This is a genomic window from Asanoa siamensis (genome assembly GCF_016862555.1).
Taxonomy (GTDB): domain Bacteria; phylum Actinomycetota; class Actinomycetes; order Mycobacteriales; family Micromonosporaceae; genus Asanoa; species Asanoa siamensis.
In genome coordinates, this window is the sequence record NZ_BONE01000034.1 from 1 (window position 1) to 55398 (window position 55398).

Below are 55398 nucleotides of genomic sequence, written 5' to 3' on the forward strand. Positions count from 1 at the left end.
GGTTGCCGCAGTGGTGCGGTACAACGGGGGCGGGCAGGCCGGCCACAGTGTCGTCCTGCCTGACGGGCGGCGTCATGTCTTCGCCCAGTTCGGCGCCGGCACGTTGCGTGGCGTGCACACACACCTGTCCCGGTTCATGGTGGTCGACCCGCTCGCGCTGGTCGTCGAGGCCGACCACCTGGCCGACATCGGTGTGCCGGACGCGTTCGACCGTCTGACGGTCGAGGGGGACGCGTTGCTCGCCACGCCTTATCACCGGGCCGCCAACCGCGCCCGGGAGATTGCCCGTGGGGCCCACCGGCATGGGTCCTGCGGCAAGGGGGTGGGCGAGGCTATGGGGTACGCCCTCGCCCACCCCGCCGACGCGCCCCGGGTGGCCGATGCTCAGGCACCCGGGGTGCTCGGCGCGAAGCTGACGGTGCTGCGTGATCGGCTGGTCGACGAGCTGGGTCCGCTCGACGTGCCACCGATCGACGCGACGGTGCGCGCCTTCGGCGCGTTCGCCGCGCGGGTGCCGATCGTCAGCCGGGCGTTCCTCGGCAACCTGCTGGCCATCGGTCCAGTGGTCTTCGAGGGAGCGCAGGGGGTGCTGCTCGACGAGTGGCACGGGTTCCACCCCTACACCACCTGGAGCACGACGACGTTCGACAACGCGGAGACGTTGCTTTCTGATGGGGGTCAGGCAGGCAACGCGACCCGGCTCGGCGTGCTCCGGGTGGTGACCACGCGGCACGGCCCGGGTCCGTTGGTGACGGAGGACCCGGGCCTGCCGTTGACGGACCCGAACAACCCGACCAACCGGTGGCAGGGCCGGTTCCGGTTCGGACACTTCGACGCGGTCGCCCACCGGTACGCGGTGGAGGTGTGCGGCGGGGTCGACGGGATCGCGCTGACCCACCTCGACGTGGCGTCGCCGGCGCTGAAGTTCTGCTCCGCGTACGACTGGACGGACCGGCTGGTCCCCGGCCCGGCCGGTGACCTGGATCGGCAGGAGGCGTTGAGCCGCCGGCTGATGCGCACGCGGCCGCGCTACACCGCCGCGCCGGTCGACTGGCCGGGCGCGGTGTCCGAGGCGCTGGACACGCCGGTGGTGGTGACCTCGCACGGCCCGACGGCCGACGGGAAGCAGGTGCTCAGGCCGAACTGGGCTGCCAGAGCTCACCCTGCAGGAGCTGGCGCGCGCCGAGCCAGCTGAAGTTCATCAGTCGCGCGGCCGAGTGGTCGGGGTCGGCCTCCGGGTGGTCGGCCAGCCAGTCGGCGATCGACTCGGCCGCGCCGACCAGGGCGTACGCGCTGGCGGTCAGGTCCTGTTCGTGCGCGCTCGTCCGGGCCGCCTGGACCGCCCGGCCGAGCATGCCGGCGACCACCGCGACGATGCGGGTGCGCAGCGCGGCCAGGTCGTCGGCGAACGGCTGGCGGCTCTTGGCCTGGCGGTAGAGCACCGCCCAACCGTCGCGGTGCGCGCCCACGAAGGCGAAGAAGCCGCGCAGCCCGCGCCAGAGCTGCTCGTCGGCCGGGAGGTCGTCGCCGACCACGGAGACGATGGACTCCAGCAGGCGCGTGCCCTCGCGGTTGACACAGGCGCGGAACAGGTCGTCCTTGCTGCCGAGGTACGCGTACACCATGGGTTTGGAGATGCCGGCCTCGTCGGCGATCTCGTCCATGCTGGCCTCGTGGAAGCCGCGCCGGGAGAACACCCGGACGGCCGCGTCGAGCATCTGCTGCTCACGGACCGCACGGGGCAGGCGTTTGAACGTCGGCCGGCTCGCCACGCTTGCGAGCATATCTACTCCTGCGTAAGGTTACTGCTCGGTAGGTTATTTTCATTGTGAAGGGTAGCGTCGCGATGTCTGACTTCGATCCGGCCCAGTTCGTCTCGGTCGGTCCCAAGGAGTTCGCACAGCTGGTCAAGTCCACGCCCGACGCCAAGATCGCCGAGATCATGGAGAGCGACGCCCGGGGCAAGGTGCTCGACCAGGTCTTCGAGCGGATGCCGGCCCTGTTCCGCGCCGACCGCGCCGGCTCGACCAACGCGGTGATCCACTGGACCATCACCGGTCGCCCGGACGGTGGCAGCGACACCTACGAGGTCGTCATCGAAGACGGCGCCTGCACCGTCAACAACACCGCCGAGCGCGACCCGCGGCTGTCGCTGAGCATGGGCCCGGTCGACTTCCTGAAGATCGTCTCCGGCAGCGGCAACCCCGTGATGATGTTCATGACCGGCAAGCTGAAGGCCAAGGGCGACCTGGGCCTGGCCGCCAACATCGCCAACCTGTTCGACATCCCCAAGGCCTGACCTCTGATGGCCGAGTTCTCGCTCGACCTCAGTGAGGAACAGCGCGACCTGCGCGACTGGGTGCACGGCTTCGCGGCCGACGTCGTGCGCCCGGCCGCGGCCGAGTGGGACGCCCGCGAGGAGGCGCCCTGGCCGGTGATCCAGGAGGCGGCCAAGGTCGGGCTCTACGACTTCGAGTTCCTGGCCAACGCCTGGGCCGATCCGACCGGGCTGTCGCTGCCGCTGGCCAGCGAGGAGCTGTTCTGGGGCGACGCCGGCATCGGGCTGGCCATCATGGGCACGTCACTCGCCGTCGCCGCCATCTACGGATCGGGTACGCCCGACCAACTGGTCGAATGGGTGCCTCAGTGCTTCGGCTCCGTCGACGAGCCGGCGGTCGCCGCGTTCTGCTCGACCGAGCCCGAGGCCGGCTCCGACGTCGGCGCGATGCGCACCCGGGCCGTCTACGACGCCGCGACCGACGAGTGGGTCCTCTCCGGGCAGAAGGCCTACGCCACCAACGGCGGCATCGCCGGCGTGCACGTGGTGACGGCCAGCGTCGACCCGGCGTTGGGCGCGCGCGGGCAGGCCGCTTTCGTGGTGCCGCCCGGCACGAAGGGCCTGGCGGCGTCGCGCAAGCTGAAGAAGCTCGGGTTGCGGGCCTCGCACACCGCCGACGTCTTCCTCGACGACGTGCGGGTGCCGGGTGCGTGCCTGCTGGGCGGCCGGGACGCGCTGGAGCAGCGACTCGACCGGGCGCGGTCCGGGCAGCGCTCGCAGTCGTCGTCGGCGATGCGCACGTTCGAGATCACCCGGCCGACCGTGGGCGCGCAGGCGCTCGGGGTGGCCCGGGCGGCGCATGAATACGCCCTCGACTACGCCAAGGAGCGCGTGCAGTTCGGTCGGCCGATCATCGAGAACCAGGCGGTGGCCTTCGCGCTGGCCGACATGCGCACCGACATCGACGCCGCCCGGCTGCTCGTCTGGCGGGCAGCCTGGATGGGCCGCAACAACCGGCCGTTCGCGGCGGGCGAGGGCTCGATGTCGAAGCTGCGCGCCGGCGAGGTGGCGGTCTCCGTGACCGGAAAGGCCCTGCAGATCCTGGGCGGCGCCGGCTTCGTGCGCGACCACCCGGTCGAGCGCTGGTACCGCGACGCCAAGATCTACACCATCTTCGAGGGCACCTCGGAGATCCAGCGGCTGGTGGTCTCCCGGGCGATCTCGGGGCACCAGATCCGGTGACGCCGGCGGCGCACGCCGTGGTGACCCTCGCCCGGCGGGGGCTGCTCACCCCGGCTGCGCCGCACCGCGTGCCGGCCCAGATCGGCGCGTTGCGCCGCTGGGGGTACGGGCTCGGTGGGTCACTGCTGTCGGCGGCCGCACGCTCGCCGTCGCGGGTGGCCCTGGCCGACCCGGCAGGCACCCTGACTTATGCAGAGGTGCGGGACCAGGCGCTCCGCCTGGCGCGCTCGCTTCGCCAGACGACGGACCTGCCGGCCGTCCAGGCTGCGGCCGACGGCCAGGCGGGCGGCGCGGCGGTCGGTGGCGGGGCGGGGATCGGGCCTGGTGATCGGGTCGGGGTGCTCTGCCGGAACCACCGTGGGTTCGTGTTGTCGGCGGTTGCGCTGTCTCTGCTCGGGGCCGACGTCGTGCTGATCAACACCGCCTTTTCCGCCGCGCAGATCGCCGCTGTCGTCCGGGACCACGGGTTGCGGTTGGTGGTGCACGACCCCGAGTTCTCCGTGTCGGGCACGGCCACCCTCTCGTCGGCCGGCTTCGAAGCGCTCCCGGATCCCGGCGGCCCGTTGACACCACCGCGCCGACCCGGGCCCACGGTCGTGCTGACCTCCGGCACGACCGGCACGCCGAAGGGCGCGCGGCGGCCCAATCCGGCCGGGCTCGGGCCGTTGGTGTCCATCCTCGACCGCATCCCCGTGCAGGCCGGCGACCGGCTGATGATCGCGGCACCGCTGTTCCACACCTGGGGCTACGCCGCCCTGCAACTCGCGTTCGGCCTGCGGGCCTCCGTCGTGCTGACACCGCGCTTCGCGCCGGAGTCCCTTGTGGACACGGTGCGGACCCACCGGTGCACGGGCGTGTTCGCCGTGCCCGTGATGCTCTCCCGGCTCCTGGACGCCGGCGCCGTCCTGCCTGGCGTGCGGGTCGTCGCGGTCAGCGGTTCCGCTCTCCCCGGCGACCTCGCCACCCGTTTCATGGACACCCACGGCGACGTGCTCTACAACCTCTACGGCTCGACCGAGGTGTCCTGGGCCTCCGTGGCGACGCCGGCGGAACTGCGCCGCTCACCCGCGACCGCGGGTCGCCCACCGCGCGGCACCCGGGTCATGATCCTGGGCGCCGACGGCTCGCCCGTCCCGCCCGGCACCGTCGGGCGCATCTTCGTGGGCAACGACATGCTCTTCGAGGGGTACGCCGGCGACCTCGGCGGCGTCGAGTCCCGCGACGGCCTGCTGGCCACGGGTGATCTCGGCGTGCTGGACGCGTCCGGCCTGCTGACCGTGTCGGGCCGGGCCGACGACATGGTCGTCTCGGGCGGCGAGAACGTGTTCCCCTCCGCGGTGGAAGACCTCCTCGCGACACTCCCGGGCGTACGCGAGGTCGCGGTCGTCGGCGTCCCGGACCCGACCTTCGGCCAGCGGCTGGCGGCGCACGTGGTCTGCCACGCGGGAGCGTCGGTGTCGGCCGACGACGTGCGCGAACACGTGCGGCGACACGGTGCGGCCTTCGCGGTGCCGCGCGACGTGCGCTTCCTGGCCGCCCTGCCGCGGACGGCGACCGGCAAGGTCATCAAGCGCGCGCTCTGACCCTCGTACTCCCAAATGTTCGTTTGACAGTGTGCGTCGATGTGTCGCATACTCCCAAACATGTCTTTGGAGGAGGACCAGACCGTCAAGCTGCGGGCGTTGGCGCACCCGCTCCGGCTGCGGATCCTCTCGCTGCTGACCGGCGCCGCGATGACCGCCGCCGAGGTGGCGCGGGAGCTGGACCTCACGCACGCCAACGCCAGCTACCACCTGCGGCACCTGCTCGCCGCTGGGCAGATCGAGGCGGCCGGCGAGGAGAAGATCCGTGGCGGGGTGGCGAAGCGCTACCGGCACAACGCCGAGGCCGATTGCGCCCGGCCGAGAGTGCCGATTCCCGAGGGCACGGCGCCGACACCTCACCACATGCTGATGTACGAAGCCCTGGCGACCGAGTTGCGGCGGCGGTCGCGGGCGATGAAGCGGGCCCCCGACAACCACTTCACCGACGCCGAGCTCTGGGTGGATCCCGCCGTCTGGGCCGAGGTGGAGCGGCGGGTCGACGAGGCGAGCCGGATCCTCCACCGGGCCGCGGAGGCACCGCGTACCCCCGGGACGATCCGGGTCAACGCCTCGATAGCGCTGTTCAGGATGGAGACCGACGCGAAATGAGCACCGTCACCCCTGCTCCGCCGACCACACCGGAGGAACCCCGCCCGGGCCTGCTGGCACCGCTGCGGTACCGGCCGTTCCGGTACCTCATCGCGGGCCGCACCACCACCATGCTCGGCAACGCGGTGGCACCGATCGCGCTGTCGTTCGCGGTGCTCGACCTCACCGGCTCGGCCCGCGACGTCGGCTTGGTCGTCGGCGCCCGATCGCTGGCAAACGTCGTCTTCATCCTGTTCGGCGGCGTGATCGCCGACCGGCTGCCGCGTCACCTGGTGATGGTCGGCGCGTCCACACTGGCCGGCCTGACCCAGGCGGCGGTTGCGGTCACCGTGCTCACCGGCACCGCGACCATCCCGTCGCTGCTCGCGCTCTCGGCGGTCAACGGCGTCGCGGCCGCGTTCGCGTTCCCGGCGATTTCGGCGATCCTGCCGCAGACCGTGCCGTCAGCCGTGCTCCAGCAGGCGAACGCCATCAACCGGATCGGCTGGAACTCCGCGATGATCGCCGGCGCGTCCCTCGGCGGCCTGCTCGTGGCAACGGCCGGGCCGGGCTGGGGCCTCGCGGTCGACGCCAGCACCTTCCTGCTCGCCGGACTGTTCTTCGCGATGGTCCGGCTGCCGAAGACCGACAAGCCGGCGGTGGTCGAACGCACCGGCATCTTCACCGAGATGCGGCTCGGCTGGTCGGCCTTCGCGAGCCGTACCTGGCTGTGGGCGGTGGTCGCCGGCTTCTGCGTGATCAATGCGGTGCTGGCGGGTTCGGTCAACGTGCTGGGCCCGGTGGTTGCCGACGCGACGTTTGGCCGCGCCGCCTGGGGCCTGATACTGGCGGTGGAGACCGCCGGCATGATCGTCGGCGCCCTGGTCGCGATGCGGGTCCGGGTGGGCCGGCTGCTCTTCTACGGCGTGCTGTGGTGCATCGGGGACGCGGTGCTGGTGCTGGCCCTCGGCGTGACGTCCGTGGTGCCGGTCCTGCTGCTGGCCGGTTTCGCGGTCGGGTTCGCGCTCGAGCAGTTCGCGGTCGCCTGGGACACCACCATGCAGGAGCACGTGCCCAGCGACCTGCTGGCCCGGGTCTACTCGTACGACATGCTCGGCTCGATCCTCGCGGTGCCGATCGGCCAGGTCGCCGCGGGGCCCCTCGCGGAGCACTTCGGGGTGCGCCCGACCCTGGTCGGCGCGGCCGCGCTGATGGCCCTGGCCACCGTGGCGATGCTGCTCAGCCGCGACGTCCGTCACCTACGCCACGCGATCTGAGCCCGGCGGTCGGTGCCAGAATGGCCGGGTGACACAGGTACCCAACGTTCTCGCCGCCCGTTACGCCTCTCCCGAGCTGGTCGCGCTCTGGTCGCCGACCGAGAAGGTGAAGCTGGAGCGACGGCTGTGGATCGCGGTGCTGGAGGCACAGCGCGACCTCGGCATCGACGTGCCCGACGGGGTCGTCGAGGCCTACCGGGCCGTGCTCGACGACGTCGACCTCGGGTCCATCGCCGAGCGGGAGCGGGTCACCCGGCACGATGTCAAGGCCCGGATCGAGGAGTTCGCGGCGCTGGCCGGCCACGAGCAGATCCACAAAGGGATGACCTCCCGCGATCTCACCGAGAACGTGGAGCAGCTGCAGATCCGCTCGTCGCTGGAGCTGGTCCGCGACCGGGTCGTCGCCGCGTTGGGCCGGCTGGCCCGGCTGGCGGTCGAGCACGAGGCGCTGGTGATGGCCGGCCGCTCGCACAACGTGGCGGCGCAGGCGACGACGCTCGGCAAGCGGTTCGCCTCGGCCGGCGAGGAGCTGCTGATCGCGTACCAGCGGCTCGACGACCTGATCGCCCGCTATCCGCTGCGGGGCATCAAGGGCCCGGTCGGCACCGCCGCCGACCAGCTCGACCTCTTCGACGGCGACGCGGCCAAGGTCGCCGAGCTGGAGCGGCGGGTCGCCGCGCACCTCGGCTTCTCGTCGGTGCTCAGCAGCGTCGGCCAGGTCTACCCGCGCTCGCTCGACCTCGACGTCGTCACCGCGCTGGCCCAGGTGGTCGCCGCGCCGAGCAGCCTGGCCACGACGATCCGGCTGATGGTCGGCCAGGAGCTGGTCACCGAGGGCTTCCGGCCGGGCCAGGTCGGCTCCAGCGCGATGCCGCACAAGATGAACACCCGATCGAGCGAGCGGGTCAACGGGCTCGCGGTGGTGGTCCGCGGCTACGTCTCGATGATCGGCGAGCTGGCGGGCGACCAGTGGAACGAGGGCGACGTGTCCGACTCGGTGGTGCGCCGGGTCGCACTGCCCGACGCGTTCTTCGCCACCGACGGCCTGTTCCAGACGTTCCTCACGGTGCTCGACGAGTTCGGCGTCTATCCGGCGGTGGTGGCCCGCGAGCTCGACCGCTACCTGCCGTTCCTGGCCACGACCAAGATCCTGGTCGCCGCGGTACGGCGAGGCGTCGGTCGCGAGACGGCGCACGAGGTGATCAAGGAGAACGCGGTGGCCGTGGCGCTGTCCATGCGCGAGAAGGGCAGCACCGAGAACGACCTGTTCGACCGGCTCGCCGCCGACGGCCGGCTGGGCCTGACCCGCGGCGAGATCGACGCGCTGGTCGCCGACCGGGCGGCCTTCGTCGGCGCGGCCGGTGCCCAGGTGGCCGCGGTCGCTTCGAAGATCGACGAGGTCGTCCGGCGACACCCGGCGGCCGCCGGCTATTCACCGCGACCCATCCTCTAGACCCTCGACGGCGTGGCGCCCCGGGGGTTGGGCGCCACGCCGTCTTTGTGGGAGAGCGTTGTCTGTCAGACGCCGGCGGTGGAGGTGATCCACGCCCGGTTGTAGGCGACGCTGCCGTAGTTCTGGATGTTGACGCCGTCGGCGGTGGACGCGACGCCGACCTGCGCGCCGTTGTAGAACTGCGGGCCACCGGAGTCGCCGCGCCACGCGTTGCCGTTGACCCGGGTGCTGCGGATCGCCCGGCCGCCGTACGCGTCGGTGACGTTCGTGCTGGTCACCCGCACGGACGCGGTCTTGAGCACGGTCGACGCGGAGCAGCCGCTGTAGCAGGTCATGCCCCAGCCGTAGATCGTGTTGGTGGAGTTGACCGGCGGGTACGCGCTGGAGAGCGTCACGTAGCTCGTGCTCACCGCGCTGCTCAGCCGCATCAGGGCGAGGTCGTACCGGCTGTAGCTGGCGCTCACCGTGCGGGTGACGCCGCCGGAGCCCCGGTTGACGCTGCCGACGCGCACCGACATCGAGCCGCTCACGCAGTGCCGGGCGGTGAGCACCCAGGTCGGCGCGATGATCGTGCCCGAGCAGGTGAACGAGCCGTTGCTGAACACCGCGGCCGCCCACGGCGCGGACGCGACCGTGCTGCCACCGATGATCTGGTCCGGGCCGGAGGGCGCGACGGGTGCGGCGCCGGCGGCGCTGGGGGCGAGGAAGACTCCGGTCAGACCGATGGCGAGCGCGGCCAGGGTGAGGCGTGTGCGCATCTGGGCTCCTATCCGAGGGGGGTGGATCGGACTGCCCGAGACCCTATTGTGATATCGACGTATTCGCAATCATCGAATTCAGGTCATACGACCGCGGTGATGCCGGGGCGCTCGTCCCGTTCGCCGCGAATGCGCCCGCCTGTCGCGGTCGGCGACACTGCCCGCGCCGCCAGTGGCGGAAATCCCATCGCGATCTTCACTGGCTCGCGGAAGAGAGTGAAGTTGTCCTTGATCCGATATGTGGCGGCCGGTAGCTACTCCCACGCTCGCCGTGCGCGTGACGGCGCCGGCGGTGCGTGCGTAATCCCTGTCCACGACGGCTGTCCAAGGCCTGGGCGGGTGCCGGTCAGCGTCTATCTACCGGGTACTCTTGGCGCGCTTACCGCGTACGAAAGTCAGGAGTGCCAAGTGGCTCGCGTCGTCGTCGACGTCATGCTCAAGCCGGAGATCCTCGATCCTCAGGGCCAAGCGGTCGCGAACGCGCTGCCGCGGCTCGGCATCAGCGATGTCTCCTCCGTGCGCATCGGGCGGCGCATCGAGATCGAGTTCACCGGCGCCGCCGACCCCGAGCGGGTCCGCGAGATCGCCGACAAGCTGCTCGCCAACCCGGTCATCGAGGACTTCGTCATCCAGGAGGTCGACGAGCCGGCGGCCGTTCCCGCGGGTGACCCGTCATGACTGCCCGCGTCGGGGTCGTGACGTTCCCGGGCTCGCTCGACGACGGTGACGCCGCGCGTGCCGTCCGGGTCGCGGGTGGTGAGGCGGTGCGCCTGTGGCACGGCGACGCCGACCTGCACGGGGTCGACGCCGTGGTGCTGCCCGGCGGCTTCTCCTACGGCGACTACCTGCGCACCGGCGCCATCGCCCGGTTCGCGCCCGTGATGGAGTCGATCATCGACGGTGCCCGCGGCGGGCTCCCGGTGCTCGGCATCTGCAACGGCTTCCAGATCCTCTGCGAGGCACACCTGTTGCCGGGTGCGCTCACCCGCAACAGCCACCTCCACTTCCGCAACCGTGACCAGTGGCTGCGGGTCCACGCCGCGAGCACGGCCTGGACCAACTCGTTCGAGGCCGACCAGGAGATCCTGGTTCCGCTCAAGAGCGGCGAGGGGCGCTACGTGGCCGACGCGGCGACGCTCGACGAGCTCGCCGCCACCGGCCGGATCGTGGCGACCTACCTGCGCGGCAACCCCAACGGCTCCGAGCGGGACATCGCCGGCGTCACCAACGAGGCCGGCAACGTCGTCGGGCTCATGCCCCACCCCGAGCACGCGATCGAGGCACTGACCGGTCCGTCGCTCGACGGGCTGGGCTTCTTCACCTCGATTCTCAAGCACCTGGCGGGGGCCCCGGCATGACGACCGCACCTGACACGACCTCGAGTGAGGCGGACGAAGTGAGCGGGGCGGCCCGGCCGCCCGCCCAGGTTTCTCCGTACGACAGCCTGGACGGTCCTGACACCGTCGAGCGGGCCAACGGCACTCCCGGTGAGCTGCAGCCGTTCGCCGAGCTGGGACTCCGCGACGACGAGTACGAGCGGATCCGCGGCATCCTCGACCGCCGGCCGACCCAGTCCGAGCTGGCGATGTACTCGATCATGTGGAGCGAGCACTGCTCGTACAAGTCGAGCAAGGTGCACCTGCGCCAGTTCGGCGAGAAGCAGCCGCCCAGCGACCGCATGCTCGCCGGCATCGGCGAGAACGCCGGCGTCATCAAGATCACGGATGAGCTGGCGGTGACCTTCAAGGTCGAGTCGCACAACCACCCGAGCTTCGTCGAGCCCTACCAGGGCGCCGCGACCGGCGTCGGTGGCATCGTCCGCGACATCCTCGCGATGGGTGCCCGACCGGTCGCCGTGATGGACCCGCTGCGGTTCGGCGCGGCCGACCACGAGGACACCGCCCGCGTGCTGCCCGGCGTGGTCGCCGGCATCGGCGGCTACGGCAACTGCCTCGGCCTGCCGAACATCGGCGGCGAGGTCGTCTTCGACCCGACATATCAGGGCAACCCGCTGGTCAACGCGCTCTGCCTCGGCGTGCTGCCGGTCGACCGGCTGCAGAAGAAGGACGCGGCCGGCCCCGGCAACATCGTGGTGCTGATGGGCGCCAAGACGGGCCGCGACGGCATCGGCGGCGTGTCCGTGCTGGCCAGCGCGACCTTCGACGACGGCAGCCAGGCGCGCCGCCCGTCGGTGCAGGTCGGCGACCCGTTCACCGAGAAGCTGCTGATCGAGGCCTGCCTCGAGCTCTACGACGCCAACCTGGTCGTCGGCATCCAGGACCTCGGCGGTGCCGGCCTGACCTGCGCGCTGACCGAGACGTCGGCTTCCGCCGGCACCGGCATGCGGGTCTGGCTCGAGCGGGTGCCGCTGCGCGAGCCGTCGATGGAGCCGCACGAGATCCTGGCCAGCGAGTCGCAGGAGCGGATGCTCCTGATCGTCAAGCCCGAGCAGCTCGACGAGGTGCTCGGCGTGGCCGAGAAGTGGGGCGTGCTGGCCACCGCGATCGGCGAGGTCACCCCGTCCGAGGTCAGCGGCCTGCCCGGCCGGCTCCGGATCACCTGGCGGGACAACCTGGTCGTCGACGTGCCGCCGGCCTCGCTGGTCGACGACGGCCCGGTCTACGCCCGGCCGATGCGGGAGCCCGCCGACCTCATCCTGCTGCAGGCCGACCGGGCCGAGACGCTGCCCCGGCCGGCGACGCCGGAGGACCTCAAGGCCACCCTGCTGCGCATGATCGGCTCGCCGAACCTCTGCGACAAGTCGTGGGTGACCGAGCAATATGACCGGTACGTGCTCGGCAACACCGTGCTGGCCCAGCCCGAGGACGCGGGCGTGATCCGCGTCGACGAGGCGAGCGGGCTCGGCGTGGCGATGTCGGTCGACGGCAACGGCCGGTTCGCCCGGCTCGACCCCTACAACGGTGCCAAGCTGGCGCTCGCCGAGAGCTACCGCAACGTGGCCGTCACCGGTGCCAAGCCGGTCGCGGTGACCAACTGCCTCAACTTCGGCTCGCCCGAGGACCCGGCGGTCATGTGGCAGTTCGCCGAGGCGGTCCGCGGCCTGGCCGACGGCTGCCAGGAGCTGGGCATCCCGGTGACGGGCGGCAACGTCAGCTTCTACAACCAGACCGGTGCCGCCGCGATCCACCCGACGCCGGTCGTCGGCGTGCTCGGCGTGATCGACGACGTGGCCGAGCGGGTGCCGATCGGCTTCACCCAGCCGGCGACCGGCGACGGCGACCTGATCTTCCTGCTCGGCGAGACGGCCAACGAGCTGTCCGGCTCCGAGTGGGCCTGGGTCACCCACCAGCACCTCGGTGGCGTTCCGCCGAAGGTCGACCTGGAGCGGGAGCGGGCGCTGGCGAACGTGCTCGCCGAGGCATCCCGGGTCGGCCACCTGAGCGCGGCGCACGACGTCTCGGACGGCGGCCTGGCCCAGGCGCTGGTGGAGGCGAGCCTGCGCAACGGCGTCGGCGCCCGGATCGCGCTGCCGGAGGAGTTCTCGGCGGGCTCGATGCCGTTCGTCTACCTGTTCAGCGAGTCCGCCGGCCGGGCGGTGGTGTCCGTGCCGCGCGGTCACGAGAAGGCCTTCACGGGTCTCTGCGTCGAGCAGGGCGTCCCGTGGACCCCGATCGGCGTGACCGACGGCGAGAACGCGGCACTCGACATCCGCGGCCAGTTCTCGGTGCCGCTCGACGAGCTGCGCGAGGTGCACACGGCCACGATGCCGAAGCTGTTCGGCGCGGCGCTGCCGGTCGAGGACTGACCGAACTCAGAAAAGGGGGCCGCGGGCAGCGGCCCCTTTTTCGTGCCCGGACAACGAAGAAGGGGGCCGCTTTCGCGGCCCCCTTCGTCATGTCGCTGTGCGGTCAGTCGTCCAGCCAACCTAGCTCGCGGCGGTCGCCGCCGCGGCCGCCGTGGCGGGCGCGGCCGCCCTGCTGGTCGTCCTGGTAGTCGCCGCGGTCGTCGTAGCCGCCGTTCTGGCCGCCGTAGTTGCCGCCGCCGCGCTGCTCGGGCACGTAACCCGGGCCGCCCTCGTAGCCGCCGCGACCGTAGTCGGCGCCGCCGCCCGGACCGGCCGGATAGCCGCGGGTCTCGTCGTAGCCACCGCCCTGGCCGCCGCCGTAACCGGCACCGCCCTGGTCGTAGCCACCGCCACCCTGGTCGTAGCCGCCCCGCTGGCCGCCGCCGTAGCCGTTGCCGCCGCCCTGGTCGTAGCCGTTGGGCTCGGCAGCGTAGCCACCGCGGTCGTCGCCGTAGCCGTTGCCGCCTCCGTAGCCCTGACCGCCGGCCGGGAAGCCGTTGTCACGGGCCGGGAAACCGTTGTCACGGGCCGGGAAGCCGTTGTCGCGGGCACCGCCGTAGCCGCCCCCACCGGAGGCCGGCTCGTAGCGGCCCGTGGGCTCGTCGAAGCGCTGGTCGCCGCCGTAGCCGCCGGCCTGCGGGTAACCCCCGCCCGGGGCGGCACCGTAGCCGCCGCCCGAGGACGGCGCGCCGCCGTAGCCCCCGCCGCCCGAGCCGGGCGCGTCGGGGTAGCCGTTGCCGGCGCCGTAGCCGCCGCCCGAGCCCGGCGCGTTGCCGAACTGGGTCGGTGCGCCGTCGTACATCTGCGTCGACTGGTCGTAGCCGCCGACCTGCGTGGGCGGGCCGTAGCCGCCGTTGCCGGCGCCACCCCAACCGGGCTGCGGCATCGGTGCGCCGTAGGGGTCGGGGAACTCGTCGACCGGCGGGCGGCTGTGCAGCATCGTCGGCGCGTCGGCCATGGCACCGCCCATCGGCGGGCCGGCGATCCGGGTCGCGTCGTCGGCGCCACCGCGGTAACCGCCGGCCGCGCCACCCGCCGGGACAGCCGGGCGTACGCCGGTGTTGGCGCTCTCGCCGTCGGGGTCGTCGTTCTCCTTGCGGCGGAGCATGACCCAGACGATGCCGCCGACGCCGAACGCGACGAGCAGGCCGCCGCCGAGCACGACGAGCCAGTTGCCGAAGCCGCCGCCCTCATCGGTGTTGCCGGCCGGCGCGGCCGCGATCCCGGACTCGGTGGCCTCGGTGTCGGTCGGCTCCTCGTCGAGCGGCGCGTCCTCGGTCGGCACGGTGCTCGGGGTCGCGGTGGGCGCGGTGGCGACCTGGAGAGTGATCAGCACCCCGGACACGTTCTGCCCGGCGTTCGCGGTGATGGTCTTGAGGTTCCGCTGCTCGCCCTGCTGCGCGCCGATGGTGATCCGGCCCGGCGCGATCGGGTCCTGCGCGCTGCCTTCGAACCGGAACGTGCCGTTCGCGCTGGCGAACGTCTCGTGAAGCTTGCTCGCACCGTCACGCAACGCGACGTAGGCGCCGTTGACCGCCTTGCCGTCGGACTGGTTGGTGACCTTGCCGGTAACCGTCTTGACCGTCTGCACCGCCGGCGGCTGCTGCTGGCGACCGCGGACCGTGACGTTGTCGGTGGCCTGCCGGCTCTCGTTGTTGATCGTGGCGACGGCGACGACCTGGCCTGACCGGCTCTGACCCTCAGCGACGTCACGCGCCGTCACGCGTGCCGTGAAGGTGACGTCGTCGTTGTTGATCTGCTGGGGCGGCGGTTCACAGCCCTGCGAACACTCCAGCTCGCCGAAGGTCGTGGACACGCGTACTGTGACCTGCCCCGGTAGCTGGTTGTTGTTCTCGACCGTGACGGTTACGGTCGCGCTCTCTCCGGGTGCCAAGGTGTCGGGAGACACCGAGACGGACACGTCTGGAGCTTCTGCATGCGCGGGGTTGGGAAAAAAGGTGACCAGCGCGCCAGCTATCAGCGCCACGACCACACCGGCCCGCACACGCAAGGCTCGTCGGTGTGTTGTCACGTCCACCGCCTTCCGGTCTCACCCCCGAACGAGTACACCGTCGGTCACTATGCCTTGCCCGACGGGGTCAGCGCGACCCAGGGGCCGAAGGAACTGGAACGCGAGAAGGTCGTATCGTCCCGTCATGTCCCCTGCGCACAATAAGTCACCCGCGGTCGCCGCCGCCCTTGCCGCCCTCGACGCTGGGGGCAGCCCGGATAACGTGACTCTGCGTGATGCTGTGCGTGCGCTGCTGACCGACCTAGCCAGGCGGGCGCCCGGCCGCTCGGTCGAGGTGCGCGTCCCACCATACGGTGCGGTGCAATGCGTTCCCGGACCACGACATACCCGAGGAACCCCTTCCAATGTGGTCGAAATGGACGGGGTGACCTGGATCAAGGTCGCCACGGGCCGGCTCCGGTGGGCGGAAGCGGTCGCCGCCGGAAAGATCAAGGCCAGCGGCGGTCGCGCCGATCTTTCCCCATATCTCCCCGACAGCCCGGATTAGGCGGTCGCCTGAACGGGTCGTTCGACGGTCCGCACGCCCAAGGTGGCTGGCTGTGACCGGCGCGAACTCGCGTACACTGGCCCGAGCAAGACGTGCCAAGGAAGTTCAGCAGCAGCGAGGAGCGGCAGGTGCCCCGAGGCGACGGCCGGTTGAGCCAGGACCTCGACCCTCAACGGCCCGGCCCGCAAGATGCTTGCGGTGTCTTCGGCGTCTGGGGGCCGGGTGAAGAGGTCGCGAAGCTGACCTACTTCGGGCTCTACGCCCTGCAGCACCGTGGCCAGGAGGCGGCGGGCATCGCGGTCAGCGACGGCTCCGGCGTGGTGGTCTACAAGGATCTCGGCCTGGTGGCCCAGGTCTTCGACGAGCCCACCCTCGCCAGCCTGCGCGGCCACCTCGCCATCGGTCACACGCGTTACTCCACCACCGGCGGCTCCACCTGGGAAAACGCGCAGCCCACCATCCGCGCGACCTCCGCCGGCACGACCATCGCCCTGGCGCACAACGGCAACCTGGTCAACACCGCCGAGCTCGCCCGCGAGGTCGCGGAGCGGAAGCTGTCGACCGACCCGGCGACGACCTCCGACACGGCGCTGGTCACCGCGCTGCTCGCCGGCCGGCCCGACCTGTCCGTCGAGGCCGCCGCGCTCGAGCTGCTGCCCACGCTCAAGGGCGCCTTCAGCTTCGTCTTCATGGACGAGAACACCCTCTACGCCGCCCGCGACCACTACGGCGTCCGCCCGCTGGTGCTCGGCCGGCTGGAGCGCGGCTGGGTCGTCGCCAGCGAGACCGCGGCCCTCGACATCGTCGGCGCGAGCTTCGTCCGCGAGGTCGAGCCCGGCGAGCTGCTCGCCATCGACGAGGAGGGGCTGCGCTCCTCGCGGTTCGCGGCGCCCGAGCCCAAGGGCTGCCTGTTCGAATACGTCTACATCGCGCGCCCCGACACCACGATCGCCGGGCGCAACGTGCACGCGGCCCGGGTGCAGATCGGTCGCCAGCTCGCCAAGGAGCACCCGGTCGAGGCCGACATGGTGATCCCGGTGCCCGAGTCCGGCACGCCGGCCGCGATCGGCTACGCCGCCGAGTCGGGCATCACCTACGGCGCCGGCCTGGTGAAGAACGCGTACGTCGGGCGCACCTTCATCCAGCCGTCGCAGACCCTGCGTCAGCTCGGCATCCGGCTCAAGCTCAACCCGCTGCGGGAGAACGTCCGCGGCAAGCGGATCGTGGTGGTCGACGACTCGATCGTGCGGGGCAACACGCAGCGGGCCATCGTCCGGATGCTCCGCGAAGCCGGCGCGCTCGAGGTGCACGTCCGCATCTCCTCGCCGCCGGTCAACTGGCCGTGCTTCTACGGCATCGACTTCGCGACCCGCGCGGAGCTGCTGGCCAACGGCCTCGACAACGACGGCATCCGGCGCTCGATCGGTGCCGACACGCTGGGATACGTATCACTGGGCGGTCTGGTGGCCGCGACCGAGCAGCCGAAGACGCGCTTGTGCTGCGCGTGCTTCGACGGGGAATACCCGATCCCGCTGCCGGCCGGCAACCAGATCGGCAAGCACGTGCTCGAAGGCGTCGCCCGGCGGGTCGACGCCGATGCCGAGCAGCGCGGCGAAGGCGGGGCCGACCGATCGGCGGCGAGCGACCCGGTGGTCGCCCAACGGCTGGCGGCCAGCTCCAACGGCGGCAGCACGCACCGTTCCTAAGGCCGGTGTCTCCGAGCGGAGACACCGCGCGTCAGGCGTTCTAAGGGAGAAATCGTGACGCACGTTACTGAGCGGGGCGGCGGCCCGGCCAACACCTCGGGCTCCGACGGTATGCAGCCGTGGACGGCCGGCGCGGGCCGGTCCAGTCGCAAGCGCACAGTGACGTACGCCGACGCCGGCGTCTCGATCCACGCCGGCGAGCAGGCGGTCGAGCTGCTCAAGAGCAAGGTGGCGCGGGCGCAGCGCCCCGAGGTCCTCGGTGACCTCGGTGGCTTCGCCGGCCTGTTCCGGCTCGACACCAAGCGCTACAAAAACCCGATCCTGGCCTCGTCGACCGATGGCGTCGGCACCAAGCTGGTGATCGCGCAGCAGCTCGACATCCACGACACGGTCGGCATCGACCTGGTCGCCATGGTCGTCGACGACCTGGTCGCCTGCGGCGCCGAGCCGCTGTTCCTGCTCGACTACATCGCCTGCGGCGAGGTCGTCCCCGACAAGGTCGCCGAGATCGGCGCCGGCATCTCCGACGGCTGCCGCTACGCCGGCTGCGCCCTGCTGGGCGGCGAGACTGCGGAGCACCCGGGCGTCCTGCGCCCCGACGAATACGATCTCTCCGCGACCGGTGTCGGCGTGGTGGAGGAGAGCGAGATCCTCGGCCGCGAGCGGGTCGAGGTCGGCGACGTCGTCATCGCGATGCGCTCGTCGGGCCTGCACTCCAACGGCTACTCGCTGGTGCGCCACGTGCTGCTCGGCGCCGGCCGGATGCGGCTCGACACCGTGGTCGACGACTTCGGCAAGCAGCGCACCCTCGGCGAGGAGCTGCTCACGCCGACCAAGATCTACGCGCGCGACTGCCTCAAGCTGATCGCCGAGGCCGAGGTGCGGGCGCTCGCCCACGTCACCGGCGGCGGCATCCCCGGCAACCTGGTGCGGGTGCTCCCCGAGCACGTCGACGCGGTGGTCAACCGGTCCACCTGGAAGCCGCAGCCCATCTTCGACCTGGTGCAGTCCAAGGGCCGGATCGAAGACCCCGAGATGGAGTCGACGTTCAACATGGGCGTCGGCATGTTCGCCATCGTCTCGCCGGAGGACGCCGACCGGGCGCTCGCCTTCCTCGCCGGGCGCGGCATCGACGCCTGGCAGGCCGGCGAGATCATCGAGGGCACGGGGACCGTTCAGATGATCGGCCAGCACACCCGCGGCTGAGGTCTCAACCGACGCGGGTGATCCTTCGCCTACCTGATTGGGTCTTACCCGATTGGCCAGCGCCGCCTAACCTAAAGTCCTGCCTCGACACCTCGACGGGGAGAGGAGGGCGGGTGGTTGTCCGGCGGGCCCAGTTCAGCGGAATGCGCGGCATCGCACCCGTGCCTTCCTACGTGGTCATGCAGCCGACGACGCTGTGCAACCTCGACTGCGCCTACTGCTACCTGCCGTTCCGATCCGCCGACCGGAAGATGCCGGTCGAGGTAGCGGCCGCGGTGGCGGGCCCCGTCAACCGCTGGGCCCGTGACGGCCGGTTCTCGGTGGTCTGGCACGGCGGTGAGCCCCTGGTCGCCGGTCGCGACCACTTCGCCGCGCTGCTCGCACCGTTCGACGACGCCGTCGAGCACCATGTGCAGACCAACGCGACGCTGATCGACGACGCCTGGTGCGAGTTCTTCGCGACCCACGAGATCCGGGTCAGCGTCAGCGTCGACGGGCCGCGGGAGCGCAACGGCGACCGGGTGACCCGGGGCGGCCGGCCCGCGTACGACCGGATCGTGCGCGGCATCGAGACGCTGCGCGCCCACGGCATCGGCTTCTCGGCCCTCTGCGTGGTCTCCGACCCGCGGCCGGGCCGGGCGACCGAGCTCTACGACTACTTCCTCGACCTCGGGTGCGACGTGCTCGGCGTCAACATCGAGGAGACCGAGGGCACCAACACCCGGGGCAACGCCCACCCGGCCGGGCAGGTCGTCGACTTCTGGGCCGAGCTCGTCGCGGCCTGGCGTCGCGACCCGCGGATCCACGTCCGCGAGATCGAGTGGTCACTGCGTTATTCCGAGGCGGTGCTGGCCGGCACGGCCGACAGCGTGCTGCCCCGGCAGCTCGACCCGATCCCCACCGTGGCCTACGACGGCTCGGTGGTGCTGCTCTCGCCCGAGTTGGCCGGGTTCCAGGACCCGCAGTACGGCGATTTCAGCAGCGGCAACGTCCTCGTCACACCCCTTACCGAGATCATCGCCGACGCGCACCGGCGCACGCCCTGGGTCGCCGAGTTCCTCGACGGCGTGGAGGCGTGCCGGGTGAGCTGTCCTTACTTCGGCTTCTGCGGCGGTGCGCACGCGGCTAACCGCTACTTCGAGCACGGCCGGTTCGACACGACCGAGACCGACCACTGCCGCAACAGCAAGATCCGCCTACTGGAAGGGGTGTTGCAGCATGCCCGAGACCACCAGCCTTCGGCCGTCTGACCAGGTCGACGGCGAAGAGACCGCCGACATCGACGAGGCCGACCTGGCGGACCGGGTCGTCGGTGCCCGGGCAGGGCTGACCGCGTTGCTGTCCGAGGCGGAACAGGCACGCCGACTACGCGCCGAGGCGGCCGATCAGGCCGGCGGTGCGGTGTGCGCCTGGAACCACTTCGAGAACATCCCGACGTTCTACAACTGGAACAACCGCCCCCGCTGACGCATCACGTGCGGGCCGGCCCGCTGACCCCTCGGACACGGGCGAGCACGCGGGTTGTGACCGCGTGCTCGTTGGTGCCTTGGGGGTCAGCGGGAACGAGACGACCAGTTGTTGGAAGCGTCGTCTTCTGCGTTGTCGTCCTCGTCTTCGTCATCGACATAGCTGTTGCTGTAGTCGTTGTCGAAGTCGTGGTCCGACTTGCCGGTGGTCCCGAGTTCTCGCTGCAAAGCGGCGAGGTCGGTGTTCGGGGAGTGATACTTCAACTCCCGGGCCACCTTTGTCTGCTTGGCCTTAGCACGGCCGCGCCCCATGGCTCGACCCCCTCGCACAGAATTCGGGGCAGCACGAAGGCGGGCCCCGATGACGTCAGGCATCTCTCGTGGCTCTTACGGTACATGGGGATGGCCAGGTTCGACACCTCGGGTTGCCCGGTGCCGTCGGCGCGTCGATCACGTTTCTGATCAGGCCGATGATCACCGGCCGGGTCACGTGCCGCGACCCGGCCGGTAAGGGGCACTTGTCGGCTCAGCGGAGGTGGATCGTCCGGAGCCGGCCGATGTCGGCCATCCGTCGCTCTGCCAGGCGATCCGCGGCGACCGCCGGCGGCACACCCTCGGCGTCGGCGAGCTGGAGGATCTCGCGCGTGGTGTCGAAGATCCGGGTGGCCCGCAGCTTCGCCCGCTCGAAGTTGAAGCCCTCGATCTCGTCTGCGACCTGGATCACACCACCCGCGTTGACCACGTAGTCGGGGGCGTAGAGGACGCCGCGGTCGGCGAGCAGCTTCTCGATGCCGGCGTGGGCGAGCTGGTTGTTGGCGGCACCGGCGACGACCTTGGCGCGCAGCACGGGGACGGTGTCGTCGTCCAGGGCACCGCCGAGCGCGCAGGGGGCGTACACGTCGATGTCGGAGGCGACCATCGCGGCCGCGCCGTTGACGACGTCCACCTGGGGGTAGGTGGCCCGGACCCACTCGATCGCCCGCTGGTCGACGTCGGTCGCCACCACCGCGGCGCCGTCCTCGATCAGGTGGGCGGTGAGGTGCTTACCGACCTTGCCGAGCCCGGCCACGCCGACCCGGCGCCCGGCCAGCGTCGGGCTGCCCCAGACGTGCTCGGCGGCGGCCCGCATGCCCTGGAACACACCCCAGGCGGTGAGCACCGACGAGTCGCCGGCGCCACCGTGCTCGACGCTGCGGCCGGTCACGAAGCTGGTCTCGCGGGCCACCACGTCCATGTCGGCCACGTAGGTGCCGACGTCACACGCGGTGTAGTAACGACCGCCCAGCGACTGGACGAACCGCCCGTACGCCCGCAGGAGGCTTTCGCTCTTGTCCTTGTCGGGGTCACCCCAGATGACCGCCTTGCCGCCGCCCAGGTCGAGACCCGCCAGGGCGTTCTTGTACGCCATGCCGCGGGAGAGTTCCAGCACGTCGTGGAGGGCGTCGGCCTCGCTGGCGTAGGGGTAGAAGCGGGTGCCGCCGAGCGCGGGGCCCAGTGCGGTCGAGTAGATGCCGATGATCGCTTTGAGGCCGCTCTGCTTGTCCTGGCAGAAGACGACCTGTTCGTGGCCGGTGGAGTCGGGGTCTTCCGTGCTGGCGAATACGCCCATCACTGCTCCTGTCGTCGCACGCGTCCTCGTGGGCCGCGCGCCCTGCGGTCGGCTCCGGCGGGGTGGTGCCGGATCTCTGCGCAAAACGATATTCCCGTTGGCAACTCTGTGCCGACGCGCGTGGTGACAACCCGCTGGCCGTCGTTACGACCGGCGGCCGATTCGTGGGAGGATCGCGCCGTGCCGTCGCTGTTCGCTTCCTACCTGCGGGTCTACGAGCCGTTGACCGCATTCGATCGCGAACGTCAGGTTTTCTGGCGCCGCTACGTGCGGGAGGGCCGGGCCGTGGCGCCCGCCGAGGGCCCGGTGCGCCAGCGGACGGCGGTGATCGAAGGGCTCGGTGCCGGCTGGACCCGGCTGCCCGACCTGCCCGAAGAGGCCTACGTGCTGGAGGCCGACGACACGCTGCTCGTCTGCCCGTGGAACCTGCGGCTGCGGGTGGCCGAGGCTGCGCTCAGCGCCCGCGACGGCGTGCCCTCGGTGATCGCCGACGCGTTCGTCCCGCCGGTGCTCGCCGGCCAGGCCCGCGCGGTCGTCGACGACTGGCGCAGCGGCGCCCGGGTGCTGGAGCACGGGGTGCCGCGGGTGCACGAGCAGATCGCGACGTGGGGCGTCCCGCTGCGCTGGTTCGTCTTCATCGACCTCGGCGAGCGTGACCTCGTGCTGCGGCCGGAGCGCCGGTCGCTGCGCTACCGCACCGAGATCTCCAAGGCCCGCCGGCGGGCGTCCCGCGCCCTGTCGGTGCTGCGGAAGACCGTCGGGGACGCGCCGATCACCGAGGCCGTCGAGGAGGGGGCCCGGTGGCTCGAGGAGTTCCACCCGCGGTCGGTGGTCGAACTCGACTACGGCGGGCTTGTTGATCTTCTCTCGGACACCACTCTGGAGGAGGACGACTCCCCAGGTCTGGTCGCTGCCGGGTTGGCCGCTTTGTCCCGCGGTGATGCTGATGGGGCCACAGAGGTCTATGAGAACTTGGTCACTCGTTGGCGCGCGATTCAGCTCCTCGAACGGTGTAATTAGGGGTCAAATCGGTGCCGATGAATGAGGCAGTCTCGTGTTTTCCTGAACACGAACGGTGACTAAGAGTCCAAATAAGGCGGTTTCTGGCATATAAAATCGCCATAAATCGGTCATTGCTCATCCGTCCATCCAGGGACGTTCGGCCGTTCGGCCCATGTCGGACATCGGGGACTAGCCGGACCATGAGAGACGCGTCGGCCGGCGGGACCCCGGCCGATGTCTATAGGTACCTGTGGAGGAGTGACCGATGGCATCGCGTACGCACGAACCCGAGCCGCTACTCACGCCGGCAGAGGTCGCGTCGATGTTCCGTGTCGACCCGAAGACGGTGACCCGGTGGGCGAAGGCCGGCAAGCTCAGCGCGATTCGAACGCTGGGCGGCCACCGCCGCTACCGTGAATCCGAGGTTCGCGCCCTGCTGCAGGGGCAGATTCCCCAGCAGCGCCAGGGCGACTGACCAGACCCCCGGTCGAACGATCGTCGGACAGGGGCGGGAGCCACACGTCATCCGTGTGGGTCCCGCCCCTGATGCGTATCCGGGCCGTGCCAGGTCGTCGGACCAGGCCTAAGGTCGGCTGGTGCAACAGGAACCCCTCGTCGGCGACGCGTTCGGTGAAATGATCCGCGACGCCCTTGCCGTCTCCACCGGTGTCGGCCCCCGGCCGCTCGCCGGTGGGCGGCTGCCCCGGCCCGTCATCGAGATCATCGAGCGCGAGGACGGGCTGATCAACGGTGCGCCCGCCGCGCCCTACCTCGACCCGCCGTCGGCCTGGCCGGATCATGACCATCGGGCGCTTTCCCGGGTACGCGGCCGCGTGCTGGACATCGGCGTCGGCGCTGGCCGGATCGCCCTGGAACTGCAGCGGCGCGGCGTGGCCGTCACCGGGCTCGACGTCTCGGCGGGGGCGATCGAGGTGTGCCGCCGGCGCGGCGTACACGATCTGGTCCTGGCGACCGTCGACGAGCACGCCGCGGCCGCCGGGCCCACCTATGACACGTTCCTGCTGCTCGGCAACAACCTCGGGCTGATCGGCGGCGCCGACCGGGCCCTGGGCTTCCTGGCCGCCCTCGCCGCGCTGGCCCGGCCGGGTGCCCAGCTGATCGCCCACGGCACCGACCCTTACAACACCACCGACCCGGTGCACGTGGCCTATCACCGGCTCAACCGGTCGCGGGGCCGGCTCGGCGGGCAGCTCCGGCTGCGCGTCCGCTACCGGGAGCTGGCCACGGAGTGGTTCGACTACCTGGTCTGCTCGGTCGACGAGCTGCGCGAACTGGTCGCCGGCACACCGTGGCGGATCGCGGACATCGACAACGCGGACGCCCCTTACTACCTGGCGACGCTGGAGCTGGCCGCCACCGGGTAAAGGCGAACAAACCTCGGAAATACGACTTGTCGGTCAGTAGCCTGCCTCTATGAGGGTGGCACGCGGCACGCTGCTGCGGAACCTCGCCGGCAGCATCGGGGTGTTGTGCACCGTGGCCGGGCTGGCGTTCGGGCTGCCCGCCCTCGACAATGCCCTGCCCGCGCAGCGGCCGGCCGGCGACGGGCCCTACCAGGTCGGTGGCCGGGTCGTCGTCACACCGCCACCGGGGGCGCGGCTCGACGTGACGCTCACCCGGCCCGGCGACACCCGGGGGACGGTGGTGTTCGTCGCGCCGGGGGCGGTCCGCTACGTGATCGTGGTGACGCCGTTCAAGGGCTCCCTCGCCGCGGCGGCGGAGCGGCTGAAGAGCAAGATCAAACGCGGGCACGAGATCACGGGCACCGAGCGACCCGTGCGTACGGCCGGCGGTCTCGAAGGTCTCGAGGGCAGTTACGCCGCGCCGGGGCGGGCCGGCCGCTACCTGGTCTTCCGCGCCGGCGACGTGGCGATCGAGGTGACGGTCGCCGGCAGCGCGCCGGCCCTGCGTGCCGCCCTCGCGGCGATCGAGGCGAGCACCCGGACGCTGGCCTATCGCGGCGGCACGGCGTGACGCCGGTCCACCCCACCCCCGAGTGGGCGCGCCCGGGCAAGTCCCTGCTGCTGCCCGCGTTCTGGGTGGTGCTGATGCTGATCGCCGGCGGCGCGGTCCGGCTGGGCCTGTTCGTCCGGGAGTCGCTGGCCGCGTACCCGACCGCGACCCTGCTCGCCCTCGTCCTGTTCGCTCTCTACGCCGTGCCGTTCTGCGTCTTCGTCGCCGCCCTCGACTATCTGGAGCGGGAACCACCGCTGTTGCTCGCCACCGCGTTCGCCTGGGGTGGCCTGGTCGCGACGTCGATCTCCATCCGCGGCAACGCGGCCGTGCACAACCTGGTCGCCAAACTCGCGTCGCCGGGCCTGGCCGCGGAGTGGGGTTCGGCGCTCGCCGGCCCGACGGTCGAGGAGATCGCGAAGACGCTGGGCATCATCGCGATCGTGCTGGTGGCGCGGGCGCAGGTCAACAGCGTTCTGGACGGGGTCGTGTACGGGTCGCTGGTCGGCCTGGGCTTCCAGGTCGTCGAGGACGTGGTCTACGCGGTGAACGCGGTCGCGGTGGCGGGCGGCGGCGACCAGGTGGCGCCGGTGGTGGCCACGTTCCTGCTGCGCGGGTTCCTGGCCGGGTTGTGGAGCCACACGCTGTTCGGCGCGCTGGCGGGGGCGGGGATCGGCTACCTGGCCGTGCGTACCGACCGGCCGTTGTTCGTCCGGCTCTTCGTCGCCGTGCTCTCCGTCCTCGGCGCGATGGCGATCCACTTCCTGTGGAACTCGCCGCTGCTGAGCCTGGGCGGCGGGGCCGGCATCTTCGGCGACCTGTTCGTCAAGGGGATCCCGCCGCTGCTGATGATCCTGCTGTTGGTGCGGGGGGTACGACATCGCGAGGCGGACTACTACGTCGGTCAGCTGGCGGCGTTGGGCGACCGGCGGATCGCGACCGAGGACGAGCTCCGGGTGCTCGGCCATGGTCATCTGCGGGCGGGGGCGCGGCGGTATGCCCACGGGCGGGCCGGTGTGAAGGGGCGCCGCGCGGTTCGCCGGCTGCAGCGGGCGCAGGCCCGGTTGGCGGTCGAGCTGAGCCGCGCCCACGGGGTGGGCCTGCCCGGCTTGCGGGTGTCAGGTGCGGCCGAGCCGGGCACGGCGCCCTTGGATCCGGCGTTGCCGCCGGCGGTGGATCCGTTCGATCCGCCTGAGACGGGGCTGATCGACCCGACCACCGCGGCGGTGGCGGATTCCTTAGCCGCACCCGGCGCCACGGAGCCGGTCGACGCGGTCGGTTTGGCGCAGGCGGGCACGGTCGAGCCGGGCGGCGCGGCGCAGGCCGGTGTGGTGGTCGGGGTGGCCCGGATCCCGGATCGCCTGTCGTGCGCGCCCGTCCTGGGTGGCCCGACCGCGGTCCGCTGGCGTGATCGCGTCCTCGTGGAACGGGGGAGGATGCTGGCCCTGGGTCACCCGGAGGCCACGGCCCCGCTGACCCGGAACGGCAGCGTCCGCCGGGTCGTCGGGGGCATCGCCGTGTTCCTGGTTGCGATGATCACGGTCGGCCTGGCCCTGATCGCCCTCGGGGCCTCTTAGCCGCCGGCCCTCGTCAGCGCTCTCAACCCGCCGACGGCGCGATCGCGTGCTCGACCACGTTGCCGGCCGGTTCGAAGCCCAACCGTTCGTACACGCTGATCGCCTGATGGGCCGCCTGCAGGATGGCTGTCTCGTAACCCTCGGTCGCAGCCAGACCGAGACCGAACGAGAGCAGGGCCGTCGCCCAACCCCGGCGCCGCTCCACCGCGAGCGTGGCGACGTTGTAGAAACCGGCGACCCCCGCCCCGTAACAGACCTCGGCGGCCGCCACCGGGCGGCCGGACGCGTACCCGATCAGATAACGCGCCGGGCTCCCAGGCGCCAGCGACCAGCGCGCCGTCCCGGCGAAGAAATCCAACACCGTCGGCGACGGCGGAGACCAGTTCGCCGCGACCACCGCCGCCCAGTCGGCCAGCTCGGACGGCGTCGAGACCACCCGGACCGGGCGGTCCACCGGGCGCCGGCCCGTGCGGCAGCGCATCGCCAGCTCGCGTTCGCCCACCGGCAGGCCCGCCTCGAGCAACCGGTCCGACAGGTCGAACGGCGCCGAGTCCGGGCCGACCCACCAGGTGAACGGCCGGCCCGTCGCGCGGACCGCGGCCAGCGTCGACGCGATCCGCTCCGACGCGGAAGCGGCCGGGAAGCGGGCCGCGGCCACGATGTTGAACGTGTCGTCGGCCAGGCCGCTGTCGCAGACGAGCACGTCCGCGGCGGGCAGCACCGTCATCCCGGGCGCGCGGCGGTGCAGGTGCGCGGCGTGAAACGCCAGGTTGTCGTCGATCATCGGAGGGCGTCGCGCGTGCGGGCCGCGACGGGGGCGCCGCCGCCCAGGTCGGCCGCGGTGCCCGCCGCGTAGCCCGAGGCGCCGCCGTCGCCGCTCAGCCGGCGCGGGCGGGCCAGGCGCGCGGCCGGATAGGCCTCGTCGCGCCGGCGTTCGACGGTGCCGGACCGGTCCGCCAGCACCAGGGCCATCGACGGTACGCCCGACGAGGCCACCGACTCGGTCTCCCGGAGCCGCTTCGAGATCGCGGCCGCGAAACCGGTCAACCACGAGCGGCGGAACGCGGCCGGGTGCTGGCCCCAGGGCACCGGCGTCGCCGCCAGGCCGTGGGCCGCCTGCACCAGCAGCGACGTGTAGAGCAACTCCGCCCGGGCCACGTCGCTCGAGAAGCCGAACAGGTGCACCGCGATCGAGCCCGGCCGCGAGAGCCGGACCGTGCGGCAGCGCAGCGGGATGGCGACGCCGACCAGCAGGCCCGCCTTGTCCGCGGCGTACGGCGCGGGCACGTCGATCAGCCGGTCGATCACCGGGTCCCGCGCCGGGTCGCGGGCGGCCAGCAGCGCCTGGTCGACGCCGTACTTCGCGATCAGCTCAGCGGCCTTCGCGGTCAGTGCTTCCGCCTCGGCCGGCGTACACGCCGGGTCCTCGGCCTTCGCCAGCAGCTTGCGGACCTTCTCGAGCACGACCGCCTACTGTGCGCGGCGGCGGAGCGTGGCGACGGCCGAGCCGGCCAGGGTCAGCAGGCACTCCGGTAGCTGGCCGTCCTCCAGCGCCGCGCCGAACAGGGCCTCGCCCGTCGGCGCGTCGCTGTTGGCGTAGGCGCTCACGAAGCGGGCCACCCAGCGCGTGTCGTAGCCGGCCTCGTCGATGTCGGGAAAGTCGAGCGTCCACCGCCCGGCGGGCGCGCCCTCGCCGACCATCGTCGCCGCGAGGCACCAGGCGACGTCGTAGGCGCCGACCACGCCGGAGCGGTCGACGACCGCGTCGAACGCGTTGGCGACCGCGTCGCTGTCGCCGTCGAGGGCGAGCCGCAGCACCTGCGCGGCATCGTCGACCGCATTCGGGGGAACCTCGACCACGGGCGAACTCTACGACCCGGCGTCAAACCGGACCACCGGAACGAGCTATGCCGCGCGCAACATACACGTGAGCCTGGCGGTGCAGACCCGGTCGCCGTCGTCGTCGGTGATGACGATCTCGTAGGTGGCCACGCCGCGACCGGCGTGGGCGGGCGTCGCGACGCCGGTGACCGTGCCCGTGCGTACCGCCTTGTGGTGGGTGGCGCTGATGTCCACGCCCAGCGCGATCCCGCGGCCGATCCTGTGCCCGTGCGCAGCGGCGGCGAACGAGCCCAAGGTCTCCGCGAGTACGCACGACGCGCCACCGTGGAGCAGCCCGTACGGCTGGGTGTTGCCGTCGACCGGCATGGTGCCGACCACGCGTTCCGTGGTCAGCTCAAGGATCTTGATGCCCATCCGCTCGGCGAGCGCACCAGGGCTGTGTTCGGAAAGTGATGTTGACACGCGCTCACGTTACCCGTCGGTAGACCGGGTTTCGATGGACGCTATCGCACATATCGACGGACACACGCTAGTGTGCCCTGGACTTCAGGGGAGGAAGGACGGACACCCCCATGCTCGTCTCCCGCGGAGCGCGACACGTGGCCATCGCCATGTCCGCCGCGCTTGTGCTGACCATCGCCGCGTGTGGCGAGGATGCCCCGCCGCCGCAGACCGCCGACAGCGCCGCCACCCCGGCCCGGCTGTACGGCACCGACGGCAACATGATCAACTCGTTCGCCGACGAGTTCAAGGACCAGGCCGGCATGCTGGTCGGGATGAAGGGGACCACCCCGCTCACCCCGCTGTCCGAGGACTTCAAGGCCCGACTCAAGGCACTGCGCCCCAACCTGACCGACAACACGTACGCCGGTGAGACCTACGACGCGGTCGTGATCAGCGCGCTGGCGGCCGAGCAGGCCGGCTCGACCGACCCGGGCGCGATCGCCAACCAGATCAACTCGGTCACCACCGGCGGCACCGAGTGCGAGACGGTCCAGGCCTGCCTCGCGTTGGCCCGCGCGGGCACCGACCTCAACTACCGCGGGGTCTCGCTGACGCGCGGCGGGTTCACCGACGCCGGCGAGCCGTCGACCGCGAGCTACGCGACCCTCCACTTCGGCAGCGGCGACCGGCTCGACGACAGCAAGACGGAATACGTGGGCGCGGGCGACGAGTCGACCACGACGACCAAGAAGCCCCCGGCCAGCGAGGGCGGCGGGGCCACCGGCCTCGGCCCGCTGAAGATCGGCGGCCTGCTGCCGGAGACCGGCGACCTGGCGCTGGCGTACCCGCCGATGGAGGCGGCCGCCGCGCTCGCGATCAAGGAGCTGAACGCGGCCGGCGGCGTGTTCGACAAGGACGTCGAGTGGGCGACCGGCGACGACGGCACCAACCCCGAGGTCGCCAAGCAGACCATGCAGAAGCACATCGCCGAGAAGGTCAGCGTGATCATCGGCGCCGGTGCGTCGAGCATCTCCCGCGCGGTGCTGCCCGACGTGGTCAAGGCAGGCCTCGTGCTGTTCTCGCCGTGCAACACCGACGCCGGTCTCAGCACGATCGACGACAAGGGCCTCTACTTCCGGACCGCGCCGTCCGACATCCTGCAGGGTCGCGCGCTGGCCGACGTGATCCTCCGCGACGGCCCGCGCAAGGTCGCCATCGTGGCGCGCAACGACTCGTACGGCACCGGCCTGCAGGGCAACGTCAAGGCCGAGCTCGAGAAGGCCGGCTTCCCGGTCGACATGATCGAGATCCTGACGTACGAGCCGCCGACGCCCGCCGCCCCCGACATCGACTTCTCGGCCGGCGCCAACCAGCTCAAGAGCGCCGGGCCCGACGGTGTACTGGTGATCGGCTTCGGCGAGTCCGCGCAGATCATCAAGGCGATGGACAAGGCGGGTGTGCAGATCCACCACTGATCGGCTGGCACGTTTCCGGGAGCCGCGAGCCGGCTCCCGGAAATAGATTCTGGTCATGAGCGAGTGGGACAGTTCCTACCTGGCGAGTGACCAGGGTTCCGTGGACGGCTTCGGGAGCGGCGACGGCTTCGACGCCCCGCACTCCATCGTGGAGCACGAGGTCGACGGCGGTCGGCGCTACCTCACCGACGTCGACGGCGACGGCTACGCCGACCTGGTCGCGGTCGACGGCGACCATGACGGCGTGGTCGAGGCGGCATACGGGGACAGCGACGGCGACGGCCGCCTCGACACCATGATGCGTGACTACGACGAGGACGGCCTCGCCGACCAGGTGCTGCACGACGCGAACGGCGACGGCCGCACCGACGCCGTCGCGAGCGACATCAACAACGACGGCCGGGTCGACTCGATGTCGTTCGACACAGACTTCGACGGGCGTACGGACGCCTGGGTGCGCGACACCGACTACGACGGGCTGCCGGACACGGCGACCATGCGTGGGAACTTGTACGTCACCAACTGAGCGTCGAGTCGCGGCGGGCGCCGGGTGGCCGTAGGTTGTGCCGGAACGCTACCCGCACCCCCGCGAGGAGATCCGATGAGCGAGTCCGAAGAGGTCGTCGAAACCCGCGGCGACGAGCACGTCGAGCTGATGACGGCCGACGCCAACAACGACGGCAAGACCGACGTGTGGGTGGTCGACACCGACGGCGACGGCAAGCCCGACCTGTTCCAGTTCGACACCGACGGTGACGGCACGGTCGACGTGACGATGGTCGACCTCGACGAGGACGGCACGCCGGACGCGATCGTCGACGGCGACGGCGGTCACCCGCCCGTCGCCTGACGCTGTTCTTGGCCGGGCCCGCCTGGACGGCGGGCCCGGCTTTTGTTTTGCCGCGTGTGCGGCGGGCCCGGGTTTGTTTTGCCGCATGGGCGGCGGGCCTGGCTTTGCGTCGCAGCCGGGGGGCGCCGACGGGCCTAGCTCTGTTTCGCCGCGGCGAGCGTCGCAGTGAGCAGGTCCTCGTCGTCGTGCGCCGCGATCGTGCGCAGGTCCAGCAGGCAGCGGCCCGCGGAGACGCGCCCGACGACCGGGGGCTCGCCCGCGCGGAGCAGGGCCGCGTACACGGTGGGCAGGCTCAGCGCGACGCTCGGCAGCACCACGCCGGGTGCGCCGCCACCGCCCACCGTGGAGCCGCTGTCGACCACCTCGACGTCCACACCCTGCCCGCTCAGCGCGGCCGCGAGCCGGCGCGCCCGCTCGCGCAGGGTCGTGACCGGTGTGCGCAGCGCGGCCGTGGTCGGCGGCAGGGGGCCGCGGACCGTCGCCTCCAGCGCGGCGAGAGTCAGCTTGTCGACCCGCAGCGCGCGGGCCAGCGGATGCCGGGCCAGCCGGGTGACCAGGTCGGCGCGGCCGAGAATCAGGCCCGCCTGCGGGCCGCCGAGCAGCTTGTCGGCGCTCGCGGTGACCAGCGCCGCACCGGCGGCCAGGGCCGAGGCGGCGTCCGGCTCGTCGGGCAGCAGCGGCTCGGGGGCCAGCAGCCCGGAGCCGATGTCGTAGACCACGGGCACGTCGAGCGTCACCAGGTCGGCCAGGCTCGGCGCGGCGGTGAAGCCGCTGACCCGGTAGTTCGACGGATGCAGCCGCATCACCAGCGCGGTCTCCGGCCCGATCGCCGCCGCGTAGTCGCTCAGATGCGTCCGGTTGGTCGTGCCGACCTCGCGGAGCTTCGCGCCGGCCGCGGTCAGCAACTCCGGGATGCGGAAGCCGTCGCCGATCTCGATGAGCTCGCCGCGGCTGACCACCACCTCCCGCCCGGCGGCCAGGGCGAACACGGTCAGCGCGAGGGCCGCGGCGTTGTTGTTGACCACGTGTACGGCCTCGGCGCCGGGCACCGCGGCGCGCAGCGCACCGAGGACCTCGGCGCCGCGCTTCGCGCGTACCCCTGCAGCAAGATCGAACTCGACGTCCGTGTAGCCGGCCGCGGCGCAGACCGCGGCCACCGCGGCCGGGGAGAGGGCGGAACGCCCGAGGTTGGTGTGCACGATGACGCCGGTGGCGTTGAGCACGCGGCGCAGGCCCGAGGCCGCCGCGGGCAGGGCGGCGACGGCCACGTCGGCGGCGGCGTGCGGGGGCAGGCGACCCGAGCGCACCTCGTCGAGCGCGCCGGCGACGGCGGCCCGGACCAACGCCGGACCGAGCCGCTCGACGGCCGCGACCAGGCGGGGATCGGCCAGGACGGCATCGACCCGCGGCGTGGCCCGGCGTGGATCGGTCATCGCACCCCCATGCGGCGGTGGCTGGCTGGCGGAGGCGTACGGGAATCGAACCCGCCTGACCCGGATGCCGGGTCACGCCGGTTTTGAAGACCGGGAGGGCCACCAGGCGCCCACTCGCCTCCGGTCGGGACTATAGGCGACGATCCGGGCGCCGGCAGGGTGAACGGGCGGGTGTCGCGAGGTATCAAACGTCCGGGCCGGGCCTCTGTGGTGGTGACCAGTCCCAACCGCCACACCCCGCAGGAGGCCCGACGTGGTCACCGAAGCCCAGCTCGCGGCGGACCCGTTCGTCCAGCGCGAGATCGTCACGCCGGAGTTCGGCGCGCTCGGCAAGGAGTTGCGCCGGCGCACCGGCCGGCCCGCCGACGCCGTCGGCATCAAGGGCGACAACCGGCATCTGAAGGGCGCGCACCGGTCCAACGAGTTCATCCGGAAGTCGCCGCTGTGCACGAACCGGACCTCGACGCTGCAGTCCGGACTGACGCCGGAGCAGGAGCGGCACATCGCGGCGTTCGACTTCACGCCGGGCGCGTGGGGGACGCCCGCCAACCGGGCGGTGATGAAGACGCACACCACGCGGCTGCGCGCCGCCATGCTCGACGGCCGCCTGCCGGGCCTACGGCAGGTGATCGGGACGCTCGACGGTACGACGGTGACCGGGACGAACGCGGACGGCTCGACCTTCGACGCGAGCGACTCGCACCTGGACCACTGGCACCTGACGTTCGACCGGCGCCGCTGCCGGGACCAGACCCTGATGGAGCGCGTCGTGACCGTCGTGCTCGGAGAGAAGGAGACCGACGTGATCGAGGACAGCAAGGACGGGCAGGCCATGATGTGGCGCCTGGAGGCCCTCCAGGCGGGCGCCGACACCGTCCGCGGCGGCCCGCTCAAGGGCGAGCCGATGTGGATCGTGCGCGAGCTCAAGAAGCTCGCCGTCGCGGTCGGCAAGGTCGACGAGGCGGTCGCGGCGCAGTTGGCCGACGAGCTGGCGGCCCTCGGCGGGGCCAACGAACAGGCAGACCTGCTCCGCAAGGTCCTCGGCGACCGCGCGGCCGACGTGGGCGCGCTGCTGGCGGAGAAGTAAGGCTGACACGTAGGGCCGATCGCCGGGCAGACAAAAAGAAGCCCTCATCCACGTTGCCGCGGTTGAGGACTCCGATAGCCCGGCGAAAGGCTATGTGGCCAGGGGCGGGGTCGAACCGCCGACCTTCCGATTTTCAGTCGGTTGGTCGCGGGGAGCCCCCGCCCTTTGCTGTCCCGACACTGCCGTTGACCTCGGTGCGCGTTGGTCGCAACTCGGCCTTGTCCGCACCTCTGCGGGCATGTCCGGTGCCGCTTCCTGACACCGCCCTGACAACGATCATGCGTGGTTGGGCCCGCCAGCTGCGGGCCGGTTGGGCAGCGTGATGCCCTCCTCTCGGCAGTACCACCGCATGAAGTGACGTAGTACCGCAGAGCGGTCGGGCTCGGCCAACTCGCCGAACCGATCCCACAGCGAGTCGTCGCATCGGAGGCGTTTGAGCGGGGTCTTGGGCTGGTTGGGCACGTAGACCTCCCGGTGTGGCTACACCAAGCTTCGCAGGGTCGACATCGCGCGACGCAGTGGAGTCCACGGCTGGATGCGCGCGCCCGCTGGGGTGGTGTCAACGCTGCCGACCTCGTGCCGCTACGTGCGCAAGCTTCGTAGCGGGCAAGTGGCTATCGGCCCGAGCCCTGATCGCCCCCCGCCGTGCTGCGATGCGGTATGGAGGGTGAGTATTTGCCTGGTGGATCGCCAGAAGTCCTCCAAGCCGTTGACAGCTCAGACCTGCAGCGCGTCCATCCATGCGATGGCACGCCTTGCTGCCGATAGCCACTCGCTAGCACGAGTCATTCTGGCAGTTTCTGCTATCTGTTGAAAGGTCACGCTGAAGTTGCCCGTGTGTATGAGTTGGTTGCGTTCAGCGTAAGCTTGATCAATGAGGGAAAACGCTGATGGATCGTCGATTTGGAACGACTTCGCGCACACCGCTTGAGGGAGAAGGTCGTAGTACTTTCCGGCAAAAGATGTATTTGGCGTGCTTCTGATCGCCTTGAGGCGCGTTTTCGAGACATTCGACTGACTCCCGCCCAAGGCGTTCGCTCGTGCTTCACATGCCGTCGCAATCAAGAGCGTTGCCTCACGTATACTCAGAGTGGTTAGCGCCTCCTCGGCGTCCATCATGAGGCTCAGTGGAAGAGGCGGTGCGCCTTCTCCATTTAGGGTCTTGCTTAGCTCTGCGAGCGACGTCATGGGCACGGGCCCTATTCGGATGCCTTCCGCGCTCCCAAGACTGTTTCTTTGCATGAATACCATCAGCCCCTCCCCGGTCGCGGCGTCAAACCAGGCTTGTGTATGAGGAACTGTTACTGAAATTTCGGACTTGAGGGGATCCCAGGTTCGAGCGATCTTGCGGATCTCTACCAACCCGCAGGATACGCGTATGTGCTCCAGAATGGCGTTCGCTCCGAAGATTGCTTTTTCAAGATACGCGCCCGTGACCGCTTGATCCTCGACCGGAGCGGCAACCTGCTCCCACTCAAGCGTCACCGATATCCTGTCCAGGATCCGGCTTTTAGCCGCCCGATGAATCGCGATCTCCGGACGAGCAACTGGTCGCAAGTTAAAGACGTACGAAGACAGAGTCTGATCGACTTCCGAAGGAAACAGAGGCTCGCCCAGGCCCCATGTGCAGATGTACGCGTCGCAGTCATCGAGCTTCGTATGAACTCTGATTGCCTCCCCGGTTTCCAACCGCGGCAGCATAAAGTCCAGATAGAAGCTGTAAGTAGCGCGAATCCTCGTCATCTTCCCGCTCCTACTCTCCGCAAATGGCGCCCCAGCAATCAACTCGGTAACACCCCACTTAGGGTTCAAGGGGCGCACCGCAAGGTGAGGATCGTTTGGGTACGTCGCACCAGAGCTTTGTAGCAGCGACCTAGCCGAACCGATCCCACAAGCCGTCATCGCAACGAAGCCGCTTGAGCGGCTAGGTACCAGTCTCCTTCATTGGACGAACAAAGTTGGCACGCTGGTCTCCGATTTGCCTCCGCTTGCAGGTTACGCGGCTGTTCAAGCTCCTTCGCGGGCACCTACCTTGCCTGGGTCGACCTGCGTCCCCGGCCTCGAAGCCTGCGCCACCTGCGACTTCCCTGCACACGAAGCCCTGGTCTTGATCAAATACTCGGCACTGAGAATCCCAACAACAACGCGAGTCTGACGGCGCTGCGGGGAAGGGAGCTCGTGCCGCCGTACAAACCTAGGTGACAAACTGGCGTTCGGTGGGCCAGTATCTCGATATGGCACTTCCGGAAGGATGGGTGGCCGCACCCGATCCCCAGCAACGCGAAGGCGGTCAGGCTCACGTTCACAAGGTTGTACGCCGGGACGCGAAGGGCGAAGGCCGCTACTATGCGCTTAAACTCTTAAAGAACACGAAGAACGCTGCTCGCAATGTTCGATTTCAGCGTGAAATTACGATCATGGGCAGGCTTTCGGCGAACGGGCTCGCGGTACCGCCTGTGATAGCTCATGACATGACGGCTGTCCGGCCATTTTTTGTAACTCCATGGTACGCGAACGGCACCTTGGAGGAGATGATCAAGAATCAGAGCTTCTTCGGCGATCCTGCCTCTGGGCTTCGTATTCTTGTGTCAATAGCCGAGGCGTTGCACGGGATACACAGTCATGGCTACGCCCATCGCGACTTGAAACCGTCGAATTTGCTCTTGGACGACAATAACAGGGTACTGGTCGCCGATTTCGGCCTGGTTCTTAGCGCTGAAGATGTAGCTGATCGGCTGACCGAGACCGCCGAGGCTATAGGATCTCGGCTATACATTGCACCAGAGAACGAGTCGGGCGTGAATGTCGAAGTTGATCAGCGCCCCGCCGATTTCTATGCCTTCGCTAAGGTTGCCTACGCTGTCCTTACGGGCCGATCTCCCCGCGCGGGTATGACCCAGCTCGATGCCGGATATCGCATTGAACAGCTGGCTGATCCAGCACTCCTCCCACTGTCTGGATTACAGTTCGATCTACTCAACCCGGATCCCAGAGCTCGGCTGCAGGACTGGCAGATTGTGATTGCCGACCTAAGGGCAGTGATAGGGCGTATAGAAGGAACAGAGGTCCTCGATGTCGGCGCCTCAGACCTGGTAGAAGTGGTTAAAAGGGCTGCGCGCGACTATGGCGCGTCCACAGAAGCATTGGCGCACAACCGGAACCGTGAAATAGAAGCGAACCGACGAGAGTTCTGCAACGAGTTCAGGGGAGCGCTTAGTAGAGGGTTTCATGCTTGGGGTACGGCCGTTAGCGAAATAGCTCAACCGTTGGGTGGCGCGTTAGAGGTGCACTGCTCGAACGGAGGTAAAAACCTTCGCGAAGTTATGACGCTTCCCGAAATGGGCGTGTGGCCAGAAATCAAGAAGATCCCTCAAGCCTCCGAACCGAGTGGTGAATTTGGGTTTGGGTACAGCGACGGTAGCAATGCGCTGTTCGTAATTACTCGAAACCCCCCGGAGGGAAACGAGTCTCTTCAGTTGGGCGCGTATGCGCTTTTTTCAAACGAAGATCAGTTGTGGCTCCTCCGTGTTCCAGTACTTCAGATCGTGCGCTCAGGCCGGTTATTGGTTAGCATCCCGGCGGACTTGCTTTCGCGTTACGGCAAAGTTGATGGGCCATATAGACTGCGTAGCGCGGCTTCACTCGGTGCCGCAGAGCAGTTTGGTGACGCCACGGCCAGGGCTGGGTTAGAGATTCTGACTGAAGTTCTCCAAGGAACAAGGGACCATCTCAAGCCTGCATGAATTGCTGATTGGTCACGCCCCACGCGACGTTCTTCCCGCGGTGGGATCGATTGCGGCTTCAGGCAATGGGCATGCCATTCGTTGTGGCGACAGGCCTGCCGCGGCTGACCTCCTGCATCACTTGCCTCGCCGGTTAAGCACTGGTCGGGTGTGCACGAGCCCCCAATAGAGGCCATTGCGAGGTCGATCGGTCCGCTTCTACCATGTACGCGTGGACTCACATGGCAACGACCGACGCGCGAGGATCTGGAATCGCCTTTCAACGTCACCTGCGCCAGTGGAGATAATCCAACTCCGCATCGTTGAGTCTGCGGTTTTCGAAGAGCAAGTCATCGACCTTGGGCGTGCAACTGTCTTTGTGGGCAATCACGGAACCGGGAAGACTCTACTGCTTCGTCTGGTCCAGGCTGTTTTCGGCTATACCGTCCATGCGCCGCCATTCGTCGGAAATCGAAAGTATTCTGATCCGGCCGAGAGGCCGCTCACCGGGATCGTAGAAGTAACGGTGAGATCGGACAGCAAGCTTCTGAAAAGAACTGTGGACCTGGGCCTTCTGGAAGAAGAGCGCTGGGAGATATGGAACGACACTATTGCTTCGGACGTATGGCCTCAGTTTGTCAGTTCGGTTCAACTTGCGGCAGACTTCGCCTACTACTACCAGGAACTAAGGCTCCCGCCTAGGACTGAGGAGAAAAGGGCGTACTCCGCTGCTGAACTGTCGGCTCTGCGAAATATACTTGGCCGTAGTTATGACGCCGCGACTGTTTACAGCGTACCCCTCGACACCGACCCAGAAGCGGCGGACGACTTCTATCCGAGGCCATATTTTGAAGGCGTTATCAGCTCTCAGACCGTTGGTAGCGAGACGTTGAGTCTGGGCGAGACATGGGTTCACCGAGTATTCTGGGAAATCGATAGGCTCTCCCCGGGATGCGTGATCCTCCTTGACGAGCCGGAATCGTTTCTTGCCGTTAGGGGTCAGCGTCCGTTCGCTGATGAGGTTGCGCGACAGGTGCTTTCGCGTAACCTTCAACTCTTGATTGCAACGCACTCGTCGGAAGTGCTGTCGCGTTTCATTCCCTCCCAGATCCGTATCTGCATGCGGGGACCGACGGGAAAGCTTCGGGTCGTGACGCCACAATCGATGGAGCAAGTCTATTCTGCGATACGAATCGCACCTCCCCTGAAGTACCTCATCTTGGTCGAGGATGATTTTGCTGCTGTGATACTAAAGATAATCCTTGCAGAGGTCGGCGGCTTCTTGTCGACCGTTGAAGTCCTTCCGGTCCACGGAAAGGACAATGTTATTGCTGCATGTCGAATACTGTCCCCTTCAAAAAGGGTCACCTTTTTTGGGGTGTTGGATGCAGACCAGAGGACTACCGTCGAGCCCACTGGCAACTTGTCGTTTCTGCCCGGTTCACACGATCCTGAACGTGAGCTGCTGCTGTTTGTCGCTGGCCATGTCGCGGAAATTGCAACACTGCTCGGCCGTTCGGAAGACGAAATCGCGGCCGCATTGGAGAATTGCCTTTTCCTCGAACATCAGTATCAATTTGTGGGCATGGCTGCGGCGCTGACGATGGATTCTCACTATTTGGCCAGTACCTTGGCCAAAGCGTGGCTAGGTGACCCGCAGATTCGAGCGCAGGCGGCGCGACTGTGTAATGACCTGCCCGAGCTGTAGGCAAGCGGCCATCTGGGCAATCCCAGATTCGGGCATATCGGTTCTCTCCCAACGCGTGCTAAGCCGGACGCGGTCATCGTGAGCGTGGGGGCGTACAGACCTAACGTGACGGGCGGCGTGGCCTAGAGTGACCCCGGCGTTTCCCTTCGAAGGGGCGCGCCAATTAGCACAAAACGCTCCAGTCGCCGTAAGGGCGCCGGAGCCTGCCTCACTACGGACGGCGAACGGGGATAGACTCGCGGGCCGTGGGTTGGGTTGAGGGTGTCGTCACGGTCGCAACGGGATGGGCTTGGCCGATCGTTGTCTTGGTCGCCGTAATTTTGCTTAAGAACGAAATAGGCAGGCTCATCGCCCGCCTGACCCGGTTCGCCGGCGTCGGAGTTGAGGTGGACTTTGGTGACCAAGTCGAAGCTGTGAGCGACCTCGCCGACGCCATCACCGCCGAGGCGCCGGATGAGTTGCCCGAACCAATTGAGGGACCCCCCCTTACCCCGCGGCCGACCTTGACAGACCTCGTGGCCGAGGCCGAGATTCATCCCGTAGGCGCCATTGTTCGCGCCTGGAACGTCGTCGAAGCGCGAATCGCTGAACTGGCCCCACCGGATAGCACCATCATAAAGGCGGCAGGGATGGCGGTCAGCGCAAGAAACGCCCGGATGGTGCTCAAGATGCTGAGCGGTATGGGGCTGATTAGCTCCGATCTGTACCAGCTGGGTCGCCGTCTTTCAGATTTGCGCAATCAAGTGGTGCACGGAGATGTCACTCCGACGAAGAATGAGGCAGCGGATTTTGTTACCGCGACGTGGCGGCTCGCATCTGAACTGTCGAAACTGGAGCCAATTGTTTCCTGACCGTCGGAGAACGGCGGCCGGTGGTACGGCTGCGTCGACCGTTCGGTAAACGTTCCTGCGTCTGGTACCACTGCTGGCCCCAGGCTAGTTGCGCAGCCCTCGTGGTCGGCGCGACGCCCAACTCGCGTCGGGGCTTTGCGCGAACACCCGACCAGCACGCTGGACGGTGAGTTCACCACTATGACGGCGTCGGGACGACTAGATGTCGCGGGACGTCTCTGGAGTTGTAGTCCCTGAGCACGCGTGCTTTCGCGACTCTTTGGCAGTCGGGTCCCCACCGCCCCAAGTGGGGAGATCCCGTTGATGGGCCCCGGCCGTCCGCGACAGAGAGCCTCCGGGCGGCCGGGCGTATCTCGGCGGTTGGCCGTCGAGCTGCTTGGGCGCATCGGGCGGGTGCGTGTCGCTGCGGCTCCGACGGTACGGATCGAGAATCGTGACTGTTCCGCCCGACAAAGCTGCCGTTCCGGGCCTGACGAGGTAGTCCGTCGTGAGCCCGACCAAAGACGAGGAGGTTTGTTATGAAAGCGGACCACCCAAGCTGGTGCGCTAGCTACGAGCCGTATGGCGTCGGTCACCGCTCGAACGCGGCGCACGCATCCAGTGCGACCGACCTGGTCGACGTCCGCCTGACTCTGCTTGACCTCGCGGAGGAAACCGGGCTACCGATCATCATGATCGACTTTCTTGCGGACGGCGAGGCAGAGTCTCACGTGCTCCCTCTCGACCAGGCTGTCTTGGTGGAACAAGCCATCCGCTCGTTGATAAACCTGCATGAGGAAACAAGCGCAAGCCGTTCGCGGTGACTCGACCAGGCGAGTGTCGGTGCGCGTTGGCCTTAGTCAGGGACGCTCGGAGCGGCTCTAGCCGCTGACCATACGCGCTCGAACGAGTCCAAGTAGGACGCAACTATGCCGTCCATCCGGAGTGCCTTCAGGTGTAGGACCGGCGCGTGCGCGCCCGGGCGGCCGTAGACGTGAGTATTGACGAGCAGTTCTTCGTCCGCCCGGAAGATTGAGTTGTAGAGGACCGTGTCATGGAACCGGATCCATGCACCGGGCTCGTCGATCAGCGGTCGAAAGCCGACCAGAGCTGTCCGGATCCGGGCGCTCATGCCATCGCCAATACCTTCTTCGTTCCCTCGGCGCACGACGTTTTGACCATCAGGTTGTCCGAGCGCGATCCGCACACGCACTCCCGTGCGCGCCTTCTGGCGGAGTATGTGGGGGATCGACGCGTCCTCGGCCAGAAATAGGGCACTGTACGCCAGCACGTCGATCTCCCGTTTGGCGCTGCTGACGAGACGTGCCCAAGTGTCAGTCGGTACGGCCGACCGATGCGGATAGATGATCAGGACTTCGTCGGCGATTCTGGCGGGTTGTTTTGCTGGGGGCAGGTCCGGCCAGAGGTCGTGTGATGCCCATCCGGTTAGCCTCGCGAGCGCATCACGGCGTCTCGGATACGGCATTCGGCCTGTCATCCACCGCTGCACGGTCTTCGGATCAACGCCGAGTCGTGCGGCGGCGTCGATGGCGTCGAGGCCGGCGCTGCGCAGTGCGCGTGCAAGCGGACCGTTCACAGAGCCCATCGTATCGAAGAAGTCCCAAGACGTCCCTACCGTGTGGTTCACCGTCCGCTACGAAAAGTGAAGACTCGGGGCTGATTCGAGACGACAGGAGCACACGATGGCGAGCGGCGATCGCGGGACGGCGGCTGGCGCGCAGGTGTCGGCCGACCGGCTCGCGTTGGCGCTCGAGGATGTGGGCTTCGATGTTGGTCAGGAGTTCAGCACGCTCCACGACACCGTCGGCCGGCACGGTTTAGCAGTCGTTCGTCTCGGTGACATCGGGCCAGCTACGGCCGATCGGCTCGCGCTCGTTCTGTCCCGGGCCGCGGAGCGCGGTATCACCCTTGCCGAGGAGGCCGACAGGTAGATCCAGCAGACACCCGCGCGCCGAGCGCGTTCGCTAGCCTGTCCACGTGGAGGCGGCTGAACGTGCGCGGGACCTTGCGCGCCTTCTGCTGGCCGAGTCGCTGCCGCGTCGCTGGTCGCACAGTCAGGGCGTGGGGCGTAGGGCCGAAGCCGTCGCTCATCTGGTTGGCGATCAGGCCGAAGCTCTGGTGCGCGCAGCCTGGCTCCATGACGTGGGCTATGCGCCAGACTTGGTGCGCACCGGACTGCATCAGCTCGACGGTGCGCGGTATCTGCGCGACGTTGCCCAAGTCGACAGCCTTGTGTGTCGCCTCGTTGCACACCACTCCTGCGCCGCTATCGAGGCGCGTAACCGGGACCTGGCCGAGCAGCTCCTCGCCGAGTTTCCCGAAGTCGACGGACTGGTTGCCGACGCGCTCACCTACGCGGACATGACCACGAGTCCGGATGGCGGTCCGGTCGACGTTGACCAGCGCCTTGCGGAGATCCTTTCGCGGTATGGCAGCGGCGATGTCGTCGCGGAGTCGATCCGTGAGGCGAGTCCGAGGATCATTGGCTCAGTCCACGCGATACGAGCGCTGTTCAGCGCCGCGTAGGGTCAATCGCGGTCATCGTCGGCACGCTTCAACGTGCCCTGCTCGTCTCGGGTCCAGCGGCGGCCGGCGCTGTCCTGAAACTCGATCTGCACGGGCTCGGGCTCGACGTAGGAGCGCAGCCATTCGTGTGGTGCGGGGCGCGTGACGGTCTGCCCCGGTGGCGCCAGACCAACGAACTCCGAACCGTGCTCCTCACCCTCGTGGGCGGGCAACGGCAACTCGACGTCGTAGATGGGCATGGCGCTCGCGTTGTGGATGTGGAACGCGAGCTCGCGCTTACCGTCCACCGTCCGCACGGCCTCTACCCACGCGCTGATCCGTTCGGCCTGGCCCCGGCGCTCGTCCTCGACGCGAGAGGCTTCACGCCGCAACTCGCGGCGCAGCAAGGAGAGTCCGAGGAGCAGAGCACCGACGGTGCCGATAGCGGAGAAGACATCCGCGGCGGCACCGATCGCGTCGCTATCCAATGTGGATCACATCAGGCGAGTTGAGGAACTGGTTGATTCTCATCCGCATGGAGCGATCCATCGGTAGTGACGCGGCATCGCCCGGGGTCGTCCATCGGACTTCTGCCGACTCGGCACTCGGCGTCGGACTACCGCCGGTCGACCGGGCTGCGAACACTATCGAGCACTCTTGCCGGACTTCGCCGTTGCTCGTGTAGAGCAGGACGTGCTTCGGGTCTGTGTAGATGCCGACGATGCCGGTGATCTCGACGTGCACGCCGGTTTCCTCCAACGTTTCGCGCACTGCCGTGTCCGGGAGCGACTCGCCTAGGTCCATCGCTCCGCCAGGCAGTGCCCAGTTCTCGTTGTCCGACCGGCGAATGAGCAGCAAGTCGCCTGCTTCGTTCACGACTACGACGTTCGCGGACGGTACGAGGCTGTTCGCTGCCGGTGCCTCGGGATCGTCATAGAAGTCGATCCGCCTGGCCACGCTAGCTGTCCCATTCCAGCGGCTTGGCGCCCATCCAGACGCGCTCGAAGCTCTCCATGTACGTGCTTACCACGCTGCCGCCTGCGACTGCGCGGAGCTGCATCACTGGCGCGCTCGACGCGGGTAGCGCGTAGATGTGCGAGTTCACGAGCAACTGGTTGTCCGCGCGGTAGATCGAGTTGTAGAGGACGGTGCGGTGCAAGCGGAACTCGATCCCCTCGACATCACGTAGCGGACGGTAGAGGGCGATCGCGTTCCTGATCCGTGCCGCCTGGAGGTCGTCGACCTCTTCGTCCAGGCCACGCTGCGCAACGACATCGCTGGCGGGGTCGCCGAGCAGGATGCGCACGCGCGCACCGTCGTCGGCTTTCCTGCGGAACACGCGCAGGATGCCCGCATCCTCGGGGATGAACAAGCCGCTGAACACGAGAACGCCGATCTCGTCCTCAGCGGTGTCGAAGAAGTTCCGCCAGAGGTCCGTTGGCACCGTCCAGCGGTGCGGGAAGATGTTGATGATCTCGCTTTCGCTGGCGTTCGCGACCTGGTCGCGAGTCAGGGCGTCGGGCCATAGATACGCCTCGTCCACCCCGAGATGTGCCGCGACCGCGTACCGATGCCGTCGATACGGCGTGCGGCCGTTGATCCACCGCTCGACGCTCTTCGGATCGACGTTCAACGTGGTCGACAGATCGAAGGGCGTGACGCCACGTTCGAGCATCGCGGTGCGTAGTCGATCGTTCGCCATCGTCTCCCCAGTCAAGACGTCTTGCGACCGCACCACCCTAGGCGAGACATCTCTGACACGTCCAGCCACGACCTGATTACGTCCCGTCGATTCGCCGCACTCTCGATGGCAGCCGATGCGCCAAACGCATTCGGCACCACCCGAGAGGAGGGGATCAACGATCACACCAGACAGCCAGGCCGCGGAACCGATCTGTCCCTGCGGTGCCCAACTCGATGCGGAGCACCCGACCCTGTGCCGCAAGTGCGTTGCCCGTCAGCGCTGGAACCGGCGACACCGACCACGCCTGAGCAACACCGACCTTGACCCCGCCAGCCGAGTACGGCGCCGCCGGTCCAACCGCCGCGAATCGCACGGCGGCACGCGGTGACCATCGCCGTATCCGCTGTGTTCCTGCTCGGCGTGTTCGTCTATCTGCTTTGGCGGTACGCCCGGCTCCCGCTCTGGCAGGCCGCGATCTGCGCCGCGTTCGGGTACTACCTCGCGTCGTCCTCGATCGGACCCGAGATCGGGAACGGCCTGCGGTCCGTGGCCCGGTTCATCGCGGGGCTGGACCTCTGACGTGGGGCGCCACGTCGACACCGCGCAGCGCGACGGCTGGGTGATGGCCGGTATGGCCATCGCCGCCGCGTCTGCCGCCATCGCGAGCTTCGCTGGGTTGCGTGGGCTGGCCGAGGTCGCCGGCTGGCCCGACCGGCTCGCCTGGCTGTTGCCGATCACCATCGACGCCTACGCCATGACGTCGGCGCGCGTCTGGCTCGCTGGGCCGTCGAACGTCGGACGGGCGCAGCGCTTCGCCCGTGCCAACGCCATCGGCGCCATCAGCACGAGCATCGTCGGCAACGCCGGATACCACCTGGTTGCCGCGGGACTGCTGACGATCTCGTGGCCGATCGTCGTCCTCGTAGGCGCCGTTCCTGCCGCGGTCCTCGGTCTGACTGCCCACCTGCACGCTCTGCGAGCGGTACGCGCCGCGCAGGGCGGACGGGACCGTCCCGAGTCCCGGACCGAGTCCCGTCCCCGCAGGCGACCGGACCGGCGCAAGCCGCGGACCGACGACGTACTCATTAAGGCCGCGCGGGAGGCCGACGTTCGGTACCGCGCGACCCATGACGGTCGCCCGATCACCCGAGACGCGCTGCGCTCGACGCTCCACATCGCCGGCCCGAAAGCGACTGAGATCCGTCGGCGTCTCGCCGCAGAAACCACCGACCGGAAGGAGGCTCAGACCAACCGATGACCACGCCGTACGTGCCACGCCCGACCGTCGACCCGGACGCCATCACTGCCCACTTGCGCGCCGCACAGAACCGCCTGACGCCGACCGACCTTTGGACCGCCGTCGCTGACATCCCGATCATGCTGGCCGAGATCGACCGGCTCGCATCGCTCCTGTCCCGCACCCGGTGGGACTTCGCCAACCTGCTCGCGGCGGCACGCGCCACCCTCGCGGCCGACACGGACGGCGAACACGACCCGCTCGCCTACCTTCGCGACCAGGTCGCCGAGCACCAGCCGTGGGCGCCCGACGCGGGTATCGGTCGATGAGGGCATACGGACGGCGGCACCGCCGGTGGAGCCGCCGCAACCCGCAGCCGCTTCTTCTCGTGCCGCACGAGCCGATCCTCCTAATCGCGGTTGCCGCACTCGGGCGCGGCTTGTTCCGCTACCGCTCTGAACTCGCGCCGCTGACAACCGCGCTGATGCTCGGAATCGCTTCAGTCTGGTTGCACCACTCGCACGCCGACGCCTGGCCGTGGGTCTCGCTGGCAACCGTCACGGCGTCGCTCGCTGCCGGTCTGCGCGGACTGCCGTGGGGCATCAAACGCACCGAGGAACGCATCTATGCGGCCACCGCAAGTGCCGTCGCGGGCGCCTGGCTCAGCGCCGCGACTGCGTACGGGCCGGGTCGCGGGCCGCTCTTCATGGTCCTCGTCCTCGGCACCATCGTGCTCGCCGTGCCCTGGTGGACCCACCGGCGCCGGCGCGCCCGCGTGAAGGTGGACCGAGTCATCCGCGCCTGGCCCGACATCGCTGAGGCGATCGGCCTTACCGGCTCGCGCATCCGTTCGGCCGTGGTCGACACGTGGGGCTGGCGCGCCCGCATGTCGCTGCGACCCGGTCAGACGGTCGCGGATGTCATCGCGCACGTTCCCGCCATTGAGTCCGCCCTCGGCACCCGACCCGGTGCGGTCCGCGTCGAGCAGGACCCGGCACACGCTGGCCGGTTCATGATGCGCGTGCTCGCTGCCGATCCGCACGCCGGCGCCATCCCATGGCCCGGCCCAACCGCCCGATCCCTCGCCGACCCGATCGAGCTCGGCGTCTTCGAAGACGCGACCATTGTCCGCGTCCCGCTTCAACGGCGTCACGCGCTGATCGGCGGCACGACGGACTCCGGCAAGAGCGGCGTACTGAACGTCATTCTCGGCAACCTGGCCGCGTGCTCCGACGTAGTGCTCTGGGGCATCGACCTCAAGGGCGGCATGGAACTGCGTCCGTGGGCGCCGTGCCTTGCCCGGCTGGCGACCACTCCAGCCGAGGCGACTCGCCTCCTGGCCGATGCCGTCGCTGTGCTCGAAGCACGTGCCCACGCGTCCAGCCGAGACAACTGCCGAGTGTGGCAACCGACCGCGACCGCACCAGCGCTCGTGATCGTGATCGACGAGTACGCCGAGCTTGCCGATACCGCCCCGGAGGCCGTCGCGCACGCCGAGTCCATCGCCCGACGCGGACGTGCCGTAGCCGTCGACCTGCTTGCCGCCACCCAGCGCCCAACACAGAAGGCCATGGGAGGCGGGGCGCTGCGCTCACAGATGAGCGTCCGCGTCTGCCTGCGCGTCCGCGAACGCCGGGACGTCGATCTCATCCTGGACAAGGGCTTGTTGGCCGCTGGCTGGCACGCCCACACACTCGACGCTCCTGGCAAGTTCTACCTTCTTGCCGACGGCCACACTCAGCCGCGTCGTGCCCGCGCCTACCTGGTCACCGACGACCACGTCAGCGCCACCGCCGCGCGCTACGCCAACACAAGGCCCGACCTCGATCCGCTCTCCCAAGCGGCGATCGACCACACGGCGACACCGATCGAGCCGAGCGAGATCATCGACCCGCGTTCGATGGAGGACCCAGACCGGACGCTGCTGATGGCACTAGACCAGGGGCCGGATGACGGCCTTTCCGTGCCAGAACTCATGAGCATCACTGGGATGCGGCGCACCTGGGTCTACGACCGGCTCCAGGTCCACGCGGCCGCGGGCCGTGCCCGGCAGGTTGCCCGCGGCCGCTGGCGCGCCTGACACGATCGTCCGCACGGACGTCCGTCCGCTCGCGCGCGTCTGCGCAGATCAGCGCGCGGACGGACGACCGGACGGACAACGAGACGCACAAACCGACGACACCGACGGAAGGAGGTGAGCCACGATCACTGCCAACACCGACACGAGAGACGAGGGGAGGCAACAAGAAAGGCGCGTCGTTGACGTGCCGAGCACGGAAGAGATTCGGAGCTTCAGGGCCACAGTTGACGTTCCGACAGCGGGCCGATGCTGGGGACTCGGGCGCGATGCGTCCTACGCACTCGCGCGAACACGCCAGTTTCCCGTTCCCGTACTGGAGTTGGGGCGGCCGGCTACGCGTAACGCGCGCTTCGATCATGCGGGCGCTCGGCATCCCGGAGCAACCGGCCGCCTGACATTCGCCTGACATCTCCGAGTCCATGCAGCTCAAGAGATCGGCGTCCGATGCCTGATCAGAAGGTTGAGGTGTACCCACACCAGAGCGTACGGTGTGGGTACACCTCACACATCGAAAGGAGTAACTGACCTTGGCAAAGACGTGGTACAGACCAGCGCCCCGCCACAAGGGGGTGTACCAGCGCTGCACCGAAACGTGCCCGCCCAGGGGCGAACGCTGCCGGACGCACACGTTCTCCTGGCGCTTCGAGGCATCGGCGGGCGCCAACGGCAAACGTCGCCAGTTCGGCAAGGACGGCTATAAGAGCGTCAAAGACGCGGCCGAAGCCCGCGCCGAAACAGTCCGCCAGCACGCGACCGGCACGCTTCCGAGCGACACCAAGAAGACGCTCGGGGAGTGGTTGCCCGAATGGCTCGCCGGCAAGATCAAGCGCGACGAGATTGAGGACACCACGGCGCGCGGCTACGCGGACAACATCAAGAACCATCTCGTCCCGAAGCTCGGCCATCGCAAGCTCGCCGAGCTGCGCGGGCTGGACATCACCCGCGCGTACGCCGAGATCCAGCGCGAGCGGCGCGAAGAGATCGCGGCGGCCGAGGCCAAGAACAAGATCCACAGAGAGGAGGCCGAGCGGATCAACGCGAAGCGGACAGCGGCCGGCAAGATCCGCATGGTCGCACCGAAGCGGGTCGCGGTCCCGCGACCGATCTCGTCTGCCAGCGTCGCCCGCATCCACGCTTGTCTGTCGGGCTCGCTCAAGAGCGCAGTCAAGTCGGGGCTCATCCCGCGCAACGTCGCGATGGATGCCGAGCTGCCGCGCGTCGACCGGCACAAGGTCACGCCACCGGAGCCAGAGCAGTACGCGGCTCTCCTGGACCGGATCGTCAACGAGCGGCTGTTCCCGCTCGTGGTCGTCGCCGGCTACTCCGGTCTGCGCCGAGGCGAACTCGCCGGGCTCAAGTGGGATGACGTCAGCCTCAAGACGGGTCGTCTGGTGGTCCGGCGGCAGAGGGTCAGCGTCGGCTACCGGGTCGTCGAGCGTGAGGCCAAGACGGAGGCGGGTCAGGACCGGGTCGTCTACCTCGACGCCGACGCGCGCAAAGACCTCTCCGCCTGGCGGGCGAAACAGGCCAAGGAGCGCCTCGCGTGGGGCGCCGACTACCACGACGCGGGCTACATCTTCACGAAGGAAGACGGCACGCCGTACCACCCCGACTACATCACCAAGGTCGTCTCGCGACTACTGCGAAGGGCCAACATCCCGGCCGCCAAGCTACACGCGCTCCGCCATTTCCGCGCCGCGTGGCTAATCTCCATGGGCACGGACATCGCGGTCGTGAGCAAGACCCTCGGCCACAAGTCCATCGCGATCACGAGCGACATCTACGGCTCGCTCCAGGAGCAGGCCGCAATGGATCTTGCTGAGAAGACCCGCGGCTACGTGGCCCGCGGCCGAACCGCCTGACGTCCCTAACAACGCCCTGACAATCCAGCCCTAAATGATCTTTAGATCGTGACCCGAGCCACAGAAAGCAAAACGCCCACCGCGCGTTTCCGCTGGTGAGCGCTGCTGTAGCCCGGCGAAAGGCTATGTGGCCAGGGGCGGGGTCGAACCGCCGACCTTCCGATTTTCAGTCGGACGCTCGTACCAACTGAGCTACCTGGCCGTGGTGCGTAACGCGGTCCTGACGGGACTTGAACCCGCGACCTCCGCCTTGACAGGGCGGCGAGCACTCCAACTGCTCCACAGGACCTTGCTCGTGCAAACCGGCCGAAGCCGGGTGGTGCCGTGCCCCCAACGGGATTCGAACCCGTGCTACCGCCTTGAAAGGGCGGCGTCCTGGGCCGCTAGACGATGAGGGCGGCCCCGCAATCATCGCACACGAGGATCCAGGCGCGAATCTGCGGCAGTGCTCCCATCCGGCCCCGCCGGAGGCTTCGAAAGCATACGCGATCCCCGACTCCCCCTCCAAACCGGTATCAGCAGTACCGCAAAACGGCCCAAATCCCACGGGCTCAGCGGAGCGGGGCGATGCCGAAGCGGGTTTTCAGGTTTTTGATCACGTTTGGGCAAGCGCTGAGGGTGCCCTTCCGGTCGCCCCCGCCGTCGTGCATGAGGATGATCGAACCGGATCGCGCCCCGCCGATCACCCGCGAGCCGATCACCTTCGCGTCCTTGATCTCCCAGTCGCGGGGGTCGACGTCCCAGTCGAGCGGCTGCATGCCGAGCGACCGGGCGACCGAGACCGCGTTGGCGGTCCACTTGCCGCCCGGGTGCCGGAAGTACGCGATCTTCGCGTTCGGCACCGCCTTGCGGATCTCGTTGTTGGTCAGCTCGAGGTTGGCCTTGATCTCCTTGACGGACTTCGTGCCGAGGTCGAGCTCGTGGTTCCAGCTGTGGTTGCACAGCGTGTGTCCCTCGCGGACGATCCGTCGCACCAGCTCGGGATGCTTCCTGACCTGGGAGCCGACCACGCAGAAGGTGGCCTTGACGTTGGCGGTTTTGAGCCGGTCGAGCACCTGCGGCGTCCAGACGGGGTGTGGGCCGTCGTCGAACGTCAGCGCGACCTGCTTGCGGCCGGTCGTACGCAGGCTGCCGAACGGCCCGCTGCCGGCCCGCTTGGGCTTGGGCTTCGGCGCCGCGACATGGGTCGGGACCGGTGTGCTGGACGGCGTGACCTCGGGCGCGGGCGGTGGCTGGGCCACGCCGGTCGCCGGCGCGGTCGGCACCGTGGACCGCTGGTTGGCCAGCACCGCCGAGCGATTGGTCACCCAGCGCGAGCCCACCAGCAGCGTGAGGACGACCAGCGCGGCGGCGACCGCGACGCGTCTCGTCATCGTCGACTCCCGGGACGGGAGCGGGGCGAGCTCCCTAGGGGCGCCGGCGGCGTGCCGGCGAGGACCGCACACACGCTAGCGGACACCGCGCGGGGATTCGACTCCCTGAATCGACGACCCACTCCAACGCGGCGGTTCGCGCCAGGAGAAACGCGCTAACGCGCCCACGTCCGGGTGAGTTCGAGTGCCTCGGCCAGGCTCGAGGGGGCGACCACTCCCGCGGGCAGGGCCTCGGCTGCCCATCCCGGGCCGGCGGCGAGGATCAGCACCGGGCGGCGTGGGGCCTCCTGCAGCGCCACGAGCTGCGCGACGTGCGCCGTCTCGGGTGCGTGCGACCAGAGCATCACCACCGCCGGGCCGGTGCGCTCGACCGTGTCCGTCAGCGCCGTCGGTGGCACGCGGGGGCCCAGCAGCCGGCTGGCCAGCCCGTCGGCCGCGAGCGCCGCCGCCATGGCCTCCAGCGGCAGGCTGTGCTGCTCCTCGTCGGTGCAGGCGAGCAGGATCCGCGCCGGTGCGCCGGCCCGCGGTCGGGGCACGGCGGCCAGCACCTCGGTCGCCGTACGCGAGAACAGGTGCTCGACCTCGATCAGCCGCTTCGTCGCCATGTGCCGCTCGCCGATGCCGGCCAGCACGGGCCGGACCACCAGGTCCCAGGTGGACACGACGCCCTGCTCGGCCACCGCGCGCGCCATGATCTCGCGCATCGCGCCCACGTCCAGGCGGATCGCCGCCCGGGCCAGGCCGCGCGCCGTCGGGCCGGCGCGGCCGACCGGGATCGCGAAACCACCGCCCGCGCGGGCGGGCTGCTCCCGCGGCGTGGAAGCGGGCGGCGGCACGTCAGGCGCGTACCGCGCCCAGCGGGCCGCCTCGGCGGGTGCGATGCCCTCGGCGGTCAGCCGGCGCATCACCTCGAGCCGGGACAGGTCCTCCGCGGTGTAGCGCCGGTGCTGACCCGGCACATGACTACTCGGCCCCAGCCCGTAGCGCTGGTGCCAGGTGCGCAGCGTGGTGACGGCGACACCGAGGCGACGCGCGACAGCCCCGGCGCTCAGCGCCTCATCGGCCACCCGACCGCTCCGCCGCGTCGCCCTCCGCGTCCGCCGCCGCCGTGACCGGGGCCGAAGCCGGTGCCGGCGCCGGGGCCGTGGTGACCTGGTTGAGCACCCCCGCGAGCCACGGGGAGTAGAGCGTGGGGTCGGTGCGGATGGCCCGCGGCAGCACCGCCGGGTCCACCCAGGCCAGCTCGGCCACCTCGTCGGGGTCGGGGAGCAGGGGCTCGTCGCCGCTGACCCGGCCGAGCAGCACGTGGTCGTACTCCCACTCGACCCGGCCCGTGGCCGGGTCCTCGGCGTAGTAGACGTAGACGCCCAGCTCCGCGAGGGCCACCGGCGAGGCACCGAGCTCTTCCTTGAGGCGACGGTTGGCGGAGACCGCCAGCTCCTCGCCCGGCGCGGGGTGGCCGCAGCACGTGTTGGCCCAGCGCAGGGGGAACCGGGTCTTCACGGCGGCCCGGCGCTGCAGCAGCACCCGGCCCGCCGGGTCCATCAGCACCACCGAGAACGCCCGGTGCAGCCGCCCGGGGCGCTGGTGGGCCACCTCGACGGTCTCGCTGCCGATCGGCAGGCCGTCGTCGTCGACGAGCTCGACGAGGTGTCGTTCGCGAGAGTCGGTCATGTCAGTCCTCCGACGATCCGGCCAGCCGCGAGCTTGCCGGAGATGAGCACCATCGGCACACCGACGCCCGGCTGGGTGCCGGAGCCGGTGAAAACCACGTTGGACAGGGAGCTGTGCAGGTTGCCCGGGCGGAAGGGCCCGGTCTGGAACAGGCTGTGCGCCGCCGCGAACGGCGTGCCGGCGGCCATGCCGGACGCGGCCCAGTCGGCGGGCGTGACGACCCGGAGCACCTCGACGCCGGCCGCGAACCCGGCGTAGCCGCGGCGCTCCAGCGTGGCCATCAGCTCGTCGGCGTAGCGCTGGCCCAGCGGGCCGCGCCAGTCGAGGGGCGCCCGGTCGAGGTTGGGCACCGGCGCGAGCACGTAGTAGCCGTGCCGGCCCGCCGGCGCCACCGTCGGCTCGGTGCGGCTCGGGTTGGTGACCAGCAGCGACGGGTCGGACATCAGCTCGCCCCGGTCGATGATCTCGGCGAACGTGCGCCGCCAGGTCCGCCCGAAGTGGATGTTGTGGTGGGCGATCCGCTCGTACCCCTGGGTCGAACCGACGTGCAGCACCACCGCGGAGGGTGAGTAGCGCAGCCGGCGCCGCGGCTCGCCCAGCAGCGTCGTGGCCGCGACCGGCAGGTCCGGGTTGAGCACGACGACGTCGGCCGGGATCCGCTCGCCGGTGGCGGTGTGCACGGCGACGGCGCGGCCACCGGCGGTCTCGACCCGGGTCACCGCGCAGTCGTACCTGATCTGCACGCCGTGCTTCTCGGCCGCGCCGGCCAGCGCCCGCGGCACGGCGTGGACGCCGCCGCGGGGATAGAACACCCCGGCCACCGAGTCGAGGTACGCGATGACGGCGTAGATGGCGAGGGCGTCGTGCGGCGCGAGGCCCGCGTACATGGCCTGGAAGGAGAAGATCCGGCGGGTACGGGGATCGCGGAAGAACTGGTCGACCTTGGTCTGCAGGCGACGGAAGGCGCCGGCCGCGAGCAGCCGCAGCAGGTTGCCGGTGAGCAGGTCGGTCGGCGCGTCGAAGTTGCGGGCGATGAAGTCGTCGCGCTCGAGGTGCCACAGCTTGCGGGTGAAGTCGACGAAACGCAGGTAGCCGTCGGCCTCGCGGGCGCCGCAGACCCGGGAGATCTCGGCCGCCATCCGGGTGGTGTCGGTGATGACGTCGAGCGTCGAGCCGTCGGGGTAGTGCGCGCGGTAGGCGGGGTCGAGCGGGAGGAGTTCGAGCCAGTCGCCCAACTCCTCGCCAACCGCGGCCAGCGCCTCGGCGATCAGGTCGGGCATGGTGAGCACGGTGGGCCCGGTGTCGAACTCGTAGCCACCCACGCTGAGGCGGCCGGCCCGGCCGCCGGGGACCGACTCCCGCTCGAGGATCGTGACGCGCCGGCCAGCGCCGGCCAGGTGGAGGGCGGCGGCCAGGCCGCCCAGGCCGGCGCCGACCACGACGACGTGGTCGGTCGGCCCGGTCACGGTTCGCACGTGCACCTCCAGAAGTTAACGGTCACGATCGCCGCCGGGTGGCCGCCACCGCGAGTTCGCGCAGCGCGGCGTCGGTGTCGGGATCGATCGGGGCGCGATCGAGCGCGGTGAGCGCCGTGTCGACCCGATTCTCGATCATGACTTCGACGGCGGCCATCGCGCCAGTGTCGGCGACGATCTCCGCGAGGCTGCTGACATCGGCTGGGACCGGTCGGGCCAGTTGGGCCGCCTGTGCCGGGGTGGCCAGCCGCCGGGCGAGCAGCAGCAGGGCCGTGGGCTTGCCGGTGCGCAGGTCGTCGCCGGCCGGCTTGCCGGTCACCGCGGGGTCGCCGAACACGCCGAGCAGGTCGTCGCGGAGTTGGAACGCCTCGCCGACCGCCGTGCCGTAGGTCTGGTAGGCGTCGGTGACCGGGGCGCCCTGCGTCGCCAGCGCCGCACCGAACAGCAGCGGGCGGGTGACCGTGTAGGCGGCGGTCTTGAGCCGGGCCACCCGCAGCGCGCGGTCGACCGACCAGCGGTCGGGCTCGGTGTCGCCCAGCACGTCGAGGAACTGCCCGGCGATCGCCTCGATCCGCATCTCGTCGTAGCAGCCGCGGGCGGCGAGCAGGGCCGCCGGCGGCACCGCGGCCCGGGCCAGCAACCGGTCGGCCCACACCAGACAGAGGTCACCGACCAGCACGGCACCCGCGGCCCCGAACCGGTCCGCCGGACCGATCCGCCCGGCCCGCAGGTGCTGGGCCGCGAAGGCCTCGTGTGCGGTGGGCCGGCCGCGCCGGGTCGCGGAGCCGTCCATCACGTCGTCGTGGATCAAGGCGAACGCATGCAGTAGTTCGAGAGCCGCGAAACCGGGTAGCAGCGGCTCAGGGGCGAAGGCCGGTCCGACGGCACCCCGCCACCCCCAGTACGCGAACGTCGGGCGCAGTCGTTTACCGCCGGCCAGCACACTGTCGCGGGCCAGCGCGGCGAACGGGTGCAGCGCGGTGTCGACGGAGGCGAGAGAGGTGCACTCGTGCTGGAGGAAGTCGGCGAGGGTCGTGTCGATGGCGGCTCGGAGCCACCCGTCGGCCGGCGCTGTCGAGCGCTGGGGCGGCGGGCTCAGGACGCCGCGGGTCTCCCCGGCGAGCGTGTCGTTGGCCACGGCGCCGAGCGTACCCTAGACTTACGAGTTGCGTCGATTGCTGAGTCGATTTCCTGCGGGAGGCCCTGATGGACGACTCGCTGGCCGCGTCCTATGAGCGCTGCCGTGAGCTGCACAAACGGCACGGCCGCACCTACTATCTCGCGACCCGGCTGCTGCCCGCGTGGAAACGACGACACGTCCACGCGCTCTACGGCTTCACCCGCTACGCGGACGAGATCGTGGACCGCACCGACGACCTGCCGCCGGCCGAGCGGGCCCGGTGGTTGGGGCGTTGGTCGGAGCGCTTCGTCGCCGGCCTGCACGGCGCGCCGGTCGACGACCCGCTGCTGCCGGCCGTGCTGCACACCATCGCCGTCTTCGACCTCGACCGGGACGACTTCGCCAGCTTCCTGCGCAGCATGGCGATGGACCTGACGGTCACCAGCTACGCGACCTACGAGGACGTGCTCGACTACATGGAGGGCTCGGCGGCGGTGATCGGCACGATGATGCTGCCGATCCTGGGCAGTTCCGACCCGGGCGCCGCGCGCGGCCCCGCCCGCCAACTCGGCCTGGCCTTCCAGCTCACCAACTTCATCCGGGACGTCGGCGAGGACCTGCACCTCGGCCGCACCTACCTGCCCGACGAGGACCTCGACAAGTTCGGCATCACGCGCAGCGACCTGGCCGACGCGGTCACGAGTCGGGCCGCCACACCGCAGATCAAGAACCTCATCGCGTACGAGGTGGAGCGCGCGCGCCTGCACTACGCCGCCGCGGCGCCGGGCATAGCGCTGCTCGCCCCCGGATCGCGGTCCTGCATCCGGGCCGCGTACACGCTTTACGGCGGCATCCTCGACGAGGTGGTGGCCGCCGACTACGACGTGTTCGTCCGCCGCGCGACGGTGCCCAACCGGCGGCGGGCCGCCGTCG

56 protein-coding genes and 5 tRNA genes (1 of these 61 only partly in view) are annotated in these 55398 nt (G+C 69.5%); 36 read left to right on the forward strand and 25 right to left on the reverse strand.

Going from position 1 to position 55398, the window contains the following annotated elements; genetic code table 11:
• A partial coding sequence (locus Asi02nite_RS21000; RefSeq protein WP_203715466.1) for an adenylosuccinate synthetase occupies window positions 1-1195 on the forward strand: 1195 nt, incomplete at its 5' end.
• Here the strand turns inward: Asi02nite_RS21000 and Asi02nite_RS21005 are convergent.
• Window positions 1134-1784, reverse strand: coding sequence for a TetR/AcrR family transcriptional regulator (locus tag Asi02nite_RS21005; RefSeq protein WP_239126871.1), 651 nt, complete (start codon window positions 1782-1784; stop codon window positions 1134-1136). The genes Asi02nite_RS21000 and Asi02nite_RS21005 overlap by 62 nt on opposite strands.
• A gap of 62 nt (window positions 1785-1846) precedes the next feature.
• Between Asi02nite_RS21005 and Asi02nite_RS21010 the strand changes: the two genes are divergently transcribed.
• From Asi02nite_RS21010 to purB, 6 genes are read left to right on the forward strand one after another with little or no spacing between them, the layout of a single operon-like run.
• On the forward strand, window positions 1847-2299 hold the full coding sequence (locus tag Asi02nite_RS21010; RefSeq protein WP_203715467.1) for an SCP2 sterol-binding domain-containing protein: 453 nt from the start codon (window positions 1847-1849) through the stop codon (window positions 2297-2299).
• Window positions 2300-2305: 6 nt separating this feature from the next.
• Window positions 2306-3520, forward strand: a complete 1215-nt coding sequence (locus tag Asi02nite_RS21015) for an acyl-CoA dehydrogenase family protein (protein WP_203715468.1) — start codon at window positions 2306-2308, stop codon at window positions 3518-3520.
• Entirely contained in the window at window positions 3517-5103 is a 1587-nt protein-coding gene (locus tag Asi02nite_RS21020; RefSeq protein WP_239126872.1) for an AMP-binding protein, read from the forward strand. The genes Asi02nite_RS21015 and Asi02nite_RS21020 overlap by 4 nt, the downstream gene beginning before the upstream one ends.
• 60 nt (window positions 5104-5163) lie before the next feature.
• Window positions 5164-5712, forward strand: coding sequence for a winged helix-turn-helix domain-containing protein (locus tag Asi02nite_RS21025; RefSeq protein ID WP_203715469.1), 549 nt, complete (start codon window positions 5164-5166; stop codon window positions 5710-5712).
• Entirely contained in the window at window positions 5709-6968 is a 1260-nt protein-coding gene (locus Asi02nite_RS21030; RefSeq protein ID WP_203715470.1) for an MFS transporter, read from the forward strand. Before Asi02nite_RS21025 ends, Asi02nite_RS21030 begins: the two co-directional genes overlap by 4 nt.
• 28 nt (window positions 6969-6996) lie before the next feature.
• Window positions 6997-8421, forward strand: a complete 1425-nt coding sequence (gene purB / locus Asi02nite_RS21035; RefSeq protein ID WP_203715471.1) for an adenylosuccinate lyase — start codon at window positions 6997-6999, stop codon at window positions 8419-8421.
• Window positions 8422-8486: 65 nt separating this feature from the next.
• Here the strand turns inward: purB and Asi02nite_RS21040 are convergent, their stop codons facing one another.
• A complete protein-coding gene (locus Asi02nite_RS21040; protein ID WP_203715472.1) occupies window positions 8487-9179 on the reverse strand; it encodes a S1 family peptidase in 693 nt (230 codons plus the stop codon).
• Between the two features lie 408 nt (window positions 9180-9587).
• On the opposite strand from Asi02nite_RS21040, the gene purS reads away from it, so the two are divergent.
• The 3 genes from purS to purL are packed head-to-tail and all read left to right on the forward strand — an operon-like array spanning window position 9588 to window position 12945.
• Window positions 9588-9857 (forward strand): phosphoribosylformylglycinamidine synthase subunit PurS, encoded by a 270-nt coding sequence (gene purS / locus Asi02nite_RS21045; RefSeq protein WP_203715476.1) that lies wholly within the window; start codon window positions 9588-9590, stop codon window positions 9855-9857.
• A complete protein-coding gene (purQ, locus tag Asi02nite_RS21050) occupies window positions 9854-10537 on the forward strand; it encodes a phosphoribosylformylglycinamidine synthase subunit PurQ (protein WP_203715477.1) in 684 nt (227 codons plus the stop codon). Before purS ends, purQ begins: the two co-directional genes overlap by 4 nt.
• Entirely contained in the window at window positions 10534-12945 is a 2412-nt protein-coding gene (purL, locus tag Asi02nite_RS21055; protein WP_203715478.1) for a phosphoribosylformylglycinamidine synthase subunit PurL, read from the forward strand. Before purQ ends, purL begins: the two co-directional genes overlap by 4 nt.
• A 103-nt stretch (window positions 12946-13048) precedes the next feature.
• Here purL and Asi02nite_RS21060 read toward each other — a convergent pair whose 3' ends face one another.
• Window positions 13049-14905 carry a carboxypeptidase-like regulatory domain-containing protein gene (locus Asi02nite_RS21060; RefSeq protein WP_239126875.1) on the reverse strand — a complete coding sequence of 619 codons (1857 nt, stop codon included), beginning with the start codon at window positions 14903-14905 and terminating at the stop codon, window positions 13049-13051.
• 235 nt (window positions 14906-15140) lie between these two features.
• Here Asi02nite_RS21060 and Asi02nite_RS21065 point away from each other — a divergent pair, with 235 nt between their 5' ends.
• The 5 genes from Asi02nite_RS21065 to amcA all read left to right on the forward strand — a co-directional run bounded on the left by Asi02nite_RS21065 (window position 15141) and on the right by amcA (window position 19882).
• The gene (locus Asi02nite_RS21065; protein ID WP_203715480.1) at window positions 15141-15503 is read left to right on the forward strand and encodes a sterol carrier family protein; all 363 of its coding nucleotides are present in this window, start codon (window positions 15141-15143) and stop codon (window positions 15501-15503) included.
• Window positions 15504-15631: 128 nt separating this feature from the next.
• A complete protein-coding gene (gene purF / locus Asi02nite_RS21070; RefSeq protein WP_203715606.1) occupies window positions 15632-17209 on the forward strand; it encodes an amidophosphoribosyltransferase in 1578 nt (525 codons plus the stop codon).
• Between the two features lie 54 nt (window positions 17210-17263).
• The gene (gene purM, locus Asi02nite_RS21075) at window positions 17264-18415 is read left to right on the forward strand and encodes a phosphoribosylformylglycinamidine cyclo-ligase (protein WP_203715482.1); all 1152 of its coding nucleotides are present in this window, start codon (window positions 17264-17266) and stop codon (window positions 18413-18415) included.
• A gap of 143 nt (window positions 18416-18558) precedes the next feature.
• Window positions 18559-19665 carry a cyclophane-forming radical SAM peptide maturase AmcB gene (amcB, locus tag Asi02nite_RS21080; protein ID WP_203715616.1) on the forward strand — a complete coding sequence of 369 codons (1107 nt, stop codon included), beginning with the start codon at window positions 18559-18561 and terminating at the stop codon, window positions 19663-19665.
• Window positions 19634-19882, forward strand: coding sequence for a multiple cyclophane-containing RiPP AmcA (gene amcA / locus Asi02nite_RS21085; protein WP_239126877.1), 249 nt, complete (start codon window positions 19634-19636; stop codon window positions 19880-19882). Before amcB ends, amcA begins: the two co-directional genes overlap by 32 nt.
• Before the next feature lie 86 nt (window positions 19883-19968).
• Here the strand turns inward: amcA and Asi02nite_RS21090 are convergent, their stop codons facing one another.
• Both Asi02nite_RS21090 and Asi02nite_RS21095 read right to left on the reverse strand, forming a co-directional pair.
• Window positions 19969-20193, reverse strand: coding sequence for a DUF3073 domain-containing protein (locus Asi02nite_RS21090; RefSeq protein WP_203715620.1), 225 nt, complete (start codon window positions 20191-20193; stop codon window positions 19969-19971).
• Window positions 20194-20407: 214 nt separating this feature from the next.
• Window positions 20408-21490 carry a Glu/Leu/Phe/Val family dehydrogenase gene (locus tag Asi02nite_RS21095; RefSeq protein ID WP_203715484.1) on the reverse strand — a complete coding sequence of 361 codons (1083 nt, stop codon included), beginning with the start codon at window positions 21488-21490 and terminating at the stop codon, window positions 20408-20410.
• A 180-nt stretch (window positions 21491-21670) separates the two neighbouring features.
• Between Asi02nite_RS21095 and Asi02nite_RS21100 the strand changes: the two genes are divergently transcribed.
• The 5 genes from Asi02nite_RS21100 to Asi02nite_RS21120 all read left to right on the forward strand — a co-directional run bounded on the left by Asi02nite_RS21100 (window position 21671) and on the right by Asi02nite_RS21120 (window position 26043).
• Entirely contained in the window at window positions 21671-22510 is an 840-nt protein-coding gene (locus tag Asi02nite_RS21100) for a DUF8083 family protein (RefSeq protein WP_203715486.1), read from the forward strand.
• A 247-nt stretch (window positions 22511-22757) separates the two neighbouring features.
• Window positions 22758-22967, forward strand: coding sequence for a BldC family transcriptional regulator (locus tag Asi02nite_RS21105; RefSeq protein WP_007073996.1), 210 nt, complete (start codon window positions 22758-22760; stop codon window positions 22965-22967).
• Between the two features lie 160 nt (window positions 22968-23127).
• Window positions 23128-23877: a class I SAM-dependent methyltransferase gene (locus Asi02nite_RS21110; protein ID WP_373312302.1), complete on the forward strand. Its 750-nt coding sequence runs from the start codon at window positions 23128-23130 to the stop codon at window positions 23875-23877.
• A gap of 49 nt (window positions 23878-23926) precedes the next feature.
• Window positions 23927-24487, forward strand: coding sequence for a hypothetical protein (locus Asi02nite_RS21115; RefSeq protein ID WP_203715489.1), 561 nt, complete (start codon window positions 23927-23929; stop codon window positions 24485-24487).
• Window positions 24484-26043: a PrsW family intramembrane metalloprotease gene (locus Asi02nite_RS21120; protein WP_239126879.1), complete on the forward strand. Its 1560-nt coding sequence runs from the start codon at window positions 24484-24486 to the stop codon at window positions 26041-26043. Before Asi02nite_RS21115 ends, Asi02nite_RS21120 begins: the two co-directional genes overlap by 4 nt.
• A 22-nt stretch (window positions 26044-26065) precedes the next feature.
• On the opposite strand, the gene Asi02nite_RS21125 is transcribed toward Asi02nite_RS21120, so the two are convergent.
• The 4 genes from Asi02nite_RS21125 to Asi02nite_RS21140 are packed head-to-tail and all read right to left on the reverse strand — an operon-like array spanning window position 26066 to window position 28299.
• On the reverse strand, window positions 26066-26827 hold the full coding sequence (locus tag Asi02nite_RS21125) for a GNAT family N-acetyltransferase (RefSeq protein WP_203715491.1): 762 nt from the start codon (window positions 26825-26827) through the stop codon (window positions 26066-26068).
• On the reverse strand, window positions 26824-27507 hold the full coding sequence (locus Asi02nite_RS21130; protein WP_203715493.1) for a DUF2786 domain-containing protein: 684 nt from the start codon (window positions 27505-27507) through the stop codon (window positions 26824-26826). Before Asi02nite_RS21130 ends, Asi02nite_RS21125 begins: the two co-directional genes overlap by 4 nt.
• A 6-nt stretch (window positions 27508-27513) precedes the next feature.
• Window positions 27514-27903, reverse strand: coding sequence for a hypothetical protein (locus Asi02nite_RS21135; protein ID WP_203715495.1), 390 nt, complete (start codon window positions 27901-27903; stop codon window positions 27514-27516).
• 45 nt (window positions 27904-27948) lie between these two features.
• A complete protein-coding gene (locus tag Asi02nite_RS21140; protein ID WP_203715623.1) occupies window positions 27949-28299 on the reverse strand; it encodes a PaaI family thioesterase in 351 nt (116 codons plus the stop codon).
• 158 nt (window positions 28300-28457) lie between these two features.
• On the opposite strand from Asi02nite_RS21140, the gene Asi02nite_RS21145 reads away from it, so the two are divergent.
• The 3 genes from Asi02nite_RS21145 to Asi02nite_RS21155 all read left to right on the forward strand — a co-directional run bounded on the left by Asi02nite_RS21145 (window position 28458) and on the right by Asi02nite_RS21155 (window position 30654).
• Window positions 28458-29804, forward strand: coding sequence for an ABC transporter substrate-binding protein (locus Asi02nite_RS21145; protein WP_203715497.1), 1347 nt, complete (start codon window positions 28458-28460; stop codon window positions 29802-29804).
• 55 nt (window positions 29805-29859) lie between these two features.
• Window positions 29860-30330: a hypothetical protein gene (locus Asi02nite_RS21150; protein WP_203715499.1), complete on the forward strand. Its 471-nt coding sequence runs from the start codon at window positions 29860-29862 to the stop codon at window positions 30328-30330.
• A gap of 75 nt (window positions 30331-30405) precedes the next feature.
• Window positions 30406-30654 (forward strand): hypothetical protein, encoded by a 249-nt coding sequence (locus Asi02nite_RS21155; protein WP_203715501.1) that lies wholly within the window; start codon window positions 30406-30408, stop codon window positions 30652-30654.
• Between the two features lie 134 nt (window positions 30655-30788).
• Here Asi02nite_RS21155 and selA read toward each other — a convergent pair whose 3' ends face one another.
• Both selA and Asi02nite_RS21165 read right to left on the reverse strand, forming a co-directional pair.
• Window positions 30789-32087 (reverse strand): L-seryl-tRNA(Sec) selenium transferase, encoded by a 1299-nt coding sequence (selA, locus tag Asi02nite_RS21160; RefSeq protein ID WP_203715503.1) that lies wholly within the window; start codon window positions 32085-32087, stop codon window positions 30789-30791.
• 26 nt (window positions 32088-32113) lie between these two features.
• Window positions 32114-32209, reverse strand: a tRNA-Sec gene (locus tag Asi02nite_RS21165).
• Between the two features lie 131 nt (window positions 32210-32340).
• On the opposite strand from Asi02nite_RS21165, the gene Asi02nite_RS21170 reads away from it, so the two are divergent.
• Window positions 32341-33174, forward strand: a complete 834-nt coding sequence (locus Asi02nite_RS21170; protein WP_203715505.1) for a hypothetical protein — start codon at window positions 32341-32343, stop codon at window positions 33172-33174.
• Window positions 33175-33269: 95 nt separating this feature from the next.
• Here Asi02nite_RS21170 and Asi02nite_RS21175 read toward each other — a convergent pair.
• Window positions 33270-33366: transfer RNA gene (locus Asi02nite_RS21175), tRNA-Phe, on the reverse strand.
• Between the two features lie 525 nt (window positions 33367-33891).
• Complete coding sequence (locus Asi02nite_RS21180; protein ID WP_203715507.1) at window positions 33892-34917, reverse strand: hypothetical protein; 1026 nt, start codon at window positions 34915-34917, stop codon at window positions 33892-33894.
• A gap of 473 nt (window positions 34918-35390) precedes the next feature.
• Between Asi02nite_RS21180 and Asi02nite_RS21185 the strand changes: the two genes are divergently transcribed.
• The 4 genes from Asi02nite_RS21185 (at window position 35391) to Asi02nite_RS21200 (ending at window position 40258) form a co-directional block, all read left to right on the forward strand.
• Window positions 35391-36917 carry a serine/threonine-protein kinase gene (locus tag Asi02nite_RS21185; RefSeq protein WP_203715509.1) on the forward strand — a complete coding sequence of 509 codons (1527 nt, stop codon included), beginning with the start codon at window positions 35391-35393 and terminating at the stop codon, window positions 36915-36917.
• A 211-nt stretch (window positions 36918-37128) separates the two neighbouring features.
• Window positions 37129-38604: an OLD family protein gene (locus Asi02nite_RS21190; RefSeq protein ID WP_203715511.1), complete on the forward strand. Its 1476-nt coding sequence runs from the start codon at window positions 37129-37131 to the stop codon at window positions 38602-38604.
• Between the two features lie 245 nt (window positions 38605-38849).
• A complete protein-coding gene (locus Asi02nite_RS21195; protein ID WP_203715513.1) occupies window positions 38850-39455 on the forward strand; it encodes a hypothetical protein in 606 nt (201 codons plus the stop codon).
• A 518-nt stretch (window positions 39456-39973) separates the two neighbouring features.
• Entirely contained in the window at window positions 39974-40258 is a 285-nt protein-coding gene (locus tag Asi02nite_RS21200; RefSeq protein ID WP_203715515.1) for a hypothetical protein, read from the forward strand.
• Window positions 40259-40290: 32 nt separating this feature from the next.
• Here the strand turns inward: Asi02nite_RS21200 and Asi02nite_RS21205 are convergent, their stop codons facing one another.
• Window positions 40291-41031 (reverse strand): XRE family transcriptional regulator, encoded by a 741-nt coding sequence (locus Asi02nite_RS21205; RefSeq protein WP_203715517.1) that lies wholly within the window; start codon window positions 41029-41031, stop codon window positions 40291-40293.
• 106 nt (window positions 41032-41137) lie between these two features.
• Here Asi02nite_RS21205 and Asi02nite_RS21210 point away from each other — a divergent pair, with 106 nt between their 5' ends.
• Both Asi02nite_RS21210 and Asi02nite_RS21215 read left to right on the forward strand, forming a co-directional pair.
• Window positions 41138-41386, forward strand: coding sequence for a hypothetical protein (locus Asi02nite_RS21210; RefSeq protein WP_203715519.1), 249 nt, complete (start codon window positions 41138-41140; stop codon window positions 41384-41386).
• Between the two features lie 46 nt (window positions 41387-41432).
• Window positions 41433-41981: an HD domain-containing protein gene (locus Asi02nite_RS21215; protein ID WP_203715526.1), complete on the forward strand. Its 549-nt coding sequence runs from the start codon at window positions 41433-41435 to the stop codon at window positions 41979-41981.
• Window positions 41982-41983: 2 nt separating this feature from the next.
• Here the strand turns inward: Asi02nite_RS21215 and Asi02nite_RS21220 are convergent, their stop codons facing one another.
• From Asi02nite_RS21220 to Asi02nite_RS21230, 3 genes are read right to left on the reverse strand one after another with little or no spacing between them, the layout of a single operon-like run.
• Window positions 41984-42448, reverse strand: coding sequence for a hypothetical protein (locus Asi02nite_RS21220; protein ID WP_203715528.1), 465 nt, complete (start codon window positions 42446-42448; stop codon window positions 41984-41986).
• Window positions 42441-42917, reverse strand: a complete 477-nt coding sequence (locus Asi02nite_RS21225; RefSeq protein ID WP_203715530.1) for an NUDIX domain-containing protein — start codon at window positions 42915-42917, stop codon at window positions 42441-42443. The genes Asi02nite_RS21220 and Asi02nite_RS21225 overlap by 8 nt, the downstream gene beginning before the upstream one ends.
• A 1-nt stretch (window position 42918) precedes the next feature.
• On the reverse strand, window positions 42919-43662 hold the full coding sequence (locus Asi02nite_RS21230; protein ID WP_203715532.1) for a helix-turn-helix transcriptional regulator: 744 nt from the start codon (window positions 43660-43662) through the stop codon (window positions 42919-42921).
• A 366-nt stretch (window positions 43663-44028) separates the two neighbouring features.
• On the opposite strand from Asi02nite_RS21230, the gene Asi02nite_RS21235 reads away from it, so the two are divergent.
• From Asi02nite_RS21235 to Asi02nite_RS21255, 5 genes are all read left to right on the forward strand, one after another.
• Complete coding sequence (locus tag Asi02nite_RS21235) at window positions 44029-44223, forward strand: hypothetical protein (RefSeq protein ID WP_203715534.1); 195 nt, start codon at window positions 44029-44031, stop codon at window positions 44221-44223.
• A gap of 1 nt (window position 44224) precedes the next feature.
• Complete coding sequence (locus Asi02nite_RS21240; RefSeq protein WP_203715535.1) at window positions 44225-44902, forward strand: DUF2637 domain-containing protein; 678 nt, start codon at window positions 44225-44227, stop codon at window positions 44900-44902.
• Window positions 44899-45210, forward strand: coding sequence for a hypothetical protein (locus Asi02nite_RS21245; protein WP_203715537.1), 312 nt, complete (start codon window positions 44899-44901; stop codon window positions 45208-45210). The genes Asi02nite_RS21240 and Asi02nite_RS21245 overlap by 4 nt, the downstream gene beginning before the upstream one ends.
• Window positions 45211-45269: 59 nt before the next feature.
• Entirely contained in the window at window positions 45270-46961 is a 1692-nt protein-coding gene (locus Asi02nite_RS21250) for an FtsK/SpoIIIE domain-containing protein (protein ID WP_239126883.1), read from the forward strand.
• A gap of 569 nt (window positions 46962-47530) precedes the next feature.
• On the forward strand, window positions 47531-48823 hold the full coding sequence (locus Asi02nite_RS21255; protein ID WP_203715541.1) for a tyrosine-type recombinase/integrase: 1293 nt from the start codon (window positions 47531-47533) through the stop codon (window positions 48821-48823).
• Window positions 48824-48951: 128 nt separating this feature from the next.
• Here the strand turns inward: Asi02nite_RS21255 and Asi02nite_RS21260 are convergent.
• The 8 genes from Asi02nite_RS21260 to Asi02nite_RS21295 all read right to left on the reverse strand — a co-directional run bounded on the left by Asi02nite_RS21260 (window position 48952) and on the right by Asi02nite_RS21295 (window position 54483).
• A tRNA-Phe gene (locus tag Asi02nite_RS21260) sits at window positions 48952-49025 on the reverse strand.
• Window positions 49026-49038: 13 nt separating this feature from the next.
• A tRNA-Asp gene (locus tag Asi02nite_RS21265) sits at window positions 49039-49112 on the reverse strand.
• Between the two features lie 36 nt (window positions 49113-49148).
• Window positions 49149-49221, reverse strand: a tRNA-Glu gene (locus tag Asi02nite_RS21270).
• Window positions 49222-49374: 153 nt separating this feature from the next.
• On the reverse strand, window positions 49375-50196 hold the full coding sequence (locus Asi02nite_RS21275; RefSeq protein WP_203715550.1) for a polysaccharide deacetylase family protein: 822 nt from the start codon (window positions 50194-50196) through the stop codon (window positions 49375-49377).
• 155 nt (window positions 50197-50351) lie between these two features.
• A complete protein-coding gene (locus tag Asi02nite_RS21280) occupies window positions 50352-51263 on the reverse strand; it encodes a MerR family transcriptional regulator (RefSeq protein WP_203715552.1) in 912 nt (303 codons plus the stop codon).
• Window positions 51253-51870: an isopentenyl-diphosphate Delta-isomerase gene (gene idi, locus Asi02nite_RS21285; RefSeq protein ID WP_203715554.1), complete on the reverse strand. Its 618-nt coding sequence runs from the start codon at window positions 51868-51870 to the stop codon at window positions 51253-51255. Before idi ends, Asi02nite_RS21280 begins: the two co-directional genes overlap by 11 nt.
• Window positions 51867-53345, reverse strand: coding sequence for a phytoene desaturase family protein (gene crtI / locus Asi02nite_RS21290; protein WP_203715625.1), 1479 nt, complete (start codon window positions 53343-53345; stop codon window positions 51867-51869). Before crtI ends, idi begins: the two co-directional genes overlap by 4 nt.
• Before the next feature lie 22 nt (window positions 53346-53367).
• A complete protein-coding gene (locus tag Asi02nite_RS21295; protein ID WP_203715556.1) occupies window positions 53368-54483 on the reverse strand; it encodes a polyprenyl synthetase family protein in 1116 nt (371 codons plus the stop codon).
• Window positions 54484-54551: 68 nt separating this feature from the next.
• Between Asi02nite_RS21295 and Asi02nite_RS21300 the strand changes: the two genes are divergently transcribed.
• Window positions 54552-55398, forward strand: the 5' portion of a protein-coding gene (locus Asi02nite_RS21300) for a phytoene/squalene synthase family protein (RefSeq protein WP_203715558.1). Its footprint extends 89 nt past the window's final position; the window shows 847 of its 936 coding nt (coding positions 1-847); the start codon lies at window positions 54552-54554; its stop codon lies off the right edge, out of view.

Coding starts and splice junctions, on each gene's coding strand:
- Asi02nite_RS21005 (WP_239126871.1), bottom strand. CDS start 1,784: ATGCTCGCAAGCGTGGCGAGCCGGCCGACGTTCAAACGCCTGCCCCGT.
- Asi02nite_RS21010 (WP_203715467.1), top strand. CDS start 1,847: ATGTCTGACTTCGATCCGGCCCAGTTCGTCTCGGTCGGTCCCAAGGAG.
- Asi02nite_RS21015 (WP_203715468.1), top strand. CDS start 2,306: ATGGCCGAGTTCTCGCTCGACCTCAGTGAGGAACAGCGCGACCTGCGC.
- Asi02nite_RS21025 (WP_203715469.1), top strand. CDS start 5,164: ATGTCTTTGGAGGAGGACCAGACCGTCAAGCTGCGGGCGTTGGCGCAC.
- Asi02nite_RS21030 (WP_203715470.1), top strand. CDS start 5,709: ATGAGCACCGTCACCCCTGCTCCGCCGACCACACCGGAGGAACCCCGC.
- Asi02nite_RS21040 (WP_203715472.1), bottom strand. CDS start 9,179: ATGCGCACACGCCTCACCCTGGCCGCGCTCGCCATCGGTCTGACCGGA.
- purQ (WP_203715477.1), top strand. CDS start 9,854: ATGACTGCCCGCGTCGGGGTCGTGACGTTCCCGGGCTCGCTCGACGAC.
- purL (WP_203715478.1), top strand. CDS start 10,534: ATGACGACCGCACCTGACACGACCTCGAGTGAGGCGGACGAAGTGAGC.
- Asi02nite_RS21065 (WP_203715480.1), top strand. CDS start 15,141: ATGTCCCCTGCGCACAATAAGTCACCCGCGGTCGCCGCCGCCCTTGCC.
- amcB (WP_203715616.1), top strand. CDS start 18,559: ATGCGCGGCATCGCACCCGTGCCTTCCTACGTGGTCATGCAGCCGACG.
- amcA (WP_239126877.1), top strand. CDS start 19,634: ATGCCCGAGACCACCAGCCTTCGGCCGTCTGACCAGGTCGACGGCGAA.
- Asi02nite_RS21090 (WP_203715620.1), bottom strand. CDS start 20,193: ATGGGGCGCGGCCGTGCTAAGGCCAAGCAGACAAAGGTGGCCCGGGAG.
- Asi02nite_RS21095 (WP_203715484.1), bottom strand. CDS start 21,490: ATGGGCGTATTCGCCAGCACGGAAGACCCCGACTCCACCGGCCACGAA.
- Asi02nite_RS21105 (WP_007073996.1), top strand. CDS start 22,758: ATGGCATCGCGTACGCACGAACCCGAGCCGCTACTCACGCCGGCAGAG.
- Asi02nite_RS21110 (WP_373312302.1), top strand. CDS start 23,128: ATGATCCGCGACGCCCTTGCCGTCTCCACCGGTGTCGGCCCCCGGCCG.
- Asi02nite_RS21115 (WP_203715489.1), top strand. CDS start 23,927: ATGAGGGTGGCACGCGGCACGCTGCTGCGGAACCTCGCCGGCAGCATC.
- Asi02nite_RS21125 (WP_203715491.1), bottom strand. CDS start 26,827: ATGATCGACGACAACCTGGCGTTTCACGCCGCGCACCTGCACCGCCGC.
- Asi02nite_RS21140 (WP_203715623.1), bottom strand. CDS start 28,299: ATGGGCATCAAGATCCTTGAGCTGACCACGGAACGCGTGGTCGGCACC.
- Asi02nite_RS21145 (WP_203715497.1), top strand. CDS start 28,458: ATGCTCGTCTCCCGCGGAGCGCGACACGTGGCCATCGCCATGTCCGCC.
- Asi02nite_RS21150 (WP_203715499.1), top strand. CDS start 29,860: ATGAGCGAGTGGGACAGTTCCTACCTGGCGAGTGACCAGGGTTCCGTG.
- Asi02nite_RS21155 (WP_203715501.1), top strand. CDS start 30,406: ATGAGCGAGTCCGAAGAGGTCGTCGAAACCCGCGGCGACGAGCACGTC.
- selA (WP_203715503.1), bottom strand. CDS start 32,087: ATGACCGATCCACGCCGGGCCACGCCGCGGGTCGATGCCGTCCTGGCC.
- Asi02nite_RS21180 (WP_203715507.1), bottom strand. CDS start 34,917: ATGACGAGGATTCGCGCTACTTACAGCTTCTATCTGGACTTTATGCTG.
- Asi02nite_RS21200 (WP_203715515.1), top strand. CDS start 39,974: ATGAAAGCGGACCACCCAAGCTGGTGCGCTAGCTACGAGCCGTATGGC.
- Asi02nite_RS21210 (WP_203715519.1), top strand. CDS start 41,138: ATGGCGAGCGGCGATCGCGGGACGGCGGCTGGCGCGCAGGTGTCGGCC.
- Asi02nite_RS21230 (WP_203715532.1), bottom strand. CDS start 43,662: ATGGCGAACGATCGACTACGCACCGCGATGCTCGAACGTGGCGTCACG.
- Asi02nite_RS21245 (WP_203715537.1), top strand. CDS start 44,899: ATGACCACGCCGTACGTGCCACGCCCGACCGTCGACCCGGACGCCATC.
- Asi02nite_RS21275 (WP_203715550.1), bottom strand. CDS start 50,196: ATGACGAGACGCGTCGCGGTCGCCGCCGCGCTGGTCGTCCTCACGCTG.
- idi (WP_203715554.1), bottom strand. CDS start 51,870: ATGACCGACTCTCGCGAACGACACCTCGTCGAGCTCGTCGACGACGAC.